Annotated in this window: 50 protein-coding genes (2 of these 50 running past the window's edge); 22 read left to right on the top strand and 28 right to left on the bottom strand. The window is 73.0% G+C overall.

Annotation, left to right across the window (positions count from 1 at the left end; genetic code table 11):
• The 3 genes from EOE48_RS01530 to EOE48_RS01520 form a co-directional block, all read right to left on the bottom strand.
• A protein-coding gene (locus EOE48_RS01530) for a branched-chain amino acid ABC transporter ATP-binding protein/permease (protein WP_127726998.1) crosses the window boundary here: on the bottom strand, positions 1–71 show its beginning. The gene continues 2509 nt to the left of window position 1, outside the view; 71 of the gene's 2580 nt are visible here — the first part of the coding sequence; the start codon lies at positions 69–71; the stop codon falls past the left edge of the window.
• A 6-nt stretch (positions 72–77) separates the two neighbouring features.
• Positions 78–956, bottom strand: a complete 879-nt coding sequence (locus EOE48_RS01525) for a branched-chain amino acid ABC transporter permease (RefSeq protein WP_127726997.1) — start codon at positions 954–956, stop codon at positions 78–80.
• A gap of 255 nt (positions 957–1211) precedes the next feature.
• Positions 1212–2471, bottom strand: coding sequence for an ABC transporter substrate-binding protein (locus EOE48_RS01520; RefSeq protein WP_127726996.1), 1260 nt, complete (start codon positions 2469–2471; stop codon positions 1212–1214).
• A 124-nt stretch (positions 2472–2595) separates the two neighbouring features.
• Here EOE48_RS01520 and EOE48_RS01515 point away from each other — a divergent pair, with 124 nt between their 5' ends.
• The 4 genes from EOE48_RS01515 to EOE48_RS01500 all read left to right on the top strand — a co-directional run bounded on the left by EOE48_RS01515 (position 2596) and on the right by EOE48_RS01500 (position 5825).
• Positions 2596–3288: a GntR family transcriptional regulator gene (locus EOE48_RS01515; RefSeq protein WP_127726995.1), complete on the top strand. Its 693-nt coding sequence runs from the start codon at positions 2596–2598 to the stop codon at positions 3286–3288.
• A 43-nt stretch (positions 3289–3331) separates the two neighbouring features.
• Positions 3332–4102, top strand: a complete 771-nt coding sequence (locus tag EOE48_RS01510; RefSeq protein WP_127726994.1) for an SDR family oxidoreductase — start codon at positions 3332–3334, stop codon at positions 4100–4102.
• A 93-nt stretch (positions 4103–4195) separates the two neighbouring features.
• Positions 4196–5353 (top strand): zinc-binding dehydrogenase, encoded by a 1158-nt coding sequence (locus EOE48_RS01505; RefSeq protein ID WP_127726993.1) that lies wholly within the window; start codon positions 4196–4198, stop codon positions 5351–5353.
• 67 nt (positions 5354–5420) lie between these two features.
• The gene (locus tag EOE48_RS01500) at positions 5421–5825 is read left to right on the top strand and encodes a DUF2147 domain-containing protein (RefSeq protein WP_127726992.1); all 405 of its coding nucleotides are present in this window, start codon (positions 5421–5423) and stop codon (positions 5823–5825) included.
• A gap of 36 nt (positions 5826–5861) precedes the next feature.
• Here the strand turns inward: EOE48_RS01500 and EOE48_RS01495 are convergent, their stop codons facing one another.
• Complete coding sequence (locus EOE48_RS01495) at positions 5862–6167, bottom strand: hypothetical protein (RefSeq protein WP_127726991.1); 306 nt, start codon at positions 6165–6167, stop codon at positions 5862–5864.
• Between the two features lie 244 nt (positions 6168–6411).
• Between EOE48_RS01495 and EOE48_RS01490 the strand changes: the two genes are divergently transcribed.
• Positions 6412–7086: a glutathione S-transferase family protein gene (locus tag EOE48_RS01490; RefSeq protein WP_127726990.1), complete on the top strand. Its 675-nt coding sequence runs from the start codon at positions 6412–6414 to the stop codon at positions 7084–7086.
• A gap of 19 nt (positions 7087–7105) precedes the next feature.
• Here the strand turns inward: EOE48_RS01490 and EOE48_RS01485 are convergent, their stop codons facing one another.
• Positions 7106–7660 (bottom strand): DUF2147 domain-containing protein, encoded by a 555-nt coding sequence (locus tag EOE48_RS01485; RefSeq protein WP_127726989.1) that lies wholly within the window; start codon positions 7658–7660, stop codon positions 7106–7108.
• Positions 7661–7939: 279 nt separating this feature from the next.
• On the opposite strand from EOE48_RS01485, the gene ndk reads away from it, so the two are divergent.
• The 4 genes from ndk (at position 7940) to EOE48_RS01465 (ending at position 11668) form a co-directional block, all read left to right on the top strand.
• Positions 7940–8362, top strand: a complete 423-nt coding sequence (gene ndk, locus EOE48_RS01480) for a nucleoside-diphosphate kinase (RefSeq protein WP_127726988.1) — start codon at positions 7940–7942, stop codon at positions 8360–8362.
• Between the two features lie 104 nt (positions 8363–8466).
• The gene (locus EOE48_RS01475) at positions 8467–10563 is read left to right on the top strand and encodes a molybdopterin oxidoreductase family protein (RefSeq protein ID WP_127726987.1); all 2097 of its coding nucleotides are present in this window, start codon (positions 8467–8469) and stop codon (positions 10561–10563) included.
• 99 nt (positions 10564–10662) lie between these two features.
• Positions 10663–11019, top strand: a complete 357-nt coding sequence (locus tag EOE48_RS01470) for a hypothetical protein (RefSeq protein WP_127726986.1) — start codon at positions 10663–10665, stop codon at positions 11017–11019.
• Positions 11020–11140: 121 nt separating this feature from the next.
• The gene (locus EOE48_RS01465) at positions 11141–11668 is read left to right on the top strand and encodes a lysozyme inhibitor LprI family protein (protein WP_127726985.1); all 528 of its coding nucleotides are present in this window, start codon (positions 11141–11143) and stop codon (positions 11666–11668) included.
• 10 nt (positions 11669–11678) lie between these two features.
• On the opposite strand, the gene purN is transcribed toward EOE48_RS01465, so the two are convergent.
• The 9 genes from purN to EOE48_RS01420 all read right to left on the bottom strand — a co-directional run bounded on the left by purN (position 11679) and on the right by EOE48_RS01420 (position 25000).
• Positions 11679–12335: a phosphoribosylglycinamide formyltransferase gene (gene purN, locus EOE48_RS01460; RefSeq protein WP_127727202.1), complete on the bottom strand. Its 657-nt coding sequence runs from the start codon at positions 12333–12335 to the stop codon at positions 11679–11681.
• Between the two features lie 5 nt (positions 12336–12340).
• The gene (purM, locus tag EOE48_RS01455; protein WP_127726984.1) at positions 12341–13411 is read right to left on the bottom strand and encodes a phosphoribosylformylglycinamidine cyclo-ligase; all 1071 of its coding nucleotides are present in this window, start codon (positions 13409–13411) and stop codon (positions 12341–12343) included.
• Between the two features lie 447 nt (positions 13412–13858).
• Positions 13859–15355 (bottom strand): DUF2142 domain-containing protein, encoded by a 1497-nt coding sequence (locus EOE48_RS01450; RefSeq protein WP_127726983.1) that lies wholly within the window; start codon positions 15353–15355, stop codon positions 13859–13861.
• Positions 15352–16089 carry a TVP38/TMEM64 family protein gene (locus tag EOE48_RS01445; protein WP_127726982.1) on the bottom strand — a complete coding sequence of 246 codons (738 nt, stop codon included), beginning with the start codon at positions 16087–16089 and terminating at the stop codon, positions 15352–15354. Before EOE48_RS01445 ends, EOE48_RS01450 begins: the two co-directional genes overlap by 4 nt.
• The gene (locus tag EOE48_RS01440) at positions 16086–16844 is read right to left on the bottom strand and encodes a glycosyltransferase family 2 protein (RefSeq protein ID WP_210249541.1); all 759 of its coding nucleotides are present in this window, start codon (positions 16842–16844) and stop codon (positions 16086–16088) included. Before EOE48_RS01440 ends, EOE48_RS01445 begins: the two co-directional genes overlap by 4 nt.
• A gap of 166 nt (positions 16845–17010) precedes the next feature.
• Positions 17011–17973: a glycosyltransferase family 2 protein gene (locus EOE48_RS01435; RefSeq protein ID WP_127726980.1), complete on the bottom strand. Its 963-nt coding sequence runs from the start codon at positions 17971–17973 to the stop codon at positions 17011–17013.
• A 354-nt stretch (positions 17974–18327) separates the two neighbouring features.
• Positions 18328–19209: a transglutaminase family protein gene (locus EOE48_RS01430; protein WP_127726979.1), complete on the bottom strand. Its 882-nt coding sequence runs from the start codon at positions 19207–19209 to the stop codon at positions 18328–18330.
• Entirely contained in the window at positions 19206–21758 is a 2553-nt protein-coding gene (locus EOE48_RS01425) for a circularly permuted type 2 ATP-grasp protein (RefSeq protein ID WP_127726978.1), read from the bottom strand. Before EOE48_RS01425 ends, EOE48_RS01430 begins: the two co-directional genes overlap by 4 nt.
• Positions 21755–25000: a transglutaminase family protein gene (locus EOE48_RS01420; protein WP_127726977.1), complete on the bottom strand. Its 3246-nt coding sequence runs from the start codon at positions 24998–25000 to the stop codon at positions 21755–21757. The genes EOE48_RS01425 and EOE48_RS01420 overlap by 4 nt, the downstream gene beginning before the upstream one ends.
• A 272-nt stretch (positions 25001–25272) precedes the next feature.
• Between EOE48_RS01420 and EOE48_RS01415 the strand changes: the two genes are divergently transcribed.
• The 3 genes from EOE48_RS01415 to EOE48_RS01405 all read left to right on the top strand — a co-directional run bounded on the left by EOE48_RS01415 (position 25273) and on the right by EOE48_RS01405 (position 29495).
• On the top strand, positions 25273–26412 hold the full coding sequence (locus tag EOE48_RS01415) for a zinc-binding metallopeptidase family protein (RefSeq protein WP_127726976.1): 1140 nt from the start codon (positions 25273–25275) through the stop codon (positions 26410–26412).
• Positions 26413–26905: 493 nt separating this feature from the next.
• The gene (gene ilvD / locus EOE48_RS01410) at positions 26906–28639 is read left to right on the top strand and encodes a dihydroxy-acid dehydratase (protein WP_127726975.1); all 1734 of its coding nucleotides are present in this window, start codon (positions 26906–26908) and stop codon (positions 28637–28639) included.
• Entirely contained in the window at positions 28626–29495 is an 870-nt protein-coding gene (locus EOE48_RS01405; protein WP_127726974.1) for a tetratricopeptide repeat protein, read from the top strand. The genes ilvD and EOE48_RS01405 overlap by 14 nt, the downstream gene beginning before the upstream one ends.
• Before the next feature lie 18 nt (positions 29496–29513).
• On the opposite strand, the gene EOE48_RS01400 is transcribed toward EOE48_RS01405, so the two are convergent.
• Positions 29514–30137: a glutathione S-transferase family protein gene (locus EOE48_RS01400; RefSeq protein WP_127726973.1), complete on the bottom strand. Its 624-nt coding sequence runs from the start codon at positions 30135–30137 to the stop codon at positions 29514–29516.
• Positions 30138–30175: 38 nt separating this feature from the next.
• Positions 30176–30967 (bottom strand): exodeoxyribonuclease III, encoded by a 792-nt coding sequence (gene xth / locus EOE48_RS01395; RefSeq protein ID WP_127726972.1) that lies wholly within the window; start codon positions 30965–30967, stop codon positions 30176–30178.
• 101 nt (positions 30968–31068) lie between these two features.
• On the opposite strand from xth, the gene EOE48_RS01390 reads away from it, so the two are divergent.
• From EOE48_RS01390 to glpX, 3 genes are all read left to right on the top strand, one after another.
• Positions 31069–31761 (top strand): ceramidase domain-containing protein, encoded by a 693-nt coding sequence (locus EOE48_RS01390; RefSeq protein WP_127726971.1) that lies wholly within the window; start codon positions 31069–31071, stop codon positions 31759–31761.
• Positions 31762–31949: 188 nt separating this feature from the next.
• A complete protein-coding gene (locus EOE48_RS01385) occupies positions 31950–33269 on the top strand; it encodes a homoserine dehydrogenase (protein ID WP_127726970.1) in 1320 nt (439 codons plus the stop codon).
• Positions 33270–33363: 94 nt separating this feature from the next.
• A complete protein-coding gene (glpX, locus tag EOE48_RS01380; protein WP_127726969.1) occupies positions 33364–34362 on the top strand; it encodes a class II fructose-bisphosphatase in 999 nt (332 codons plus the stop codon).
• A 147-nt stretch (positions 34363–34509) separates the two neighbouring features.
• On the opposite strand, the gene EOE48_RS01375 is transcribed toward glpX, so the two are convergent.
• The 7 genes from EOE48_RS01375 to EOE48_RS30160 form a co-directional block, all read right to left on the bottom strand.
• Entirely contained in the window at positions 34510–35613 is a 1104-nt protein-coding gene (locus EOE48_RS01375; RefSeq protein ID WP_127726968.1) for a protein-glutamate methylesterase/protein-glutamine glutaminase, read from the bottom strand.
• A complete protein-coding gene (locus EOE48_RS01370; RefSeq protein WP_246153889.1) occupies positions 35610–36458 on the bottom strand; it encodes a CheR family methyltransferase in 849 nt (282 codons plus the stop codon). Before EOE48_RS01370 ends, EOE48_RS01375 begins: the two co-directional genes overlap by 4 nt.
• 5 nt (positions 36459–36463) lie before the next feature.
• Positions 36464–36937, bottom strand: coding sequence for a chemotaxis protein CheW (locus tag EOE48_RS01365; protein WP_127726967.1), 474 nt, complete (start codon positions 36935–36937; stop codon positions 36464–36466).
• Positions 36938–37011: 74 nt separating this feature from the next.
• Positions 37012–39186, bottom strand: coding sequence for a HAMP domain-containing methyl-accepting chemotaxis protein (locus EOE48_RS01360; RefSeq protein ID WP_127726966.1), 2175 nt, complete (start codon positions 39184–39186; stop codon positions 37012–37014).
• A gap of 22 nt (positions 39187–39208) precedes the next feature.
• Positions 39209–39670 (bottom strand): chemotaxis protein CheW, encoded by a 462-nt coding sequence (locus EOE48_RS01355; RefSeq protein WP_127726965.1) that lies wholly within the window; start codon positions 39668–39670, stop codon positions 39209–39211.
• Positions 39670–41667, bottom strand: a complete 1998-nt coding sequence (locus EOE48_RS01350) for a chemotaxis protein CheA (RefSeq protein ID WP_127726964.1) — start codon at positions 41665–41667, stop codon at positions 39670–39672. The genes EOE48_RS01355 and EOE48_RS01350 overlap by 1 nt, the downstream gene beginning before the upstream one ends.
• A 245-nt stretch (positions 41668–41912) precedes the next feature.
• The gene (locus tag EOE48_RS30160) at positions 41913–43076 is read right to left on the bottom strand and encodes a methyl-accepting chemotaxis protein (RefSeq protein ID WP_127726963.1); all 1164 of its coding nucleotides are present in this window, start codon (positions 43074–43076) and stop codon (positions 41913–41915) included.
• A 343-nt stretch (positions 43077–43419) separates the two neighbouring features.
• On the opposite strand from EOE48_RS30160, the gene EOE48_RS01340 reads away from it, so the two are divergent.
• Positions 43420–43698 (top strand): STAS domain-containing protein, encoded by a 279-nt coding sequence (locus EOE48_RS01340; protein ID WP_127726962.1) that lies wholly within the window; start codon positions 43420–43422, stop codon positions 43696–43698.
• Positions 43699–43735: 37 nt separating this feature from the next.
• Positions 43736–44101 (top strand): response regulator, encoded by a 366-nt coding sequence (locus tag EOE48_RS01335; protein WP_127726961.1) that lies wholly within the window; start codon positions 43736–43738, stop codon positions 44099–44101.
• A gap of 566 nt (positions 44102–44667) precedes the next feature.
• Here the strand turns inward: EOE48_RS01335 and EOE48_RS01330 are convergent.
• On the bottom strand, positions 44668–45297 hold the full coding sequence (locus EOE48_RS01330; RefSeq protein ID WP_127726960.1) for a TetR/AcrR family transcriptional regulator: 630 nt from the start codon (positions 45295–45297) through the stop codon (positions 44668–44670).
• A 182-nt stretch (positions 45298–45479) separates the two neighbouring features.
• On the opposite strand from EOE48_RS01330, the gene EOE48_RS01325 reads away from it, so the two are divergent.
• The gene (locus EOE48_RS01325) at positions 45480–46685 is read left to right on the top strand and encodes an HlyD family secretion protein (protein ID WP_127726959.1); all 1206 of its coding nucleotides are present in this window, start codon (positions 45480–45482) and stop codon (positions 46683–46685) included.
• A gap of 8 nt (positions 46686–46693) precedes the next feature.
• Positions 46694–48268, top strand: coding sequence for a DHA2 family efflux MFS transporter permease subunit (locus EOE48_RS01320; protein WP_127726958.1), 1575 nt, complete (start codon positions 46694–46696; stop codon positions 48266–48268).
• A 174-nt stretch (positions 48269–48442) separates the two neighbouring features.
• On the opposite strand, the gene EOE48_RS01315 is transcribed toward EOE48_RS01320, so the two are convergent.
• Positions 48443–48871 carry a growth inhibitor PemK gene (locus EOE48_RS01315; RefSeq protein ID WP_127726957.1) on the bottom strand — a complete coding sequence of 143 codons (429 nt, stop codon included), beginning with the start codon at positions 48869–48871 and terminating at the stop codon, positions 48443–48445.
• Between the two features lie 9 nt (positions 48872–48880).
• Entirely contained in the window at positions 48881–49150 is a 270-nt protein-coding gene (locus tag EOE48_RS01310) for a type II toxin-antitoxin system Phd/YefM family antitoxin (protein ID WP_127726956.1), read from the bottom strand.
• A 141-nt stretch (positions 49151–49291) separates the two neighbouring features.
• Between EOE48_RS01310 and EOE48_RS01305 the strand changes: the two genes are divergently transcribed.
• Genes EOE48_RS01305 through EOE48_RS01295 form a run of 3 tightly spaced genes read left to right on the top strand, consistent with a single transcriptional unit; the run spans position 49292 to position 52109 of the window.
• Entirely contained in the window at positions 49292–50407 is a 1116-nt protein-coding gene (locus tag EOE48_RS01305) for an ABC transporter ATP-binding protein (protein ID WP_127726955.1), read from the top strand.
• Positions 50404–51315, top strand: a complete 912-nt coding sequence (locus EOE48_RS01300; RefSeq protein ID WP_127726954.1) for an ABC transporter permease subunit — start codon at positions 50404–50406, stop codon at positions 51313–51315. The genes EOE48_RS01305 and EOE48_RS01300 overlap by 4 nt, the downstream gene beginning before the upstream one ends.
• Positions 51316–51323: 8 nt before the next feature.
• On the top strand, positions 51324–52109 hold the full coding sequence (locus EOE48_RS01295; protein WP_127727200.1) for an ABC transporter permease: 786 nt from the start codon (positions 51324–51326) through the stop codon (positions 52107–52109).
• A gap of 289 nt (positions 52110–52398) precedes the next feature.
• On the opposite strand, the gene EOE48_RS01290 is transcribed toward EOE48_RS01295, so the two are convergent.
• Both EOE48_RS01290 and EOE48_RS01285 read right to left on the bottom strand, forming a co-directional pair.
• Positions 52399–56706: a translocation/assembly module TamB domain-containing protein gene (locus EOE48_RS01290; protein ID WP_127726953.1), complete on the bottom strand. Its 4308-nt coding sequence runs from the start codon at positions 56704–56706 to the stop codon at positions 52399–52401.
• Positions 56706–56792, bottom strand: partial view of an autotransporter assembly complex protein TamA gene (locus EOE48_RS01285; RefSeq protein WP_127727199.1) — the end only. Its footprint extends 1833 nt past the window's final position; 87 of the gene's 1920 nt are visible here — the last part of the coding sequence; the start codon falls outside the window, past its right edge; the stop codon is at positions 56706–56708. The genes EOE48_RS01290 and EOE48_RS01285 overlap by 1 nt, the downstream gene beginning before the upstream one ends.

Here is a 56792-nt window from a genome sequence, read left to right as displayed (position 1 = left end):
TCGGTCGAGACGGGGGCCTTGCGCGGCGGAGCCTGAACGGAAAGGGCGGACACGGGTCCTGGTCGGGTCATGGCAGGCTACTCGAAGCGCAGGATGCGCTCGCCGAACAGGCCGCGGGGCCGGACGAGCAGGATGACGGCCATCAGGGCGTAGATCGCGGCCTCGGCGAAGCCGGGATAGACCAGCACCATCAGGCCGCGGACGACGCCGACGATCAGCGCCGCGACGACGACGCCCCAGAACGAGCCGAGCCCGCCGATGACCACGACCACGAAGGCGCCGGTGAGGACTTCCGCCCCCATCGCCGGGTGGACGCCGGAGATCGGCGCCAGCATCACCCCGGCGAGCGCCGCGAGGCCGACGCTGAGCATGACGACGGCGGCCATGTAGGGCTTGAGCGAGATGCCGAGCGCCGCGACCATGTCGGGGTTCTGCACCCCGGCCCGCACGATGCGCCCGAAGGTGGTGCGCTGGAGCAGGAACCACACCGCCGCCACCGCGACGACTACCGCCGCCAGGATGGTCAGCCGGTAGCGCGACAGCACGAAGTCGCCGAGGAAGATCTGGCCGCGCAGGGCCTGCGGGATGCTGTAGGGCAGGGGCGGCGCCCCGAAGATCATCCGGATCGCCTGCTCGGCCACCATCGCGAGGCCGAAGGTGAGCAGGAGCGAGAGGATCGGGTCGGAGCGGTAGAACCGCCGGAACAGGAATTTCTCGGCGAGCAGCCCGAGCAGCCCGACCAGCACCGGCGCCACCACGAGCGAGCCGCCGAAGCCGAGATACGGCGAGACGACGATCGTGAGGTAGGCGCCGATGGCGTAGAACGCCCCGTGCGCGAGGTTGACGATGCCGCCTAAGCTGAAGATCAGCGACAGGCCGAGGGCGATCAGCAGGTAGATCGCCCCGAGGAAGAGGCCGTTGACGATCTGCTCGACGGCGAGGGTGAGGAAGAGCACGGGCGCGGTTCCTGTGCGGGGGATCCAGACTTGGAGATGTGACGAGGCTCGACTCCAAACCCTCCCCCCTCTGCGGGGGAGGGTGGCGAGCGGATGCGAGCGCAGCGGGACGTAGTCCCGCCGAGAGGGGATCGCGACGCTGATCCAGATGGCGCCCGTCACACCGGTCGCGACCTTTCCGGAAGCGTGGTTCCCCTCTCCCGCCCCACTCCGTGGGGCACCCTCCCCCGCGGAGGGGGGAGGGTCGAAGCCGCGTTACCCCTCCATCCGGCACCCCGCCTCCTCGGCGGTCGGTGCCAGCACCTCCATGTCCTCGTTCGGCCCGGGCAGGGCCGGCGTCGAGGTGAACAGGTCCCACTTGTCCTTGACCTGATCCGCCGGCAGGGCGGTGATCGCGTACATCTCGCTGATGAGCTGGTGGTCGCGGGGGCGGAAGTAGCCCTGGCGCGGCTTCAGCACGTCGAACTTCGCGCCGCCTTCCAGGTAGGAAACCAGGGCCGGCCCCTCGGTCGACTTGGTCTCGGCCATCGCCTGCGCGACGATCCTCACCGCGTTGTAGTCGCCCCAGGCCTGGTTCTCCGGCGGCTTGCCGAGCTTCTTGGTGAAGGCGGCGACGAAGGCCTTGGCCGAGGGCGTGTCGACCTTGTGGTGCCACAGGCACGGCCAGGTGCCGGCGAAGTTGCCCGCACCGGCGCCCCAGGCGAGCGCGGTGTCGAAGCCGAAGCCCGCGACCGGGAAGGGCAGGCCGTACTCGGCGTATTGCTTGAGGAAGTTGGTGATCTGGTTGCCGGCGAGGTTCGAGATCACGACGTCCGGCTTCGCCTGCCGGATCTTGATGAGGTAGGCGGAGAAGTCGGTGGCGTCGGTCGGCACCAGCTCGTCGGCCGCGAAGGTGCCGCCCTGGCCCTGCATGAACCCCTTGGCGACCTTCAGGAGGTCGTGGCCGAAGGCGTAGTCGGCGGTGAGCGAGTACCAGCGCTTGCCCTTGACCAGCCCCTTCTCGACCAGCGAGCGGCCGACCGCCTTCACGTACATCGAGTTCGCGCCCTCGACGTGGAACATGAAGCGCTTGCAGTCCTGGCCGCGCAGGGCGTCGGAATTGGCGCCGGTGTTGAGGAACACCGTCTTGCCGCGGGTCGCCACCTGCCCGATCGCCAGCGCCGAGGCCGACGAGATCTCGCCGACGATCGCCGAGACCTTGTCGCGCTCGATGTAGCGCTCGGCCTTGCTCGACGCGGTCTGCGGGTTGACCGAATCCTCGGTCAGCAGCTCGACCTTGCGCCCGTTGATCCCGCCGGCGGCGTTGATCTCCTCGGTAGCGAGCTGGGCCGCCGCCACGGCGTACTCGCCGAGCGGGCCGAGGAAGCCGGTGCGCGGCGTGAGGTGGCCGATGCGGATCGGCGCTCCGGTCGCCCCCCCTTGCGCGCGGCCGATCGCCGGCATCGCCAGCGCGGCGCCGACGGCGAGACCTCCCTGCACCAAGCGGCGGCGCGTCGGATGCGTGTCCTGCGTCATGGTTCGCGTTTCCTGCCCGGATCCGTCACGGTCCTTGCTTGCCGTGATCTGTGATCACACTTAGGCTGACATCAAATCGGGCGGCTGTCGAGCCCCGGCAGTCCCTGCGTGAGAGGTGCGCGGCGTGGATGGCGCGATCGGACGGATCCCGCGTTTCGAGCGTGTGACGCTCGGCGAGCGCGTCTATGCCGAGCTGCGCGGGCTGCTGATGGCCGGCGAGCTCGCGCCGGGCCAGCGGCTCTCGCTCCGGCAGGTGGCCGACCAGCTCGGCACCTCGATGATGCCGGTGCGCGAGGCGGTGTCGCGCCTCGTCGCCGACGAGGCGCTGGAGGTGCTGCCCAACCGCGCCGTCAGCGTGCCGCTGATCGATGCCGGCCGGTTCCGCGAACTGACGCGGGTGCGGATCCTGATCGAGGGCTTCGCCGCACGCGAGGCCGCAGGTCGCCGCGACGACGACGACCTCGCGGCGGTCGAGGGTCACGACGCGGCCTTCCGGCACGAGACGCTGGCCGAGGCCCCCGACCTCGACCGCGCGGTGCGGGCCAACAAGGAACTGCATTTCGCAGTCTACGAATCGGCCCGGATGCCCTCGCTGATGGCGATCATCGAGGGGCTGTGGCTGCGGATCGGCCCGGTGCTGAACCTCGACATGCGGGTGTCGGGCCGCCGCATCGCCGCCGGCGGCGCCGAGCGCCATCACGCCCGGCTGGTCGAGGCGCTGCGCGCCCGCGACGGCGAGGCGGCGCAGGCGGCGCTCGTCGCCGACATCGAGGAGGCGGCGGCCTTCATCGCCGGCTCGGGCCGGCTGCCGCCCTGACGGATGGGTGGCCGCAGAGAACGACAACAGGGAGGAGACCACCATGGACATGGGATTGCAGGGCCACAAGGTGCTGGTCACCGCTGGCGCCGGCGGCATCGGGCTGGAGATCGCCCAGGCCTTCACCGAGGAGGGGGCGCGGGTCCACGTCTGCGACGTCGACCGGGCGGCGCTCGACGCGCTGCCGCAGGGCATCACCGGCACCTACGCCGACGTCGCCTCGCGCGACGACGTGGCCCGGCTGTTCGAGGAGGCCGCGGCGGCGCTCGGCGGCGAACTCGACGTGCTGGTCAACAACGCCGGCATCGCCGGGCCGACCGGGCGGGTCGAGGAGATCCACCCGGAGGACTGGGACCGCTGCCTCGACGTGTGCCTGACCGGCCAGTTCAACTGCGTGCGCTTCGCCGTGCCGCTGTTGCGGCGGAGCCGCAACCCGTCGATCGTCAACCTGTCCTCGGCGGCGGGCCGGTTCGCCTTCCCGCTGCGCACGCCCTACGCGGCGGCGAAATGGGCGGTGATCGGCTTCACCAAGTCGCTGTCGCGGGAACTCGGGGCCGACGGTATCCGGGTCAACGCGGTGCTGCCCGGCATCGTCGCCGGCGACCGCCAGCGCCGGGTGCTGGAGGCCAAGGCGCAGCAGCGCGGCCTGACCTTCGCGCAGATGGAGGAGGCGGCGTTCTCGGCCGCCTCGATCAAGGACTACGTCACGGCGCGCCAACTCGCCGACCAGATCCTGTTCCTCGCCTCGCCGCGCGGGCGCACGATCTCCGGGCAATCGCTGGCGGTGGACGGCGACCTCCAGATGCTGACCTGACGCGGAGAGGCGCGGCTTGCGTCGCGTCAGTCGCGCCCCCTACGATGCCCGGACCGGCCGTCGACGAGCCGGACCACGGGAGGGGACCGCACCATGACGAAGCCCGAGATCCGCGTCGCGACCTTCGCCGGCCCCGGCGCCGAGCCGGTGATCCGCTCGGTGCCGTGGCCCGAGGTCCCGCGCAAGGCCGCGCTCATCAAGGTCGGGGCCTGCGGCGTCTGCGGCACCGACCAGCACATCCTCAAGGGGCACTGGCCCAAGCCCCTGCCGTGGCCGTTCACCCTCGGGCACGAGATCGGCGGCGTCATCGTCGAGAAGGGCGACGAGTTCACCGCCGACTTCATGGAGAAGCCGCTCGCCGTCGGCTCCAAGGTGATGATCCCGCCGCTGATGCCGTGCGGGCAATGCTACTACTGCGTCCACTACCCGGAGCAGGCCAACAAATGCCTGACGCCGGTCTATTACGGGCGCTATCTCGGCTTCGACAAGGCGCCGCACCTGTGGGGCGGCTGGGCCGAATACGTCTATGTCGACCTCGACATGCTGCCCGGCACCAAGGTCTACAAGCTGCCCGACGACATGAGCCTGCGGCTGGGCGCGCTGTCCGAGCCGCTGACCTCGTGCATCCGCGCCTTCAACCGCGCCACCCGGGCCGGCGGCTTCAAGTGGGGCGACACGGTGGTGATCCAGGGCTCCGGGCCGATCGGCATCCTGGCGGTGGCCGCCGCGCAGGAGATGGGCGCCGGCCGGGTGATCTGCGTCGGCGCGCCGGAGGAGCCGCGCCTCGCGCTGGCGCGCAGGTTCGGCGCCGAGGCGACGGTGGACATCACCGAGCTCAAGACGCCGGAGGAGCGCATCGCCCGGGTGCGCGAGATCGTCGGCGGCTTCGGCGCCGACCTCGTGATGGACTGCTCCGGCCACCCCTCCGCCGGCCCCGAGGGCATCGAGTTCCTGCGCGACGGCGGCACCTACGTCGAGATGGGCCAGTTCACCGATGCCGGCAAGATCGAGACCTCCTGGCACCGGATCTGCTCCAAGGACCTCAACGTGCTCGGCTCCTGGGCCTTCACCGGCAACGACCTGCCGCTCGGCGTCGACATGCTCTACCGCGCCCGCGACAAGTACCCGTGGCTCGACATGCAGACGATCTATCCGTTCACCGAGGAGGGGGTGAGCCGCGCCGTCGCCGACGCGATGGCGATGAAGACCGTGAAGTCGACGATCGTGCCGTTCCCCGAACTGGTGGCGTGACGACGGGCCTGCGGGGGCGTCGGGAATCGGGTAACAGGCGGGGATTCGGTCCGTTCGGAGCCCCGCCTTGCGCCGCCTGCCCCTTCTTCTGATGCTCGTGGGCCTGCCCGCCGCCGCCCAGCCCGCCCCGTCGCCGGTCGGCGTCTGGGCGACCCCGGCGGGCGAGACCCAGGTGCGCATCGCCCGCTGCGGCGACGGCCTGTGCGGCACGGTGGCCAAGGTCACGGCCGGCGAGACCCGGGACGTGAACAATCCCGATCCCGCCCTGCGCAGCCGCAGCGTCGTCGGCACGACGCTGCTGTCGGGCCTCAAGCCGTCCGAGGACGGCTGGGAGGGTTCGATCTACAATTTTCGCGACGGCAAGACCTACTCGGGCAAGATGGCCCTGAAGGGTCCGAACGCCCTCGAACTGTCCGGCTGCGTGCTCGGCGGCCTGTTCTGCAAGAAGCAGGTCTGGTCGCGGGTGAACTGACCGCACCCGACGCGCGCCGGCGGAGTGGCCGCCGCGTCAGGCCTTCACCTCCTTCAGGCGCTTGACGCACTTGCTGTAGTATTGCGGCCATTTCGGTCCCTGGCTCGTCTTCTCGGCCGCCGACAAGGCACGCCATTCGGCGCCGCAGGTCTTCTGCCGCTCCCGGGCGGCGAGCGACTGCACGGAGGGCTCCTTCGCGGAGGCCGCGGGCGCCTGGGCGGAGGCCGCGGGCGCCTTGGAGGAAGCCGCGGGCGCCTTGGCTGAGGCCGCGGGCGTTTGGGCGGCGGCGGTGCCGCCGAGGGCGGCGAAAACGACGAGGATGGCGACGGCGCGCGACGGCATGGCTCTCTCCGCGAGGGGCCCGGGCGCGAACGCGCCCCGGCGCATCTCACCGCCGCGATGACGCTAGGGCAACCGGCGCCGCGCCGGATCGGAAAATTCCGCTTGCCCTGTGGCATTGCTGCCGCAGCCGGCGGCCCGGGACGACGTTGTCCCTTCACAGGCGGGGGCCTGCTCTGCTTAGGTCCGCCGCGGGCCCGGCCGTGCCGGCGCCAGCCGATCCACCCGTGCGAGAGGGATCATCCGCATGTCGGCCGTGACGACGCCGCCGATCGACCTCTACTACTGGACGACGCCGAACGGCTGGAAAGCCTCGATCATGCTCGAGGAATGCGGGCTGCCGTACCGCATGATCCCGATCAACATCGGCAAGGGCGCCCAGAAGGCGCCCGAGTTCCTCGCCGTGTCGCCCAACGGCAAGATCCCGGTGATCGTCGATCCCGACGGTCCCGGCGGCGCGCCGATCACGGTGTTCGAGTCGAACGCGATCCTGCAGTATCTCGGCCGCAAGTCCGGCTGCCTCTACCCGCAGGACGAGCGGGCGCGGATCGCCGTCGACATCTGGCTGTTCTGGCAGGCGGCCAATTTCGGGCCGACGCTCGGCCAGACCCATCATTTCCGGATCTATGCGTCGGAGAAGATCCCCTACGCGGTCGAGCGGTTCACCGCCGAGACGACCCGGCTCTACACCGTGCTCGACGCCCAGCTCGGCCGCCACGCCCACGTCGCCGGCGAGGAATGCTCGATCGCCGACATCGCGATCCTGACCTGGGCCAAGATGTGGGAGAGGCAGGGACAGGACATCGCCGCCTTCCCGAACCTCGCCCGCTGGATCGACGCGATGAAGGCCCGCCCGGGGGTGCAGCGCGGTTTCAAGCTGAAACCGGAGCCGGACGAGGCCGCCGAGGCGCCGCGCGGTTAGGCGGCGCCGCTTCTCTCGCCTACTCGGCCGGCTTCGCCGCCGGGGCGGCGGGCTTGGCGGCGACGGGCTTCGGCGCGGCGGACTTGACAGCCGTGGGATTGGCGGCGGCCGGAGGCACGATCTGGGCGAACTCGTCGGGGACCTTCTTCCAGGTCTGCGAGCCGCACAGGATCTTCAGCAGGCAGCCCGAGACGTTCAGCTCCTCGCCGCTCTCGCGCACCAGCGTGACGTCGTAGTTCTTTCCCTCTTCGGCGTTGTAGATCTGGCCCTTGAAGCCCTCGTCCTCCGGCTTCAGGCCGTCGAGGAGGGTGAGGCCGATCACCGGGCGGGCCCGCTTCTTCGGATCGGGATTCTTGATGTCGGTGCGCGGCTGGCCCTGGTCGTTCAGGGGCGTCTTCAGCCACACCACCGTGCCGCAGGCATGGGCGTTGCCGGGGCCGCACTTCTCGATGCGGATCTTGGCGCGCCCGTCCTCGGTCAGCCAGGTGCCGGAGGGGTCGCGGCCCGGGGCCGCCTGGGCGGCGCCGGCGAGCAGGAGGGTCGCGGTCAGGGCCGGGACGAGAACGGAACGCATGCGGGAACTCCGTGGAACGGTTCGCGGCGGTGGCGCGAGCGGGGCAGGCCGGCCAGCGCCCGTCTCCGGGCGTGGCCGAAAGGCCGCATGCCCCGCAAAAAGCCTGGCCATTGGGGCGATTTTTCGGCCGCGTTGCGGCGCCGCCGCAGCACACACCCCCGGGCGCCTCGCTTGAGGGGGCGTGAGCCCGCGTCTATAAGCCCGGCGCCGGGCCCGCCCGGCGGTCGCCCGCGGGCGGCCCCCCATCGCGGACCCACCGCCTTCCAGACGGATCTTTCCATGGCCACCGAGCGCACCTTCTCCATCCTGAAGCCCGACGCGACCGAGCGGAACCTCACCGGTGCGATCAACGCCGTGATCGAGGAGGCGGGCCTGCGCATCGTCGCCCAGCGCCGCATCCGCATGTCGGACGCCCAGGCCAAGAAGTTCTACGAGGTCCACGCCGAGCGGCCGTTCTACGGCGAGCTGGTCTCGTTCATGACCTCGGGCCCGGTCGTGGTGCAGGTGCTCGAAGGCGAGAACGCGGTCGCCAAGTACCGCGGGGTGATGGGCGCCACCAACCCGGCCCAGGCCGACGAGGGCACGATCCGCAAGCGCTTCGCCAAGTCGGTCGGCGAGAACTCGGTCCACGGGTCCGACAGCGCCGAGAACGCCGCGATCGAGATCAAGCAGTTCTTCGACGACAAGGACATCGTCGGCTGAACGACGCACGGGGTGGCCCGCTCCTTGCGGGCCACTCGGACAGGACCGGCTCCGTCCGTGCGCCCCCGCGCCGGCCTCCGGGCCGGCAGCGGGAGGCAGGAACGGTGACGCTACAGCCGCGGATCGAGCACAAGACCTCCACCTGCCCGCACGACTGCCCGTCGGTCTGCGCCCTCGAGGTCGAGATCGTCGACGGCACCACGGTCGGCCGGGTCCGCGGCTCGTCGCGCCACAGCTACACCGCGGGCGTCGTCTGCGCCAAGGTCGCGCGCTACGCCGAGCGCATCCACCATCCCGACCGCCTCACCCATCCGCTGATCCGCACCGGCCCGAAGGGGTCGGGCGCGTTCGCCCAGGTCGGGTGGGACGAGGCCCTCGACCGCGTCGCCGACGCCTTCCGGGCCGCCGAGGCCGCCCACGGCCCCGAGGCGGTGTGGCCGTACTACTATGCCGGCACGATGGGGCTGGTGATGCGCGACGGCATCAACCGCCTGCGCCACGCCAAGGGCTATTCCGGCCAGCTCTCGACCATCTGCACCCAGCTCGCCTGGGCCGGCTACGTCGCCGGGACCGGCCGGCTCACCGGCGTCGACCCGCGCGAGATCGCCGACAGCGACTGCGTGGTGATCTGGGGCACCAACCCGGTCCACACCCAGGTCAACCTGATGACCCACGCCCAGTCGGCCCGCAAGGCGCGCGGGGCGACGATCGTCGCGGTCGACATCTACGACAACCCGACGATGCGGCAGGCCGACCTCGCCCTGCTGGTGCGGCCCGGCACCGACGCGGCGCTCGCCTGCGCGGCGATGCACGTGATCTTCCGCGACGGGCTCGCCGACCGCGACTATCTCGCCCGCTACACCGACTGCCCGGACGACCTCGAAGCCCACCTGAGGAGCCGCGACCCGGTCTGGGCGGCGGCGATCACCGGCCTCGCCGTCGAGGAGATCGAGCGCTTCGCCCATCTGGTGGGGCGCACGAAGAACACCTTCTTCCGCCTCGGCTACGGCTTCTCCCGCAGCCGCAACGGCGCCGCGAGCATGCACGCGGCCCTGTCCATCCCGGCGGTGACCGGCGCGTGGCGCCACCGCGGCGGCGGCGCCTTCCACTCCAACAGCGGCATGTTCGGCATCGACAAGCGGCTGATCGAGGGGCTCGACGCGACCCGGCCCGGCACCCGGATGCTCGACCAGTCGCAGATCGGCCGGGTGCTCACCGGCGACGCGGAGGCCCTGCGCGGCGGTCCCCCGGTGACCGCCCTGCTGATCCAGAACACCAATCCGGTCTCGGTCGCGCCGGAGCAGGAATTGGTCAAGCGGGGCTTCGCCCGCGAGGACCTGTTCGTCTGCGTCCACGAGCAGTTCATGACCGAGACGGCGCGGATGGCCGACATCGTGCTGCCGGCGACGATGTTCCTAGAGCACGACGACCTCTATACCGGCGGCGGCCAGCAGCACGTCCAGCTCGGCCTCGCCCGCCTGCCGGCCCCGGCCGAGTGCCGCTCGAACCACGACGTGATCGTGGCGCTGGCCGCGCGGCTCGGCGCCGAGCATCCCGGCTTCGCCATGACCCCGCGCGAGATCGTCGATGCGACGCTGCAGGCCTCCGGCTACGGTCCGCTCGCCGCGATGGAGGACCAGAACTTCGTCGACGCCCAGGCGCCGTTCGAGCGCGCGCACTTCCTCGACGGTTTCGGCCATCCGGACGGCCGCTTCCGCTTCCGGCCGGACTGGACCGGGACCCGGATCGTCCAGGACGGACCGCGCGGCCCGGCGAGCGGAATGCCGGAACTGCCCGATTACTGGGAGGCACCCCTCGCCGCGGCGACGCCCGAGCATCCGTTCCGGCTCGCCACCAGCCCGGCGCGCAACTTCCTCAATTCGAGCTTCAACGAGACTCCGACCTCGCTCGCCAAGGAGCGTCACCCGACGGTGATGATCCACCCGGACGACGCGGCGCCGCTCGGGATCGGGGAGGGGGCCTGGGTGCGCCTGTCGAACCACCGCGGCGCCGTCACCCTGCGGGCGACGCTGTTCCCGGGCCTGCGCCGGGGCGTGCTGATCGCGGAATCGATCTGGCCCAACGACGCCTATCCGGACGGGCGCGGCATCAACACCCTGACGGGGGCCGACGCCCCGGCACCCCTCGGCGGGGCCGCGTTCCACGACAACCACGTGGCGATCGGGGCGCTGCCCGGCTGAGGCCGGGCGCGGTTTCGCCGCTTGTGTGTCGTCCCGGCTCTTGCGCGGGCCCGGGGTTCGGGGTCCAACGGCCAAGCTTTCGCCACCGGACCCACTCCCATGCGTTTCCGCTCGCTCCTCGCCGCCGGCCTGATCGCCCTCGGCGCCACCTCGGCCCTGGCCGGCGCCTCCTCGTCGCAGCTCGAGACCTACCAGCCCGACCCGGCCCTGCTGACCGCGCCCAAGTCGGAGCTGGAAGGCCGCGTCCGCCGCGCCTGCGCGGTCGTCCAGGCCCGCCTGCAGAAGGGCGACGAGTCCAACTTCGACCGGCCCTGCGGCTGTTACGCCCGCGCGACGCTGAAGTCCCTCGACGCCTCCGAGGTCGAGGCCTACCGCACCACCGGCTACTTCAACGACTCGGCCCGCGCCAAGGCCCTCGGCGCGATCGACAGCTGCAAGCTCCAGCGCCCGGTGTGATGCCTGTGCGGGTGGCGGATCCGCACAACACATTGGCAAGCCCGGTCGGCGCATAACGGGACCGTCCTCGCACCGCCCGGCCACGGCCGGAGCGGGCGTTCCGTTCCGACCGGTGCCGCCCATGACGATCCGCCGCCTGACCGCCGCCTTCCTGCTCGCCGCCGCCTGCCTCCCGGGCGGAACCGCCCGCGCCGACGAGGTCTGCGGCATGGATCCGGGGCCGGCGCTCGATGCCTGCATCGCCAAGCAGGCGCGAATCGCGAGCGACAGTCTCGTCCAGCCCTACAAGGCCGCCGTCGCGGCCGGCGACAACGCCTGCGCGGCCGTGGTGTCCCCGGTCCAGACCGCCTGCCTCGAACAGGCTCAGGCGCTGGCCGACCGGGCGCTCAACGACGTCTACCGGAGGATGCAGGCTGGCATCGACAAGAACTCCACCTCGAAGGCCGACGCCGCGAAGTGGAAGGATTATCTCAAGACCGCGCAGCAGGACTGGATCAGGTACCGCGACGCCGATTGCGGCGACCTCATCATCGCCGAGTATCACCAGGGCACCGGCATGGGTGCCGGGATCGGCTCGTGCAAGCTGACGAAGACCGCCGCCCGAGTGCAGGAGTTGCAGGACCGCTACGGCAACTTCTACAAGGAATGACCGGAAGAGCTCAGGCGCCCGGCACCCGCAGGGCGCCCTCGGCCCGCGGAAGGTCGGCGGCGAACGCGACCCGGCCGTCCCGCAGCACCGCCCGGCCGCCCGCGACCAGGGCGAGCGCCGCCGGGTAGAGCCGGTGCTCCTGCTCCAGCACCCGGGCGGCGAGCGCGTCCTCGTCGTCGTCGGGCAGCACCGGCACCGCGGCCTGGGCGACGATCGGGCCGGCATCGAGTTCCGGCACCACGAAGTGCACCGTGCAGCCATGCACCCGCACGCCGGCCGCGAGGGCCTGGGCGTGGGTGTGGGTGCCGCGAAACAGCGGCAGCAGCGAGGGGTGGATGTTGAGCATCCGCCCGGCCCAGGCCTCGACGAACCACGGCGTCAGCACCCGCATGAAGCCGGCCAACACCAGGAGGTCGATGCCCTCCCGGCGCAGCCGCGCGTCGAGCGCCCGCTCGAAGGCCGGCCGGTCGGGAAACTCCTTGTGGTCGACCGTGGCGGTCGGGATACCGGCCGCCTCGGCCCGGGCGAGCCCGCCGGCGCCGGGGCGGTTCGACAGCACGAGGCCGATCCGGGCCGGGTAGCCCGGCGCCCGCGCCGCCTCGATCAGCGTCACCATGTTGGAGCCGCGGCCGGAGATCAGGATCGCGGCCTTGGGATTCGGCGGCAGCGGGCTCACAGGGCGAGCGTGCCGGTGAAGGTGACGGGGGTGTCGCCGGCCGGCGTGATGCGGCCGAGCCGCACCGGCGCCTCGCCGGCCGCCGCGAGCGCGGCGGCGAGCGCCTCGGCCCGGTCCGGGGCGGCCACCACCACCATGCCGATGCCGCAGTTGAAGGTGCGCAGCATCTCCGGCACGGCGACGCCGCCGGTGCGCGCCAGCCAGCCGAAGACCGGCGGCACGACCACCGCCGACAGGTCGATCTCGATGCCGATCCCGTCCGGCAGCACCCGCGGCAGGTTGTCGGGGAAGCCGCCGCCGGTGATGTGGGCGAGCGCCTTGATCGCCCCCGGCTCGGCCTTCAGCGCCGCGAGGAGTTGGCGGACGTAGATTCGGGTCGGCTCCAGCAGCGCCTCGCCGAGGCTGCGGCCGGGGGCGAAGGGTGCGGGCGCGTCCCAGGCCAGCCCGGAGGCGGCGACGATGCGGCGGACCAGCGAGAAGCCGTTGGAATGCACCCCCGAGGAGGGCAGGCCGAGCACGACGTCGCCGGGCGCGATGTCGGGGAGCGGCAGCAGGGTGCCGCGCTCGGCGGCGCCGACCGAGAAGCCGGCGAGGTCGTAGTCCTGGCCGTCGTAGAGGCCCGGCATCTCGGCGGTCTCGCCGCCGATCAGCGCGCAGCCGGCCTGCCGGCAGCCCTCGGCGATGCCGCGCACGATGTCGGCGCCGACGCCCGGCACCAGCTTGCCGGTCGCGTAGTAGTCGAGGAAGAACAGCGGCTCGGCGCCCTGCACGATGATGTCGTTGACGCACATGGCCACGAGGTCGATGCCGATCGTATCGTGGCGCCCGGTCTCGATCGCGATCTTGACCTTGGTGCCGACGCCGTCGTTGGCGGCCACCAGGATCGGATCGCGAAAGCCCGCGGCCTTGAGGTCGAACAGCCCGCCGAACCCGCCGATCTCGGCATCGGCGCCCGGCCGGCGCGTCGCCCGCACCAGGGGCTTGATCGCCTCGACCAGCGCGTTGCCGGCGTCGATGTCGACCCCAGCCCCGGCATAGGTCATCCCGCTCTGGCGCTCGCCCGTCATGCCCTCGATCCCTGCCGTCGACCCGTGAACCCGTTCGCGCCGCCCGCGATGTGCGGTGCTGCGAGACTTCCTCTAAGCAGATTTCGCAAAAGTGGTAGCCGGTTTTGCGACAAAAATCTGCGACAAATCAAGAATCTAAGCGGACGAAGCGTTGGCGTGCCAACGCAAGTCTGCTGAGCGGCTCCTGCGGGCCGGCGCGAGGGCGCAAGGCCCTCCCCGACGATCGGCGTTCCCGGTACCGGCATCGGCTCCGCCGCCGGTACATGGCCGGAGCGGAAGCGGACGGCATGAGGCGGGACCGATGATACGGTTCTCGGACGATGGCCCGAACGCCTCGGACTGTCGCTTCCGCTCGAAACCGGGAGCGTCGGTGACGTGAATCCAGCGCGTGAGTCCGAGACGACCGGATCGCGGAAGTTCGGGCCGGCGGGGCCGGTTCACCTCCGCTCATCCCATCCGCGGCACCCACACCGGCACCACCGCCAGATCCACGATTGCCGCCGCGACCGGCAGCAGCCGGGCGGCGCGGCGCCAGCCCTCGCCGGCCTCCTCCTTCGGCAGCCCCTCGCCCTCGGGCAGCAGCAAGGCCATCAGGGGCAGGACCGGAAGCAGGTAGCGGCCCTGCGGACCGTCGACCCGCGGGATGCCGACCGCGGTCCAGGTCAGGTACTGCGACAGCACGATGGCCCAGACGCAGACGAGGCCCGCCGCCGCCAGCAGGGCGAGATCGGGCAGGGTCCGGCCCGGCGCAGGACGTCGGGCGGGCACCAGGGCGGCCACCAGGGCCAGCGCCCAGAGCCAGTAGAGCGGGACCGGGAACGAGCGGTCGAGCCAGCCGAGGATTCCGATCAGGCTCGCGAGCAGGCCCTTGATGTGCTTGATCGTCAGCAGGTAGTGGAACGGGATCGTGACGAATCGCAGCGGCTGCGCCGCGAGCACCTGGAGCTGCGCCGTCGGGTCGGTGCTGGTGAAGACCGTCGGCTGCGGGCCGGGCCAGAGCGGGCCGGCCTCGTGGGCCGGGCGCGGGAACGGCGTCGAGACGGTGGCGGTGACGAAGACCGTCCACAGGGCGGCCGGCAGCACCGCCAGCACCCCGAGGCCGCCGCGGCGCAGGGCGAGCGGCCCCCAGGCGCGCAGGCCGTCGCGCCACGGCAGCCGCCCGAGCAGGACCACCGCGAGGAGCGCGTAGGGCGGCTTGGCGAGCGCCACCAGCCCGACCAGCAGCGCGGCCAGGATCCAGGCGGGACGGGCGAAGCGATCATCCTCGGCGTCGCCGGTCCACGAGCGCGAGGCCAGCGCCACGGCGAGCACCGAGGCGGCGATCATCAGCCCGTCCTGGTTGAACGAGCCGGCGAGCGACAGCGACATCGGCACGACCAGCACGGCGAAGATCAGCGGCCGGCCGCGGCGGGAGACCGCGAGGGCGGCGACCGCCATCAGGGCGTAGGCGAGCACGTTGGCGAGGCGCCCGGCCACGGTCGCGTCCCGCGGCGGCAGCCCGGCGAGCTTCGCGGCGCCGAGGCCGAGGGCGGCCGGAGCGTAGAAGACCGGGAAATAGGTCGAGATGGTGTAGATCGCGGCGAAGCGCCGGGTCTCGTCCCAGGCGCCGCGGCCGAGGTCGGGATGCGGCTGCGGGTCCGCCCGCCGCGACACGTCGGCCGGCTCGCGCGAGCGGCTGAGGTCGCCCCAGATCGGCGCCACGGTGACGCCGGCCGCCACGAACGGGGTGCCGTCGGGCAGCGTGATGGTCTCGCGGTGGCCGACGAACCGGCCGTCGAGCAGGCTCGCGGCACGCACGAGATGCGAGGGTTCGTCCGCGACGTCGCCGAGCGGCACCAGCAGGGCGAACACCACGGCGACCGGCAGGCCGAGCACCAGGAAGGCCAGGACCGCGAGCCGCGGGCCGAAGGCCGGCAGGGCCCGCAGGCGCGGGCCGAGGCTCATCGCCCGGCCTCGGCGGCCGGCGCCGCCCAGTCGCCGGCCTCGCCGCCGACCGCGCGACACAGCGAGCGGCGGACCTGGACCACCAGCACGAGCGTCGCCGCGGCGCCGACGCAGAACAGGGCCGGGAACACCCAGCTCTCGCCGCCGAGCCACGCCTCGCCGCCGCTGCGGCCGACCGCGCCGGCGGCGACGTAGGCCAGCAGCGACGGCAGGGCGGCGAGGGTGCCGACGAAGTAGGCGCCTGGACGGACCCGGGTGGCGCTGAGCGCGTAGCTCGCGATCGCGAACGGCATCACCGGCGACAGGCGCAGCAGGCAGACCGCCCGCCAGCCCTTGCGCTCCAGCAGGGCATCGACGCGGTCGAGCCGCAGCCGCCCGCCGCCGATGCTGGCGGCGAGCGGGCGCGCGATGGTGCGGCCGATGGCGAAGCTCAGCATCGCGCCCGCGAGGGTGCCGATGCAGGCGAGCACGAACCCGAGGGCGGGCCCGTAGAGCGCGCCGGCGACCATCCCGATCAGCGAGGCCGGCAGCGCCCCGCTCACGACGACCGAGACCTGGATCACCGCGATCAGCACCCAGCCGAGGGGGCCGGCGTGCTCGCAGGCCGCGGCGATCCCGGCCGCCGCGGCGGTCACGGTCGCCGGGGAGGCGAGGCCAAGCAGCGTGCCGCCGGCGAGCACCAGCAGCAGCGCGGCGGCGAGCGGCCGCGCCAGGGCGGCGCGCAGCCGGGTCACGGGCGGGCTCCCGCCGCCGGACCGATGACGCCGTCCGGCCCATCCGTGAACAGCGGCGAGCGGCGGATGCCGCTGCGGTGCAGCCGGTAGGTCATTGCTGTGTCGAGCACGCCGAGCCCGTAGATCACGCTGCGGCGGAAGTTGATCGACGAGGCTTCCGGGAAATACTTGGTCGGACAGGAGATCTCGCCGACCCGGAACCCGTGGTGCAGCGCCTGGGCCAGCATCTGGTTGTCGAACACGAAGTCCTCGGAGCAGCGCAGCAGCGGGATCCGCTCCAGGGCGGTGCGGCTCCAGGCGCGGTAGCCGGTGTGGTACTCGGAGATCTTCTGGCCCATGACGATGTTCTGAAACAGCGTCAGGCCGCGGTTGGCGACGTACTTGTAGAGCGGCATGCCGCCGGTCAGCGCGCCGCCGCCGAGGATGCGCGAGGCCAGCACCGCGTCGTACTCGCCCGAGACGATCATCGACGCCATCGCGGTGACGAGGCGGGGCGAGTACTGGTAGTCGGGGTGGACCATGATGACGATGTCGGCGCCGCGCTCCAGGGCGGTGGCGTAGCAGGTCTTCTGGTTCCCGCCGTAGCCGCGGTTGCTCTGGTGGCGGATGGTGTGGATCCCGAGTTCCCGCGCGACCGCGACCGTGTCGTCGGTGCTGGCGTCGTCGGTGAGGATGACGTCGTCGACGATGTCGTGCGGGATCTCCGCGTAGGTGCGTCGCAGGGTGCTGGCCGCGTTGTAGGCGGGCAGGACCACGGCGAGTCTTCGGCCGTGCAGCATGGGAAGTCGTGACTCTCGCTGGGAAGGACGAGCGCGTGTCCGGACGAGGCCGGAGCCACACCGTCCTCTTCGGGGTGTCTGTGGCGGCTTTGCGTCAGGGGCCGGGCGGACCGGAGCGCTTGCGCCGGGGGGATGGGCGAACTCAGGTCGGGGGCGGTATCGGGCGCGGGGTGTGGCGGGACGGCAACAGGATCGCCGGGAGCGCGCGGACCAGCAGCCGGGCCGCGCCGACGACCTGCCGGGCCTCTTCGGGGTTGCGGCGCAGGGCGGCGCGCGCGAGGCGCAGCGGGATCTGCCCGAGCAGGACGGCCCCCGCCAGCGCCGCGGCGGCGGGGAGACCGTGGTGCTTGAGCGCATACTGGATCTGGCCGCGCAGGTAGTAGAACAGCCGCCGCTCCCGGACCGCCTCGGTGGTGCCCTGGCCGCGGTGCCAGACCGGAGCCTCGGCGACGTGGCGGACACGGAAGCCGAGCGTCCGCACCCGCGTGCAGAGGTCGACGTCCTCGTAATAGACGAAGAAGTCCTCGTCGAAGCCGCCGAGGGTGTCAAACAGGCGGCGCTCGATCATCAGGAAGGCGCCCATCACCTGATCGACGCTGCGGCTGCGGGCGTGGTCCCACTCGCGCATGAAGTGCGGCGGGAAGACCCACGGCAGGATCCGGTCGAGGGACAGCGCCTGCCACAGCAGGCTGGCGGCCGTCGGCTCGCGGGCGCAACTGCGCTGGATCGACCCGTCGGCGTCGCGCAGCTGCGCCCCGACCACGCCGACCCGCATGTCGCCGTCGAGCGCCGCCAGCGCGGTCCACAGACTGTCCGGCTCGACCCGGGTGTCGGGGTTGAGGAACAGGATCGCGGGCGCCCGCCCGGTCGCCGCCCCGAGGTTGCAGGCGCGGCCGAAGCCGAGGTTGTCGCGGTTGCGCAGCACGACGAGGTCGTGGCGGGAGGCCGGCAGGTCGGCGAGCGAGTCGTCGGTCGAGGCGTTGTCGACGACGACGACCCGCAGCGCCTCGGCGTCCCGGCTCGCGTCGAGGCTGGCGAGGCAGGCGCGCAGCAGGTCGCCGCTGTTCCAGTTGACGATCACCACGTCGAGGCGGGGGGCGGTCATGGGGCCGTCCCGATTGCCGGGAGAGCGCCGCTCTTACCTTCCCCCCTCTGCGGGGGAGGGTGCCCCGCGGAAGCGGGGCGGGTCGGGACGAAGTCCCGCGAGAGGGGAGCGCGACGCTGATCCAGGTGGCGCCCTACATCAAGGTCGCGCCCCCTCCAGAAGCGGCGTCCCCTCTCGGCGGGACTTCGTCCCGCTGCGCTCGCATCCGCTCGCCACCCTCCCCCGCGGAGGGGGGAGGGTTGGCGCCAGGCGGGACCCGCGATGCCAGCGATGATGTGGGAATAATTCACACGCGCCTTTTCCGTGCCAGAGCCACCGCTGTCAAGTCCGGAGCGGCAGCAGGCGGCGACCGGCTTACGCCTCCTCGTCCTCCGGCACCACGTCGACGGCGACGCGCAGCGTCTGGGCGCCCGAGCCGGAGATGATCCCGCTGACCGGCGCGACGTCGGCGTAGTCGCGCCCGCGCGCCACCACGACGTGGTCGTTGCCGGCCGCGATGCCGTTGGTCGGGTCGAAGCCGTGCCAGCGTCCCTCGCACCACAGCGCGACCCAGGCATGGCTCGCGTCGGCGCCTTCGAGGCGCTTCATCCCGGGCGGCGGCAGGGTGCGCAGGTAGCCGCTGACATAGGCCGCCGGCAGGCCGAGCCCGCGCAGGCCCGCGATCATGATGTGCGAGAAGTCCTGGCACACGCCGCGGCGCAGGGCGAAGGACTTGGCGAGCGGGGTCGCCACGTCGGTGGCGCCGCCGTCGAAGGAGAAGTCGCGGCGGATGCGCTGCATCAGGTCGAGGGCGCCCGCGACCGCGCCGCCGCCGGGCGGGAAGCTCTCGCGGGCGTAGTCGCTGACCTCGGGCACCAGCGGGACGCGCCGGCTCGGCGCGAGGCCGTGGAGCGGCGACTCCGCCCCGAGGTCGCGCGACGCGAGAACCGCCTCGCGCAGGCTCTCCCAGGACGGGCCGGTCGCGGGATCCGGCGGGGCCGGGCGCTCGACCCGGACCCGCGAGCGCGCCTCGATCCGGAACGACCGGTGCGGCTGCGTGACGGTGACCGTCACCGCGCGGTTGCCGAAGAAGTCGCGGGCGTCGTCGCGCCGTTCCGGGCCGGGCGTCACCGTGATGGCGTGGGACAGCACCTCCTGGCCGTCGCCGCTCTGCGGCGTCAGGCGGAGGGAGCAGAGGGCGTGGCCGACCGTGTTGCGGTAGGCGTAGGCCGTGAGGTGGCGCAGGGTGTAGATCACGCGAGGGCGACCAGGGTCTCGGGCCGCTCGGCCTCGGAGGTGCCGGGGAAGTAGCGGGCCGCGACCGCCTCGGCCACCGACCACAGCCGTGCCTCCCAGGCTTCCGCCACCGCCGGCGAGAGGGTGTCGGCCTCGGTGCTGGCGATCTCGCCCGACAGGGCGAGGACGAGGCGGGTCTGGCGCTCCGGCATCCCGTCCCGGCGCAGGCTGGACAGGTCGGCGAGGCGCTCGCGGATGCGCTCGACCTGGAAGGCGACCGAGCGCGGGTTGTAGGGGTCGAGCAGCACCATGTCCCGTACCGGCGCGAGGGCGACGCCGAGGATGTAGCGCGCGCCGTAGGAGATGCGCGAATCGACCAGTTCGAGCAGCACGCCGAGGTCGTCGGTGCTGGCGCCGTCGCCGGCGAAGACCCCGGCGAAGCGGCAGGTGTTGACCGCCCGTTCGAGCCGCCGGCCGAGTTCCACGAACGGCCAGCCGCCGGCGCGGTTCATGTTCTCCTGGGCGAGCCCCGACAGGGCCGCCGTCACAGCCAGCGCCCGCTCGGCGCGGTCGAGCAGGGCGGCCTCGGAATCGGCCGGGCCGGCGGGGTCGAGGGCGGCGAGGAGCTGGCTCACCGCCCGCCACGCCTCGCCCGACAGGCGCTCGCGCAGCGAGGCCGCGTTGCCGCGGGCCGAGCGGGCATGGGCCAGGGCCGAGCCCCAGAACTCGCCCCCCGACAGCGCCTGGGCGGCGAGGAGCGCCGCCGGACCCTCGGCCGAGGGCACCGCGCCCCAGGCCCGCAGCAGGTGGCGCAGCCGGGCCGAGGTGTCGACGTCCTCGCGCGCGAGCGAGACCGCGCCGGCGCCGTTGAGGAGCGCGGTGGCGAGCCGCACCATCGCCTCGGCCCGCTCCAGGTGGCGGCCGAACCAGAACAGGTTGTCGGCCGCCCGGCTCGGCAGCAGGCCGGGCACCCGGCGCACCGGCGCCCGGTCCGCCGGCGGCAGCATCGTCGCGGGCTCGACCGGGGCGTCGGACAGCACCCAGACGTCGGCCGCCCGCACCCCGGCGCCCATCGCCACCGGCTGCACGTCGGCGTGCTCGGCGATGCGGCAGAAGCCGCCGGGCATCACTTCCCAGCCGTCCGGGGTCCAGGCGGCGAAGACCCGCAGCACGAAGCGCCGGGGCACCAGCCCGGCGCCGTCCCAGACCGGCGCGGTCGAGAGGGCGATGCGCTCGTGGGCGACCCAGTCGCCGGGCCGGTCGCGCAGGGCCGCGGCGAGGCGGGCGGTCTCGTCGGGGTCGCGGGCGGCGCCGAAGGCCCGGCTGGTGAAGGCGCCCTGGGCCTGCTGGGCCGCCGGGCGCAGGGTCAGGTCGTCGAGGCGCGCGAGCGCCGCCTCCCGCTGGGCGGGGTCGCCGCACCACCACGCCGGCAGGCCGGGCAGGCGCAGTGCCTCGCCGAGGAGCCGCTCGGCCAGCGCCGGCAGGAACGGGCTCAGCCACGCGCCCTCGACGAGGCCGGAGCCGGGCATGTTGCCCATCGCGACCGTTCCGGCCCGAAGAGCCTCGACGAGGCCGGGCACGCCGAGCCGCGAGGTCGGGTTGAGGACCAGGGGATCGACGAAGTCGCCGTCGACCCGCCGCCACAGCACGTCGGCGCGCTTGAGCCCGGCGACGGTGCGCACGTGCAGCCGGCCGTCCTGCACCAGGAGGTCGTCGCCCTCGACCAGCGGCAGGCCGAGATAGCGCGCCAGCACCGCCTGCTCGACATAGGTGTCGCTGTAGGGGCCCGACGTCAGCAGGCAGATCCGCGGCTCGACCCGCTGCGCCGCCGCCGCGAGCCCGGCCCGGAAGGCGTGGTAGAACGGCGCCAGCCGCTCGACGTCGAGGGCGTTGTAGACGTCCGGCAGGGCGCGGGCGAGGACGAGGCGGTTCTCGAGGGCGTAGCCGGTGCCCGACGGCGCCTGGGTGCGGTCGGCGAGCACCCGCCAGCCGCCGTCGGGCCCGCGGGCGAGGTCGACGGCGTAGAGGTGGAGGTGGCGCCCGCCGGGCGGGGCGACGCCGTGGAGCGGGCGCAGGTATTCCGGGCTCGCCGCGACCGCGGCGGCCGGAATCAGCCCCTCGGCGGTCAGCCGCCCCTCGCCGTAGACGTCGGCCAGCACCGCTTCGAGGAGCGCGGCGCGCTGCGCCACCCCGGCGGCGATCGCCCGCCACTCGTCCGCCTCGACCAGCAGCGGCAGCACGCCGAGCGGCCAGTCGCGCTCGGCGGTCTCGCCGTAGACCCGGTAGGCGACGCCGGTGTCGTGGATGTGGCGCCCGGCCGAGGCGAAGCGCGCGACGATCTCGGACTCCGGCAGGGCGCCGAGCCGGTCGAGGAACCGGGCCCAGGCCGGCCGGATCGTCCCGTCCGGCCCGATCATCTCGTCGGGCACGCCGGGCAGCGGCGCGTAGGCGCCGCACCAGCGGGCGATCCGCGCCGCCGGGGTGTCGGAGGCCGGATCCGCTCCGGGTTCGGCCGCCGGATCGATCGCGGCGGCCGGCCCCGGATCCGCCGCGCGCGCGGCCCCGCTCATCGGGCCGGCGGCGCGCGCAGGTCGAGGGTGAGTGGGAACTCGCGCCGGAACTCCTCCGGCGGCACCGCCATCCGGCCCGGGGTGTGGCCGTGCTCCTGGAACCGGGCGAGGCGGCGCCCCTCGGCCTCGTAGGTGTTGATCGGGAAGGTCTCGTAGTTGCGCCCGCCCGGATGCGAGACGTGGTAGACGCAGCCGCCGAGCGAGCGCCCGCTCCAGGCGTCGATGATGTCGAAGGTCAGCGGCGAGTGGACCGGGATCGTCGGGTGCAGGCCCGAGGCCGGCTGCCACGCCTTGAAGCGCAGGCCCGCCACCAGCTCGCCGGAGCGCCCGGTCTCGGTCAGCGGCAGCCGGCGGCCGTTGCAGGCGACGACGTGGCGGCCCGGGGTGTAGCCCTCGACCTTGACTTGGAGCCGCTCGACCGAGGAATCGACGAAGCGCACCGTGCCGCCGATCGACCCCTCCTCGCCGAGCACGTGCCAGGGTTCGAGGGCCTGACGCAGTTCGAGCTTCACGCCGTCGTGGTCGACGCGGCCGAAGACCGGGAAGCGGAACTCGCCTTGCGCCTCGTACCAGCGCGGATCGAAGGCGTAGCCCGCCGCCCGCAGGTCGCCGAGCACGCCGAGGAAGTCCTGCCACAGGAAGTGCGGCAGCATGAACCGGTCGTGCAGGGCGGTGCCCCAGCGGACGAACCCGCCCTCCTGCGGCTCGCGCCACAGCCAGGCGATCAGGGCGCGCAGCAGCAATTGCTGGGCGAGGCTCATCCGGGCGTCCGGCGGCATCTCGAACGAGCGGAACTCGAGCAGGCCGAGCCGTCCGGTCGGCCCGTCGGGGGAGTACAGCTTGTCGATGCAGATCTCGGCCCGGTGGGTGTTGCCGGTCACGTCGACGAGGACGTTGCGGAACAGCCGGTCGACGAGCCAGAGCGGGATCTCCGGCGCCCCCGGCGCCGGGACCTGGGCGAGGGCGATCTCGAGTTCATACAGGCCGTCGTGGCGCGCCTCGTCCATCCGCGGCGCCTGGCTGGTCGGGCCGATGTAGAGACCCGAGAACAGGTAGGACAGCGACGGGTGGCGCTGCCAGTACAGGACGAGGCTCTTGAGCAGGTCGGGCCGGCGCAGGAACGGCGAATCGGCCGGGGTGGCGCCGCCGAGCACGACGTGGTTGCCGCCGCCGGTACCGGTGTGGCGGCCGTCGGTCATGAACTTCTGGGCGCCGAGCCGGGTCTCGCGGGCATCGGCGTAGAGGCCCGTGGTGATGTCCACCGCCTCGCGCCAGGTCTTGGCCGGATGGACGTTGACCTCGATCACGCCGGGATCGGGGGTGACCTTGATGACGTTCAGGCGCGGGTCGTAGGGCGGCTCGTAGCCCTCGACGTGGACCGGCAGGGCGAGTTCGGCCGCCACCGCCTCGATCTCGCCGAGCAGCACGAGGTACTCGTCGGCCCGCTCCAGCGGCGGCATGAACACGCACAGCACGCCGTCGCGCGGCTCGACCGCGAGCGCGGTGCGGACCGCGACGCCCTTCAGGGTCGCGGCGCGCTGGGCCTTGCCGCCCTCAGGCAGCTTGCCGCGCGGCTCGAGCGCGTCCTGGGGCGTGTAGTAGGGGTAGGATTCCGGCGGCACGAAGGGCAGCGAGGCCAGCGGCAGGCGCAGGCCGGCGGGCGAATCGCCCGAGGCGAGATAGATCGCGCCGCGCTTCATCTCCCAGCGCTCGGACACCCAGACCCGGTCGGCGCCGAGGGCGAGGTTGGTGAGCGGCAGCACGTAGCCGACCGGGGTCTCGACGCCGCGCTTGTAGACCCGCACCATCCGGGCCTGCGATTCCGGATCGCCGACCTTCGGGGCGAGCGGCGTGACGTTGACCGGAAGCTCGGCCTCGCGCTTCGACCAGTAGTCCGGATCCTCGAACATCGGCTGGACGTAGCCGTCGAGGCCGAGCCGGCGGGCGAGGCCGCGGGCGAACCGCTCGGCCTGGGCCGGGCCGGCCTCGCGCGGGCCGGTCTCCGAGGCGATGAGGTCGGGGTTCTTCCACACCGGCTGCCCGTCGCGGCGCCAGTACAGGCCGAAGGCCCAGCGCGGCAGGCTCTCGCCCGGGTACCACTTGCCCTGGCCGTAATGCAGCGCGCCGCCGGGGCCGAAGCGGTCGCGCAGGCGCCGGATCAGGGTGTCGGCGAGCCCGCGCTTGGTCGGCCCGACCGCGGCGGTGTTCCACTCGGGCGATTCGAAGTCGTCGACCGACACGAAGGTCGGCTCGCCGCCCATGGTCAGGCGCACGTCCTGGCGGTCGAGGTCGCCGTCGATGCGGTCGCCGAGGGCGTCCATCTCGGACCATGCCTCGTCGGAGAACGGGCGCGTCACCCGCGGCGCCTCGGCGATGCGCGAGACGGTCATCTCGAAGCCGAACTCGACCTCGGCCGGGCCCGCGAGGCCGGCGATCGGCGCGGCGGTGCGGTAATGCGGCGCCGCCGCGAGCGGGATGTGGCCCTCGCCGCAGAGCAGGCCGGAGGTGGCGTCGAGCCCGATCCAGCCGGCGCCCGGGACGTAGACCTCGGCCCAGGCGTGCAGGTCGGTGAAGTCGGTGCTGGTGCCGGCCGGGCCGTCGACCGCGGTGGTGTCGGGGACGAGCTGGATCAGGTAGCCGGAGACGAAGCGGGCGGCGAGGCCGAGGCGGCGCAGCACCTGCACCAGCAGCCACGCCGAGTCGCGGCACGACCCGCTCGCCTTGGTCAGGGTCTCGTCCGGCGTCTGCACGCCGGGCTCCATCCGCACCACGTAGGAGACCGAATCGCGCACCAGGGTGTTGAGCGCGACGAGGAACTGCACCGTGTTCGGCTCGGTCGGCAGCCGCTCCATCAGGGCGTCGACGGCGGGCCCGGTCTCCTCGACCTTGAGGTAGGGGGCGAGCTCGTCGCGCAGGTCCTCGTCGTAGGCGAAGGGCCGGGTCTGGGCGTAGTCCTCGACGAAGAAGTCGAACGGGTTGATCACCGACATGTCGGCGGTGAGGTCGACCTCGATCCGCAGGCGCGTCGTCTGCTCGGGAAAGACCAGCCGGGCGAGCCAGTTGCCGTTGGGGTCCTGCTGCCAGTTCACGAAGTGGTTGGCCGGCTCGACCTTCAGGGCGTAGCTCAGGATCCGGGTGCGGGCATGCGGAGCCGGGCGCAGCCGGATCACCTGCGGGCCGAGCGTGACGGGTCGGTCATAGGTGTACGACGTCACATGATGCAGGGCGGCCTTGATCGACACGGCGACTCCAACTGTCTCGCGGCTGTACTTCGGAAGGATGTCCTCGGAGGGCAGGGTTCTACACGGGCAGGCCCCGGTCGTCAGCAGCGGGTTTTCGCGTGGCGGACACTCGGGTTCGGCATGCCCCCGGAGGAAAACCGTCCCGGCCGAGTTTCGCAAGACTCGTGCCGCCTGTGGATCGACTCGGAACCTGACGCAGGGCTAGACCTTACTGAGAGACGAGGCGCTGCGCTGCGGCGGCAACCCCCGGCGCTCGGGCCACGGACGCACCCATGAAGATCTTCCAGTGCCAAGCCTGCGAGCAGCCGCTGCATTTCGAGCATGCGCGCTGCGAGAGCTGCGAGCGGCCGGTCGGCTACGATCCGCTCCGGACCGACCTCGTCGCCCTGGAGCCCGAGGGCGAGGCGTGGCGGGCCTTCGCTGAACCCGCCAGCCGCTACCGGCTGTGCGCCAATGCCGGGTTCGGCGCCTGCAACTGGCTGGTCCCGGCCGCCTCCGGCGAGTCCTACTGCCTCGCCTGCCGGCACAACCGGGTGGTGCCCGACCTCTCGGTCGACTGGAACCTCGTGCGCTGGCGCGAGATCGAGGTCGCCAAGCGCCGGCTGTTCTACTCGATGCTGCGCATGAACCTGCCGCTTGCCGACCGGCGCAGCGACCCGGCCGGCCTCGCCTTCGACTTCCTGGTCGATCCGTCCGAGGCCCATCTCCTCGGGCCGCCGGTGCTCACCGGCCACGACAACGGCCTCATAACCCTCAACCTCGCCGAGGCCGACGACGTCGAGCGCGAGCGTCGCCGCACCCTGTTCGGCGAGCACTACCGCACCCTGCTCGGGCATTTCCGCCACGAGATCGGGCATTACTTCTGGAACGTGCTGGTCCGGCACGACCCGTGCCTGCCGCGGTTCCGGGCGGTGTTCGGCGACGAGCGCGCCGATTACGGCCTCGCGCTCCAGCGCCACTACGCCCACGGCCCCGGCGAGGGCTGGCAGGAGCACTTCGTCTCGTCCTACGCCACCTCCCACCCGTGGGAGGACTTCGCCGAGACCTGGGCGCACTACATGCACATCGTCGACACGCTCGAGACCGCGAGCAGCTTCGGTCTGCGGGTCGAGCCGAAACTGCGGACCGGGCTCGACCTCGGCGCCCGCATCGATCTCGATCCCTACCGGCACGAGTTCGGCCGCCTGATCGAGGCGTGGCTGCCCCTGACCTTCGCGATGAACTCGCTCAACCGCAGCATGGGGCAGTCGGACCTCTACCCGTTCCGGCTCACCCCGTCGGTGATCGGCAAGCTGTCCTTCGTCCACGACCGGATCGCCGCCCGGCCCGACTCGAACGATTCGATCGCCGACACCCTGCGGGCGCTGATCGCCGGCCTGCGCCAGCGCGTCGCCTCGCCCCGCTACGCCTGAGCGCTCCGTCCCGGTTCCGCCGTCGCCCCGCCGCAAGCTTAGCTGTGGCGGGGTGGCAACACCGCGAAACCATCCCAGGTTTGCCTCAGGGCCTGCCCGCCCCCGCCGCGATCCCGCCATAAACCGGCGGCACCTCAACGGCCACGTCTAAGAGATTGTGGTCTCAGCGGTTTATCGGGCCCGATCGAATCTTTCCAAGCCCGCTTCCGACCCTGGCGGACGAGTCGTCCGGCCGCGGTGCGTGGCGGTCCGGCCTGCGGCCGGAAACGGTTCGTGCAGGGGAGGGAGTGCACGGGAACAAGGCATGACGGTCGGTCGAGACTGTCATGCAGCAGCCTACGGGACCGGACATGGAGAAACCATGTTTGTTCCGGAACCAGACAGGGAACCACAGGGGGAAACGGGCTTCGCCGGGTTCGGTTGCAGGCCGGGCGACGTCGAAGGACCGGACGAACCGGTCCGCCGGAAGAGAGAACGGGTACGGGACAAGGCCATGGACGCGCGTCACACCACCGACAAGTCGAAGCTGCCGAGCCGCTACGTCACCGAGGGGCCGGAGCGGGCGCCGCACCGCTCGTACCTCTACGCGATGGGGCTCACCCGCGAGCAGATCCACCAGCCGCTGGTCGGCGTCGCCTCGTGCTGGAACGAGGCCGCCCCGTGCAACATCTCGCTGATGCGCCAGGCGCAGTCGGTGAAGAAGGGCGTCGCCGCCGCCGGCGGCACCCCGCGCGAGTTCTGCACCATCACGGTCACCGACGGCATCGCGATGGGCCATCGCGGCATGCGCGCCTCGCTGCCCTCGCGCGAGGTCATCGCCGATTCGGTCGAGCTGACCATGCGCGGCCACGCCTACGACGCGCTGATCGGGCTCGCCGGCTGCGACAAGTCCCTGCCCGGCATGATGATGGCGATGGTGCGCCTCAACGTGCCGTCGATCTTTATCTACGGCGGCTCGATCCTGCCGGGCTCGTTCCGCGGCCGTCCGGTGACGGTGCAGGACCTGTTCGAGGCGGTCGGCAAGCACTCGGTCGGCGCGATGAGCGACGACGACCTCGACGAGCTGGAGCAGGTCGCCTGTCCGTCCGCCGGCGCCTGTGGCGCGCAGTTCACCGCCAACACGATGGCGACCGTCTCCGAGGCGATCGGCCTCGCGCTGCCCTACTCGGCGGGCGCGCCGGCTCCCTACGAGATCCGCGACCGGTTCTGCGCCACCGCCGGCGAGATGGTGATGGAGCTCGTGGCCAAGAACATCCGCCCCCGCGACATCGTCACCCGCAAGGCGCTGGAGAACGCCGCCACGGTCGTCGCGGCCTCCGGCGGCTCGACCAACGCGGCCCTGCACCTGCCGGCGATCGCCCATGAATGCGGCATCCACTTCGACCTGTTCGACGTCGCCGAGATCTTCAAGCGCACCCCCTACGTCGCCGACCTGAAGCCCGGCGGGCGCTACGTCGCCAAGGACATGTTCGAGGTCGGCGGCATCCCGCTGCTGATGAAGACTCTGCTCGACCACGGCTACCTGCACGGCGACTGCCTCACCGTCACCGGCCGCACCATCGCGGAGAACCTCGCCAAGGTGGCGTGGAACCCCGACCAGGACGTGGTGCGCCCGGCCGACCAGCCGATCACCCCGACCGGCGGCGTCGTCGGCCTGCGCGGCAACCTCGCCCCCGAGGGCGCGATCGTGAAGGTCGCGGGCATGCCGCTGGACAAGCAGGTCTTCACCGGCCCGGCCCGGGTGTTCGACAACGAGGAAGCCTGCTTCGAGGCGGTCAAGAACCGCCAGTACGCCGAGGGCGACGTCCTCGTCATCCGCTACGAGGGCCCGAAGGGCGGCCCCGGCATGCGCGAGATGCTGTCGACCACCGCCGCCCTCTACGGCCAGGGCATGGGCGACAAGGTCGCGCTCATCACCGACGGCCGGTTCTCGGGCGCGACCCGCGGCTTCTGCGTCGGCCATGTCGGGCCGGAGGCGGCGGTCGGCGGGCCGATCGGGCTGCTCGAGGACGGCGACGTCATCCATCTCGACGCGATCCAGGGCATCCTGTCGGTCGACCTGTCGGACGACGAGCTGGCCCGGCGCCGGGCGGCCTGGCAGCCGCGCGCCAACGATTCCACCTCCGGCTACCTCTGGAAGTACGCCCAGACCGTCGGACCCGCCGTGAACGGGGCCGTGACCCATCCGGGCGGCGCCCAGGAGATCCTGTCCTATGCGGACATCTAGGGACGGCTCCGGCCGTGCCGGCCGCGGGCTCCTGTTGACTGCGGTGCTGCTCGGTTCGGGTCTCCTCGGGCCGGGGCTCCCCGGCCCGGCCGTCGCGCTCGACGCGACGGCCCGCATCCCGGTCCCGCCGGCCGGGGCCTACCGCAACGCCCGCGAGGCGGTGCGGACGGGCGTGCGCGACTACAATGCCGGCGACAAGGAAGGGGCGGCCCGCGCCCTCGAATACGCCGCGGGCCAGGGCCACGCCCTGGCGCTGTGGAAGCTCGGCCGCATGTATGCCGAGGGCGACGGCGTCCCGCACGACGACCTCAAGGCGTTCGAGTTCTTCTCCAAGATCGCCGACGAGAACGCCGACGACGGCCCGGATTCGACCAACGCGACCGTGGTGGCGAGCGCGTTCACGGCGCTCGGCCGCTACTTCCTCGACGGGATCAAGGGCTCCTACGTCCAGCCCAACGTCGAGCGCGCCTACGACATGTTCAACTACGCGGCGACGTATTTCGGCGACCCGAACGCGCAGTACAACCTCGCCCGTCTCTACCTCGACGGCACCGGCGTGACCCAGGATCCGCGGCAGGCGGCGCGCTGGTTCAACCTCGCGGCCGAGAAGGGCCATCCGGCGGCGCAGGCGCTGCTCGGGCAATTGCTGATGAACGGCCAGGGGGTGCCGGTCCAGCGCGCCCGCGGCCTCGCCTGGCTGACGCTCGCCCGCGACGCCGCCGAGGGGCCGAAGGACCAGTGGATCGTCGGCCTGCAGGAGCAGGCGCTCGCCGCGACCTCCGAGCGCGACCGCGCCGACGCCCAGGCCCAGGTCGACGGGTTCTACCGCCGCAGCGCCACCGCCCGCGCGCGGTAGGCCGCGCGGAGGCACGGGCTATCCGCGGCGGGCCGCCAGGGCCGTCCGGAACGAGGGCCGCGCCAGCGTGGCGGCGACATAGGCGGCCAGCCGCGGCCAGCGCCCGGCATCGACCTCCTCCCCGGCCATCGCGAGGTTGGCGAACCCGACCGTCACCGACACGTCCGCGAGGCTGAAGCGGTCGCCGGCCAGGAACGGGCCATCGATCTGCGCCTCGATGTGGTCGAACAGCGGCGGCAATTCGCGGGTGAGGGCCTTCTCGACCACCGCCTCGTCGCCCGGCATCTTCATGAGCTTGGGCCGCAGCACCCGGTGCACGAAAGGCTTGATCAGCACCGGAAACAGTTCGGTATCGCCGAACTCGTCGAACCAGATCGCCCGGCCGAGGTCGCGCGCATCCGCCGGCAGCAGCGCCGGCGCCGGGTGGCCGCGCTCGAGGTAGTGGATGATCGCCGAGGAATCGGCGAGGCGGAACCCGTCGTCGTCGATGGCCGGGATCTTGCCGACCGGGCTCGCGGCCTGGAAGTCCGGATCGGGATCGTGGAAGCGCAGCGGGACGTGCTCGAACGGCACGCCCTTCTCGGCGAGCACGACCAGCACCTTGCGCACGAAGGGCGACAGCCCGGTGCCGTACAGGATCATGCGCACCTCCCCCCGTCTTTGACCCAGGGGCATATAGGTCAGTCCAGGTCGAGATCCACCGTCACCGGCACGTGATCCGACGGCTTGTCGAGGCCGCGCAGGTGCTTCTGCACCGAGGCCGAGACCAGACGGTCGGCGGCCTGGGGCGAGAGCAGCAGATGGTCGATGCGGATGCCCTGGTTGCGGGGCCAGCAGCCGGCCTGATAGTCCCAGAAGCTGTAGACCCCCGGCCGTTCGTCGCAGGCCCGCAGGCCGTCGGTGTAGCCCTCGTTGAGCAGGGCCCGGAACGCCGCCCGGCTCTGGGGCAGGAACAGCGCGTCGTGGATCCAGGCATCCGGGTCGGCGGCGTCGGCGCGCTCCGGGATCACGTTGTAGTCGCCGGCCAGCACCACGAACTCCTCGCTCTCGCGCAAGGCCCGGGCATGGGCGTGCAGCCGGCGCAGGAAGGCGAGCTTGTAGTCGTATTTCGGCGTGCCGACCGGGTTGCCGTTCGGCAGGTAGATCGAGGCGACCCGCAGCACGCCCCCCGGCGTCGGGATGCCGGCCTCGATGTAGCGGGCCTGCACGTCCTCGGGGTCGCCCGGCAGGCCGCGGCGGATGTCCTGGAGCGGCAGCGGCCGGCGGGCCAGCAGCGCGACGCCGTTGAACGCCTTCTGGCCGTGGGTGGCGACGACGTAGCCGGCCTCCTCGATCTCGGTGCGCGGAAACGCGTCGTCGACGCATTTCAGCTCCTGGAGGCAGACGATGTCGGGCTTCGCCTCGTCGAGGAAGCCGAGCAGGTGGCCGAGGCGCTGCTTGACCGAATTGACGTTCCAGGTGGTGATCCGCATCTCGCCCCGCGCGACGGCTGCCGCCGGCCGGGCCGGCGCGGCCCGTCATCGGGGTTTCGCGACGCGCTGGCAAGGCGGGGGCGAATCTCGAAGGACGGGCGATGGCGGGCGGGTGGTGGGAGCCGGTGCGGGCCTATTGCGAGCGCACCGGCCCGGAGGTGTGGGCCGAGCCGCTGAACGCGGTCTCGAACGCCGCGTTCCTGGTCGCGGCCCTGGTGCTGTGGCGGGAGGGCCGGGGGCGGCGCGACGCCACCGCGGCGGCCCTGACCGGGCTCGTCGCCGTCATCGGCGTCGGCAGCACGCTGTTCCACACGCTTGCCGTGCGCTGGTCGATGCTCGCCGACGTGATCCCGATCGCGGTGTTCATCCACGCCGCCTTCCTGGTGATGGTCCGGCGCCTCCTCGGGCTCGGCGCCGTCGCGGGCGTGGCCGCGACCCTCGCCTTCGCGGCCGCCGCCGCCGGGTTCGAGCCCGCCCTGTCGGCCCTCGCCGGCACGCCGCTCGGGCCGGCGACCAACGGCTCGATCGACTACGCCCCGGCGGCCCTGGCGCTGGTCGGCGTCGGCGCGGCCGGGCTCGCCGCGGCGCCCCCCGGCCGGCGATGGGCGGGACGGGCGCTGATCGGTCTCGGCCTCGTCTTCGCGGCCTCCCTCGGAGCCCGCACCCTCGACCCGAGCCTGTGCGCCGCGGTTCCCGTCGGCACGCACTGGCTCTGGCACCTGCTCAACGCCGTCGTGCTCTACGGGCTGGTCCGCACCGCCCGCCGGCTCGGTCCGGCCGGCCACGCGACGTAGCGGCAGGGACCGTGGAGCGCGAACCGGCCGGGCTTCCTTGCGCGGGGACCTGAACCGTTGCAGAAGGACGCCGCCCGCGGGGCCGCCCCGGCGGCCCGCCCGGGTCCGTCCGCCCGGGCCCGGATCGTGCATCATCGCCCCGTTGGCATGCGGGGCGGCGCGGCGGATGATGCTGAGGATGCTCGACCATGACACAGGAACTCCGCCTCGGCATCGCCGGCCTCGGAACGGTCGGAGCCTCCGTCATCCGCATGATCGCCCGCCGCGGGGAGGCGCTGTCGCGCACCGGCATGACCATCCGGGTCACCGCGGTCTCGGCCCGCGACCGCAGCCGCGACCGCGGCCTCGACCTCTCCGGCGTGACGTGGTTCGACGATCCGGTGGCGCTGGCGCGCTCGGGCGAGGTCGATTGCGTCGTCGAGCTGATCGGCGGCGCCGAGGGCGCGGCCAAGCGGACCGTCGAGGCGGCGCTCGCCGCCGGGAAGCCGGTGGTCACCGCCAACAAGGCGCTGCTCGCCCATCACGGCCTCGCCCTCGCCCGGGCCGCGGAAGCCTCCGGCGTGTCCCTCGCCTGCGAGGCCTCGGTCGCCGGCGGCATCCCGGTCATCAAGGTCCTGCGCGAGGCGCTCGCCGGCAACGCGATCTCGCGGGTCTACGGAATCCTCAACGGCACCTGCAACTACATCCTCAGCCGGATGGAGCTTGAGGGCCTGACGTTCGAGGCGTGCCTGAAGGACGCGCAGGCCCTCGGCTACGCCGAGGCCGACCCGACCTTCGACGTCGAGGGCTTCGACACCGCCCACAAGCTCGCGATCCTCACCAGCCTCGCCTTCGGCACCGCGCCCGACGCGGACGGCGTCTCGGTCGAGGGCATCTCGGCGATCACGCCCCTCGACCTGCGCATGGCCGACGAGCTCGGCTACCGGATCAAGCTGCTCGGCGTGGCGGAAGCCACCTCCGCGGGAATCGAGCAGCGGGTCCACCCGACGATGGTGCCGAAATCCTCGGCCATCGCGCAGGTGATGGGCGTGACCAACGCGGTCACCATCGACAGCGACGCCCTGCGCGAGCTGACCCTGATCGGGCCGGGCGCCGGCGGCGAGGCGACCGCCTCGGCGGTCGTCGCCGACATCGCCGATCTCGCGGCGGGGCGCACCGCCCCGGCCTTCGGGCGCCCGGCGACGGCGCTGGCGCCGCCGGCCCGGGCCGAGATGCAGCGCCACGAGGGCGGCTACTACATCCGCCTCTCGGTCCACGACCGTCCCGGCGTCGCCGCCGGCGTCGCGACCCGGATGGCCGAGCGCGAGATCTCGCTCGAGAGCATCCTGCAGCGCCGGTCCGAGGTCGCGGCGACCCAGGACAGGCGCGGGCGGTCCGGCATGCCGGTGCCGCTGGTGCTCATCACCTACGCGGCGACCGAGGCCGCGATCCGCGCCAGCCTCGACGCGATGGCGAGCGACGGGTTCCTGGCCGAGCCGCCGCAGGTCATCCGCATCGAGCGGGAATGACGGGATAACGGCGCGGAACGACGATACGGTCGAGCTTCAAGCGGAGCCCGACCTGCCCTAAGACGGGCGACACGCAGTGGGGATGAGCCAAGCAATGTCCGACGCGACCAAGACCAGCCCGAGCCTCGTCATCGAGCGGATGCTCACCCTCGAACTGGTGCGCGTCACCGAGCGGGCCGCGGTGGCGGCCGCCCGCCTGCGCGGCCAGGGCAACGAGAAGGCCGCCGACCAGGCCGCCGTCGACGCGATGCGGCGCGAGCTGAACAGCCTGCCGATCGACGGCACCGTGGTGATCGGCGAGGGCGAGCGCGACGAGGCGCCGATGCTGTTCATCGGCGAGCGCCTCGGCAACGGGTCGGGCCCGAAGGTCGACATCGCGGTCGACCCGCTGGAAGGCACGACCCTGTGCGCCAAGGACATGCCGGGCTCGATCGCCGTGATGGCGATGGCCGAGGGCGGCACGCTGCTCGCCGCGCCGGACGTGTACATGCACAAGATCGCGGTCGGCCCCGGCTACCCGGCCGGCATCGTCCACCTCGACGCGACCCCCGAGGAGAACATCCAGGCGGTCGCCAAGGCCAAGGGCGTCCCGACCTCCGAGATCACCGCCCTCGTCCTCGACCGGCCGCGCCACACCGACCTGATCGCGGCGATCCGCCGGACCGGGGCCGGCATCCGGCTGATCTCCGACGGCGACGTCGCCGGGGTGATCTTCACCAGCATGCCGGAGGAGACCGGCGTCGACATCTATCTCGGCATCGGCGCCGCCCCCGAGGGCGTGCTGGCGGCCGGCGCCCTGCGCTGCATCGGCGGCCAGATGCAGGGCCGGCTGATCCTCGACACCCAGGAGAAGCGCGACCGCGCCGCCAAGATGGGCGTCACCGACCCGGACCGGATCTACTCGGTCGACGACCTCTGCCGCGGCGACGTGGTGGTGGCGGCGACCGGCGTCACCGACGGCGCGCTGCTCAAGGGCGTGCGCTTCGGCCGCGACGTGATCCACACCGAGACCATCGTCTACCGCTCCTACACCGGCACCGTCCGTCGCATCCAGGCCGAGCACCGCAACCTCGGCAAGTTCAAGCTCGGCTGACCGGGCCCCGGATCGGGGCCGTACCCCTCCGGCCGCCACCGTCTCGCCAGCCCGCGCGGCGCGGGAGCGAAGCCGGGACCGGCATCGCTTCGGCGCCCGCACGGGCGATCGCCGCGATCCCGCAGGGTCCGTTCCGGCGATCGGCGCTCAGGCTCCCGGCCGCGAAGCCGGCCTGGACTGAGCCGAGAACCGCATGATCTCGGCGGCGAGGCGGTCGAGGGGCGCGGTTCGCACCGCGGCGCCGCGCCCGATCGCCTCCTTGGGCATGCCGAACACGACGCAGCTCTCCTCGTCCTGCGCGATCGTGTGCGCGCCGGCCCGGCGCATCTCGAGCAGCCCGTTGGCGCCGTCGTCGCCCATCCCGGTCATCAGGATGCCCAGGGCGTTGCCCCCCGCCGCCTGGGCCGCCGAGCGGAACAGCACGTCGACCGAGGGGCAGTGCCGCGAGACCAGCGGCCCGTTGCGGATCGACACCGTGTAGTGCCCGCCGCTGCGCTGGAGCAGCATGTGCCGCCCGCCCGGCGCCACCAGGGCACGGCCGGGCAGGACCGCGTCGCCGTCCTCGGCCTCCTTGACGGCGATCGCGCACAGGCCGTCGAGCCGCCGGGCGAAGGCGGCGGTGAAGTGCGCCGGCATGTGCTGCACGATGACGATCCCCGGGCAGGCCGCCGGAAGGGCTTCGAGGACGTCGCGCAGGGCCTCCGTCCCGCCGGTCGAGGCGCCCAGGCACACCACCCGGTCGGAGGCCGCGACGGTGCGCCCGGGGAGCGGCGGCGGCAGCACCGCGTCGGCCGACAGCTTGGCCTCGACCGGGCGCATCGCGCTCCGGGCCGGACGCGGCCGGGCGCGGGCGGCGGCCCGCACGGCGTCGCGGAGCCGCTCGGACGACTCGACCAGGAACTCGCGGGTATCGACCCGCGGCTTGGGCAGCACGTCGACGGCGCCGGCCTCCAGCACCTCGAACAGCGTCCGCGAGCCGCGCTCGGTCAGCGTCGAGCACACGATCACGGGAATCGGCCGCTGCGCCATGATCTTGCGCAGGAAGGTGAGGCCGTCCATGCGCGGCATCTCGAGGTCGAGGATCAGCACGTCCGGAACCTCGTCCCGGATCCGCCGCGCCGCCGCGAACGGGTCGGCGGCCGTACCGACGACCGCGATGTCGGGCGCCTCTTCGAGGATCCCCGTCAGCGTCTGCCGGACCGAGGCGGAATCGTCGACGATGAGCACGCGGATGGGAGCGTCCCTGGTCACGGCAGCGGATCCTTGGTCCGGCGGAACACGGTCGACGCATCCTGGATCAGGCCCGGCACCCCGGTGCCCGCCATCGATTCGGAATGGCCGACCACGAGGTAGCCGCCGGGGCGCAGGTGCCCGGCGAGCCGCGTCAGCACCGCCTTCTGGGTCGGCTTGTCGAAGTAGATCAGCACGTTGCGGCAGAACACGATGTCGACGTCGCGGTCGACCGGGTAGGCGTCGTCCATCAGGTTGAGGTGTCGGAACCGCACCCTCCGGCGCAGCTCGGGCACGATCCGCCCTTCCGCCCGCGCCGGATCCCGGGCGGTCATCACGTAGCGCCGGCGCAGGAGCGGCGGCACCGCGTCCAGCATCGCGGTCGGGTAGATGCCGGCGGAGGCCACCCGCAGCACCTCCATCGAGACGTCGGTGCCGAGCACGACGTAGCCGGGCCCGGCCCCGTCCACCGCCATCGCGTCGAGCGCCATCGCGAGGCTGTAGGCCTCCGCCCCCGTCGAGGCGGCGGCACTCCACACCTTCAGTATCGCCCGCCCGGGGCGGGACAGGCGCGGCACCATCTCGTCGCGCAGGCAATCGAAATGCGCCGGCTCGCGGAAGAAGTCGGTCTTGTTGGTGGTGACGCAATCGACCAGATGCACGAACTCGTCGGCGAGGTGCCCGGCCTCGAACAGGTGGCGGCCGTAGGCGTCCAGGCTGTCGAGGTCGAGGGCCCGCATCCGCTTGCGCAGCCGGCCCTCCAGCATCGTGCGCTTGGTGTCCGGGATCTGGATCCCGACCCGGTCCTGGATCAGGTCGGCGACCGCCCGGAAGTGGCGGTCGCTCAGGGTCTCGGCGGCCGGCACGGCGCTCAGGCCGCCATCTCGGGGGCGAGGAGGGCGCCGTCCTCGCCGGCCAGCAGCGCGGCGAGGTCGAACACCACCACGAAGCTCTCGCCCCGCCGTCCGATCCCCGCGATGTAGTCCGACCGCCAGCGCCCGCCGACCTCGGGCGCCGCCTCCATCTCGGCGCTGTCCAGTTCGGTCACCTCGATCACCCGGTCGGCCACCACACCCACCCGCAGCGGCCGTCCCCGAACCGGAACGTGCAGCAGGATGATCCGCGTCGCCGGCGTCGGCGCCGCCGGCGCCAGACCCAGCCGCACGCGCAGGTCCACGACCGGGTAGCTCTGCCCGCGCACGTCGATCATCCCCAGAAGCGAGCCCGGCGCCTGCGGAAGCGCCGCCGCCGGACGGTAGTCGAGGATCTCGTGGACGTGCTCGACGTCGATCCCGAAGGTCTCGGGCCCCAGGCCCAGCGTCAGGTACTGCCACACGCTCGCCATCGCGGCGCTCCAGCGGTCGGACCGGCCGCGGCCGGTGGCTTCGGGGGGCGGGGACCGATCCCCGCCGTGGCTCGTCAGGCGGAGCGCCGGAACTCGGCGTCGTGGGCGTCGCCCTCGCCCATGTCGAGGGCGAAGCCGCCGCCCGCGGCGCTGCGGGCGGGCTTGCGTCCCGCCCCTGCCGGGCGCGGCCGGGCGGTCGCGGGGGCCGCCATCCGGGTGGCCGCGCCGCGCAACTGCGCCAGCGAGGCGTCGAGCGCCGGGGCCGGCGCGGCTTCGAGGCGGAAATACGCGATCGTCGCCTGCAGCCGCTCGGCCTGGGCGGCGAGCTCCTCGGAGGTCGCCGAGACCTGCTCGGAGGCGCTGGCGTTCTGCTGCGTGACCTTGTCGAGCTGCTGGATCGCCTGGTTGATCTGGGCGGCGCCGACATCCTGCTCGCGGCAGGCCGCCGTGATCTCCTCGACCAGCGCGGCCGTGCGCTTGATGTCGGGCACCAGACGCCCCAGCCGCTCGCCGGCCGAGCGCGCCGCGGCCACGGTGTCGTCCGACAGCGTGCCGATCTCGGCCGCCGCCGCCTGGCTGCGCTCGGCGAGCTTGCGGACCTCGGAGGCGACCACCGCGAAGCCGCGGCCGTGCTCGCCGGCGCGGGCGGCCTCGACGGCGGCGTTGAGGGCCAGCAGGTCGGTCTGGCGGGCGATCTCCTGCACGATGGTGATCTTGCGGGCGATGGTCTGCATCGCCTCGACGGCCTGGATCACCGCCGCGCCGCTGGCCTCGGCGTCCCGCGCCGACTGGCGCGCGATCGTCTCGGTCTGGCCGGCGTTGTCGGCGTTCTGGCGCACGTTGGCGGCCATCTCCTCCATCGAGGCGGACGCCTCCTCCGTCGAGGACGCCTGCTCGGTCGAGCCCTGAGACAGTTGCTCGGCCGACGCAGACAGCTCCTGCGAGCCTGCCGACACGTTCGATGCCGCATGCGTGGCGTCCGCCACCACGGCGCGCAGCCGCTCCAGCATCGTCTGCAAGGCGAGCCCCATCGTGTCCCTGTCCGACAGCGGCTTGGCCGCGACGGTGAGGTCGCCGCCGGCGATCGCGGTGGCGAGGCCCGCCGTCGCGCCGAGATTGGCGGTCATGCGGTTCATCGCCGCCACGAGGTCGCCGATCTCGTCGCGGGAGGTCCCGCTCACGGTCTGGCTGAGGTCGCCCGCCGCCACCGCGTCCGCAAGGGCGACGGCCCGGCCGAGCCCGCGGGAGATCGACACGGCGAGCCATGTCGCCAGCCCGAGGCCGAGGAGCAGCGCGGCGGCGACCACGGCGACCAGGGCGGTCTGCCCCTGGGCCGCCTCGGAGCGGGCGGTGGCCACCGCGCCGGTCATCCGGCGGTTCTGGAACTCGGCCAGGGCATCGAAGGCGCGCAACGCCGTGGTGGTCGCGGTCGCGTAGTCGCCCGAGGCGAGTTCGACCGCCCTGATCGACGAGCCGGTCTCGACGGTGGCGAGCGCCTTCTGGAACGAGCCCGACCAGGCGCCGAACTTCTGCCGCAGCCCCTCGGCGCTGCCCGCCCCGAGGCCGCCCAGACCCACGAGGCCGTCGAAGGCCCGGCCGATCTCCTCGCGGGTCCGCCTGGCCGCCGCGACCCGCTGTTCCAGCGCGGCGACGGTGGAGGCCCCCAGCGCCGACTGGAGCTGACCCCAGGCGCGCTCGACGCGGACCTCCAGCAGGGCGGCGGACCGCGCCACCTCGTCGTCGGTCCCGGAGCGGCTGCCGGCGAGGGCGTCGAGGTCGGACCGCAGCGCGGCCATCGCCGGCCGGCCGACCGCCTCGATCTCCGCCAGGGCGCGGATGCTCGAATTCTGCTGGGTCAGCTCCAGGGTCCGCAGGCCGACCGACCGCTGGGTCTCGTACTTCGCCAACAGATCGTCGAACAGGCGCCGGCCTTCCTCGGACGTGATGTAGGTCCTGGCCTGCGCCATGGCGGCGAGGCCGGCCGTGCGGCTGTCGGCGGCACGCTTGGCGAACTCGGCCATCTGGGCGTCGTCGGGGCTGATGACCGCGGCGCGGACGTTGGAATTGTCGCGCAGCGCGTGGGCCTTGGCGTCGAGAACGAGGTTCTGCACCTCCGCCCGGCTGACCACGTACTTCATCGCCTCCTCGTCGGCCGTCAGTCCCCGGTAGCCGACGCCGCCCGCGGCGGCGGTGAGAAGCAGCGTGGCCGAGAAGCCGAGCGCCAGCTTGGCCTTGATGGTGAAACGCATCGTCGACGCCCCCTTCAGATCGTTATGCGAGAATGGTTTCGAGGTCGGGGACGAGCACGAACTCGTCGCCGCATTTCACGATCGAGCGCACGTAGTCGGGCCGCCAGCGCGTCCCCAGCCGCGGCACCGGCCGGTGGTCCGACGACCGGATCTCGGTCACCTCGAACACCTTGTCGGCCACCACCGCCACCACCACCGGCTCGTCCGCCAGCCGTGTCTCCACCACCACGTACCGCGTGTCCGCTCCCGCCGATCCCGGCTCCATCCCGAACCGCTCGCGCAGGTCGGCCAGCGGCACCACGTTGCCGCGCACGTTCACCACGTGCCCGACATGGCCCCGCGCCCCCGCCACCCGCGTCGCCGGGATCGGATCGATGATCTCCCGCACCATCCCGGCCGCGAACGCGAACGTCTCGGTCCCGATCCGCAGGAGCACCACCGGCTCGGCCCCGAACCGGTCCGCCGCGCCCTCCACCCCGTTCATCACGCCACCTCCCGGTACGATCCCGCCGGTCCCCCGGCGGCCACGAGCTGACCCACGTCGAGGATCAGCGCCGCCGTCCCGTCCCCCAGGATCGTCGCCCCCGAGAACGTCGTCACGTCCGCGTGCAGCTTCGACAGCGACTTGATCACCGTCTGGTGCGTTCCGAGGATCTGGTCGGCCACCAGCCCGATCCGCGTCCCGCCCGCCGCGACCACGATGACCTTCTGGTGCGCCTCCGGCGCACCCTCCGCCTCCAGCAGGGCGCGCAGGCGCACGAACGGCACCAGCGCGCCGCGCAGGTTGAGGAAGTCGCGCCCGCGGCCGTCCTCCTCCGGCAGGGCCACGCACTCCTCCACCGCCGAGAGCGGCACCACGTAGCGCGCCGCCCCGACCCGGATCAGCAGGCCCTCGATGATCGCCAGCGTCAGCGGCAGCCGCAGCGTCACGCACGTCCCCGCCCCCGGCTCGCTCGTCAGGTCGATCGTGCCGCGCAGGCCCTCGATCGTCTTCTTGACCACGTCCATGCCCACGCCCCGCCCCGACAGGGCCGAGAGCGTCGCCGCGGTCGAGAAGCCGGGGGCGAACAGCAGACCGTGGACCTGCGCCTCGCTCAGCGCCGCGCCCGGGGCGATCAGACCCTTCTCCTCGGCCTTGGCGCGGATGCGCGCGGCGTCGAGCCCGGCGCCGTCGTCGCGCACGCTGACGGTGACCTGGGCGCCGGCATGCTCGGCGACCAGCGCGATGCGCCCGGTGGCGGCCTTGCCGGCCTCGGCCCGGCGAGCGGGCTCCTCGATGCCGTGGTCGACGGCGTTGCGGATGAGGTGGACGAGCGGATCGGCGAGGCGCTCGATCATGGTCTTGTCCAGTTCGGTGTCCTCGCCCTCGGCGACGAACTCGACCGGCTTGCCGAGTTCGCGCGAGAGGTCGTGGACGAGGCGGCGGAAGCGGCCGAACAGGCTGGCGATCGGCACCATGCGGATGCCCATGGTGGTGTCGCGCAGCCGGGCCGAGAGGCGCTCGATCTCCTCGGCGACGGCGGCGAGCCCGGGATCGGCGTGGAGACCGGCGAGCTGGCTGAGGCGGGCCTGGGCGATGACCAGCTCGCCGACGCGGTCCATCAGTTCGTCGAGGCGGCCGGCCTCGACCCGCAGGCTCGCCGACGCCTCCCCGTCCCGGCGCGGTCCCCTGCGCGGCCCGGAGGCGGCCTCGGGCGGGCCGTCCGGAGCGGTCCCGGGCCGCACGACCTCGTCCGCCCGACCCGCGCGCGACGCGGAAGCGCTCTCCTCCCGGGCCGCGTCGAGCGGCTCGAGGGCGAGGGTCATGTCGTCGCGCACGAACAGGAACACGTCCTCGACCGTCTCGCGCCCGGCGCCGGCGCGCAGGTCGACGTCCCAGCCGATGAGCAGGACCTCGGGATCGAGGGCGTCGAGGTCGGGCAGGGCGTCGAGGCGGGCGGTGACCGTGCAGGGGCCGAGATCGCGCAAGTCGTCGAGGAGGGCGAGGGGGTTGGTGCCGTTGCGCAGGAGGCCCGGGTCGAAGGCGAGACGGAGGCGCCAGCCCTGCGGCGGCGGAGCGGTGGGGTCTGCCGCGGCAGGGGAGGGCGCGGGCGGCGCCCCGTCGGCGCGGGTCCCGAGAAGGTGGCCGAGCTGGGCCAGGATGGCCTCGCCGATGACCGGAGCGGTGCCGTCGGGATCGTCGATGAGGGAGCGGATGTAGTCCTTCGCGGCGAGGGCGACGTCGACGAGGTCGCGACTGGTCCGGACGCGGCCCTGCCGCAGCAGGTCGAAGGCCGTCTCGAAGTCGTGGGTGAAGGCGGCGACGCGGTCGAAGCCGAACATCGCGCCGGAGCCCTTGATGGTGTGGAGGGCACGGAAGGCGGTGTCGACGAGGGTGCGCTCGCCGGGTCGCTCGCCGAGGTCGAGGAGGGTCGCCTCGAGGCGGTCGAGCAGTTCGGCGGCTTCGGCCCGGAACACCTCGGCGGGCGTGGGGCTGGTCATGGGGTCACCGGCTCCGGCGGGTTGCGGGCGAAGTCGCGGCCCGGCCGGGAATGCGGACGCGACGATCGACCCGGATGAAGCAGAAGGTAAGTTACGGAGTGCATTGCCGACTTGTCCCTGCCTCGAAACGACAATGGAACATCGTGGAAGAATTTTTCGTTACTGGATAAATCGGCGGCATCATGAAATGCGGCGTCGATTTACCCGGTCCTGATCGTGTGCTTAACGAACCGTCCGGAGGCGGATCAGAACAGGTCGATGCCGGCCAGCGGATCGTCGTCCGGCGGTGCGTCGTCGGCGGCCGGTCCGTCGAGGAGGCGGCGGGTGAGCCGCGCGCGCATCTCGCCGAGGGTGCAGGCGGCGATCATCGCCGGAACCCAGTCCCGGTCGGCGTCGCCGGCGGCCGCGCCGTCGCCGGCCGGATCCTCCGCCCGCTGCAGGGCGGCGTCGAGGGCGCGCACGACGCCTTCGAGGTTCTGGAGCCGTTGCTTGGCGAGGTCCTGGAACTGCATCGCCACGATGGCGGCCGAGACGTCGTCGGTGATCGTCCGCGTCGTCCGGGCGGTCTGCTGCAGCACCCCGGCGAAATGCGCGTTCTGCTCGACGAGGGCGCGCATCACCATCCGCACGCGGGCGTCGGCGGTCCGGCTCTCCTCGGACATGTCGACGGTGGCGATCTCGGTCAGCATCGCGTGGCTGCCGCGCAGCCCGACGGCGATCGACCCGACCTGCCCCTTGATGACGACCGACAGGGCGTTGATGGCGGTGGCGAGGGCCCGGACCTCGTCGGCCACGACCGCGAAGGCGCGTCCGGCCTCGCCGGCCCGCGCCGCCTCGATCTTGGCGTTAAGCGCGAGCAGGTTGGTCTGGCGGTTGATCGTCTCGATCTGCGCGATGCTGCCCTCCACCGAGGTCAACTCGCCGAGCAAGCCGTCGAGGGCCCTCGCCATCGACCCGCCATGGGACGACAGCATCGTGATCTTGCCGATGAGCGCGCTCAGCGTCTCGCCGAGCCCCGAGGCGACCTGCGCGAGAGGCGTCGAGGTGCCGTCGATCTCCACGGTCTGGATCGCGGCGACCAGATCCTCGACGATGCCGGACTGGTCGCGGGACCGGGCGGCGATGTTCTGGAACCGCTCCGACAGGCCGTGGACGCTGGTCTCGACGTCGGCCGAGACGATGCCGAGTTCCCCCGCGAGGGCGTCGAGCGCCTGGCGCTGCCGGGCCGAGAGCCCGAGCCAGACCTGAAGACGGTCGAGGGCCTCGCGGCCGTCCGGCGCCGGGGCGAGTGGCTCACGCTCCGCGGGCCGCGTCTCGACCGGGGTCGCCGCGGCGGCCGGGGCATCGCCCGCCCCCAGCCACCGGGCGGGCGCCCGCCTCAGCACCCCATGCGCTCCCCGAAAGGACATCCACTCTGTCTCCGGCCCGCAGGATCGACGGATCGTCGCGTCAGCCCATGGCCGACGCTCCTTTCAGACAGCGTGGCAGCCCGCACTGAAGGATCAGTTACAATCCAATCCCCGTCTGCCTCACCAAAGCGCTCCAGCATCGCATTCGGTCCCGGCATCAAAGGTCCAGTCGGTACCGGGATGTGCGATCGACCCTGCCGGACGATGGTCGTCGACATGGTGAACAGCATTTTGCGGCTGGGTTGCGTTGGGTTCTTGCACTGGCCTTCATCGAACATTTACAGCGGACCGGCGAACCTCGCTGGCGATCGGGGCCGCGCCCCGCCGAACCCTGCGACCGCCGATGTCCGAACCCCGCCACATCGCCCTGCCCGCCGACTGCAACCTCCGGACGATCCGGGCGCTGCACGGCGAGATCGCGGCCGCCCTCGCGGGTGCGTCCGACCTCACCCTCGACGGCGCCGCGGTCGAGCGGGCCGACGTCACCTTCGTCCAACTGATCGCCGCGACCGTGCGGACGGCGGAGCGGCGCTTGGTGCGGGTGTCGCTCGTCGCCATGTCCGAGGCCGCTTGCGCCGCTCTCGCGCGGGCCGGCCTGCCCGATCTCGGCCGCCCGGCCTGAAGTCGCCTCCCCTTGTCCCAACGAACGGACCGCCGCCATGCCGACCATCCTCGCCGTCGACGACTCGCCCAGCATCCGCCAGATGATCAAGGTGGTGCTCGGCCCCGCCGGGCATACCGTGATCGAGGCCGGCGACGGCGCCGAGGGCCTCGCCAAGGCCAAGGAGGGCCCCCTCGGCCTCGTCATCACCGACCTCAACATGCCGGTGATGAACGGGCTCGAGATGATCCGGCAGATCCGGGGCGTTCCGGCGCTGGCAGGGGTGCCGATCCTGTTCCTCAGCACGGAATCGGACGAGACCTACAAGCAGCAGGCCAAGGCGGCGGGGGCGACCGGGTGGATCACCAAGCCGTTCAAGCCCGAGCAGCTTCTCGCCGTCGTCTCGAAGCTGACCCGGAACTGATCGTCCGAAAATCGTATCATACGATTTCCGATTGATCGCTTCGCGATGCGGAAATCGACTCCGCTCAGGCGCCGCGCGGGCTGATGATACGGAATCCGGAAGCAATCTTCCAGATTCCGTATCAGGGCCTGTTTGACTCTCGATCTAAAGAAAAAACTCCCCTTTCCGGGCCCGAATGGGCCTACACGACTGGAACGCAGTGGAAGGAGATCCGGGATCCAGCATAAGAAGTCGCGAAGCGTCCATATGCAGCGACAGTGCCGGCACACGGAGCCGCTTCGCGGCACATCTGACGTCTGGATCCCGGATCTCCTTCCGCTATCGCTCCAGTCGTCCGGGAAAGGGGTGCCTCGCGCGGTCAATACGATTGACCATCGCTCAAACAGGCGCTCATACGAAATCCGATTGATCGCTTCAGGCGATCCTGGCGGATCGCTTTCGCAACGCGGATTTCGACGTCGCTCACGCGCCGCGCGGGCTGACGATACGAGATGGGTCAATGGCCCTGTCGATCTCGGGCAAGCCCGAGATCGACGTCGATGCGTCGGCATCTTGGGCCGTCGGTCTCACGTCTCCGTCCCGTATCCCGCCAGAAACACCCGCACCGCCTCGCCGACCCAGTACTCGCGCTCGGCCTCGGTCGGCAGGCCGCCGACGGCGAACAGCAGACGGCGCATCGTGGTGGCGGCGCACAGGTCGAGGAAGTGGCGGGCGGCGAGGTCGGAATCCATCGGGCGCAGGCGGCCGGCGGCGACCTGGGCGTCGAGATAGGCCCGCAGGCGGGCCCGGCCCTGGACCGGCCCGGCCTCGTAGAAGGCACGGCCGAAGCGCGGGAACTTGTCCGAGGCGCCGATCACCATCCGCACCGCCGCGACGTGGTCGGGCCGCACCATCGCGTCGAGAAGGCTGAGGCCGAGCCGCCGCAGCACCGCCGGCACGTCGCTGTCGCCGTGGTCGAGGCGAAAAAGGTTCTCGGCCAGCCCGCGCTTCTCCTCCAGCGTCAGGGCCTCGAACAGCGCCTCCTTGCTGTCGAAATAGACGTAGAGCGTCCCCTTCGAGACTCCCGCCGCCTTGGCGATCGCCCCCATGCTGGCGCCGTCGAAGCCGGCGGCGAGAAACACCTCGCGGGCGCCGTCGAGGATCTGGCGGCGCTTGTCGGTCTCGGGAGCGGCGAGGGCGGGCGTATCGGTGTCCATGGGGCAACCATCCGGGCAGGCGGCGAGCCGGTCAATCCCCGGCCGCCGCCGCGGGCTTCCGAATGCCATTGACCGAACGGTTCGGTCAATATACCTCTGCCGCATCGGCGCCGCGACGAGTCGGGCGCCTGTGGCCGGTCCTGCGCCGTCGGGCGGCAGGCCGGCGCCGGAGACCACCCACGATGGCGTTTCGCGAAGACTACGCGCAGGGCGCGGCGGCCGGCACCGGCGCGCAGGCCGGCTCCGGGTCGGCCCCGGCGGCGCCCGGCCGCCGCCGGCGGCCGCTGCGCCGGCTGCTGCTCCTCACCGCTCTGGCCGGGGCCCTCGGCGGCGGCGCCTACGCGGTGCGGGAGTATGTCGAGGTCGGCCGCTTCATGGTCTCGACCGACGACGCCTACGTGCAGGCCGACATCTCGACGCTGGCCGCCAAGGTGTCGGGTTATCTCGACGCCGTGCCGGTGGTGAACGGGCAGGCGGTGAAGGCCGGCGACGTGATCGCCCGCATCGAGGACGGCGATTACCGCCTCGCCCTCAAGGCCGCCGAGGACAAGCTCGCGACGCAAGGCAGCACCATCGCCCGTATCGCCCGGCAGGCCGAGGCCGCCCGCGCCCAGGTGCTCCAGGGCGAGGCGCAGATCGACGCCGCCAAGGCCGATCAGGTCCGGGCCGCCGCCGACTACCAGCGCCAGACCCAGCTCGCCCAGTCCGAGTTCGCCGCCCGCTCGCGCCTGGAGCAGGCCAAGGCCGACCGCGACCGCGCCGACGCCACCGTGAAGGGCGCCGAGGCGAACCTGATCGCGCTGCGCGCCAACGTCGCGGTGCTGGAGGCGCAGGGCCGCGAGGCCGAGAGCCTCGCGGCGGAACTGCGCACCGCGGTCGACCGCGCGAAGCGCGACCTGTCGTTCACGGTCCTGCGGGCGCCGTTCGACGGCGTCGTCGGCAACAAGGCGGTCGAGGCCGGCGCCTATGTCGGCCCGGGCTCGCGCATCGCCGCCCTGGTGCCGCTCCAGAGCGCCCGGGTCGACGCCAACTTCAAGGAGACGCAGCTCGAGCGGGTCCGCGTCGGCCAGCCGGTCCACATCCGGGTCGACGCCTGGCCCGACCGCGACATCCTCGGCACCGTCGAGAGCCTGTCGCCGGCCTCCGGCTCGGTGTTCAGCCTGCTGCCGCCCGACAACGCCACCGGCAACTTCACCAAGATCGTCCAGCGCCTGCCGGTCCGGGTTCGGGTCCCGGCCGAGGTCGCGGCGGAGGGGCTGCTGCGGCCGGGCCTGTCGGTGGTGGTGAAGGTCGACACCCGCGGGGTCGCTGCCGAGGCGCCCCCCGGCGCCGGCCCGGTCCCGCACGTCTCGGCGGCGCCGGCCCTCGTGCGCACCGCCGGGCGCTGAGGCCCGCCATGGCCGCCACCGCCGCCCTCGCGGGCGCGCCCGCCGCCGACCCGCCCCTCGACCGCCGCCGGATGGTGGCGTTCGTGTGCATGGTGTTCGGGATGTTCATGGCGATCCTGGACATCCAGATCGTCTCGGCGTCGCTGGCCGAGATCCAGGCCGGCCTGTCGGCCTCCGCCGACGAGATCCCGTGGGTGCAGACGAGCTACCTCATCGCCGAGGTGATCTCGATCCCGCTCTCCGGCACCCTGTCGCGGGTGCTCTCGACCCGCTGGATGTTCGTGATCTCGGCCGGCGGCTTCACGCTGATGAGCCTGATGTGCGCGACCTCGTCGTCGATCGGCGAGATGATCGTCTGGCGCGCGCTCCAGGGCTTCATCGGCGGCGGCATGATCCCGACCGTGTTCGCCTCGGCCTTCACGATCTTCCCGCCCTCGAAGCGCAGCATCGTCTCGCCGATGATCGGCCTCGTGGCGACGCTGGCGCCGACCATCGGCCCGACCGTCGGCGGCTACCTCACCGATCTGTTCGACTGGCACTGGCTGTTCCTGGTCAACATCGTGCCGGGGATCTTCGTCACGGTCTCGACCTGGATGCTGGTCGATTTCGACCGCCCGAACCTCGACCTGCTCAAGCGGTTCGACTGGGCCGGGCTCGCCCTGATGGCGGCGTTCCTCGGCTGCGTCGAGTACGTGCTGGAGGAGGGACCGGCCCACGACTGGTTCCAGGAGGAGGCGGTGCTGGTCTGCGGCGTGGTCGCCCTCGTCGCCGGGATCGGGTTCTTCTGGCGCGCCTTCACGGCCGAGCAGCCGATCGTCGACCTGCGCGCGTTCCGGGACCGCAACTTCGCCGGCGGCTGCCTGTTCAGCTTCGTCATGGGCATCGGCCTCTACGGGCTGACCTATCTCTACCCGGTCTATCTCGGCCGGGTGCGCGGCTACTCGGCGCTGCAGATCGGCGAGACGATGTTCGTCTCCGGCCTGTGCATGTTCGCCACCGCGCCGGTCGCCGGCCGGCTCGTCGCCAGGGCCGACCCGCGAGTGATGATGGCGGTCGGCTTTGCCGGCTTCGCCGCCGGGACGTGGCTCGCCACCGGCATCACCAAGGACTGGGATTTCGGCGAGTTGCTGCTGCCGCAGGTGCTGCGCGGCTGCTCGCTGATGCTGTGCATGATCCCGATCAACAACATCGCGCTCGGCACCCTGCCGCCGGCGCGGATGAAGAACGCCTCGGGGCTCTACAACCTCACCCGCAACCTCGGCGGCGCGGTCGGGCTCGCGCTCATCAACACCGCGCTCAACGACCGCTGGGACCTGCATCTGGCGCGGCTGCACGAGCGCTTCACCTGGACCAACCCGATGGTGCTGGAGCGGCTCGACACCCTGACCCGCGGCTTCTCTGGCCTCGCCGGCAATCCCGACGCCATGGCGCTGAAGGCGATGATGGGCACGGTGCGCACGCAAGGTCTGCTGATGGCGTTCTCGGACGTCTTTCTGCTGCTGACCGTGCTGTTCCTGGCGATGGCCTGCGCCACGCCGCTGATCCGCCGGCCGCGGCCCGGCACCGGAGGAGGCGGGCACTGAGCGGGAAGGCGGCGTCTCCTCCCGTCGGGAAGGAGACGCCCAGTCCGCGACACGTCTCGGGAGGAGATGCGGACCCGCCGGGGCCGGCGGATCGGGTGCGTGCCGGGGGAGAGGTTACGCCCGTGGGCCGGAGGCACAAGGCGCGGCGGCCCCCCACCTTGGTCCGACGCGCGATCACGACCTCGACGTCAGACGGCTGCGACCGCGCCGGTGGAAACCCGCGAAGGCAGTGACCACCCTGGAGAAGAGGCGGGGCGGAAGGAAGCCGTAGGCATAGCCGCCCCCGGTCACGGTCGGGCGCAGATCGTAGCCCGGCCAGTCGAAGACGTTGCCCTCGCTGACCACGATCCAGGACGGTGCATCGTCCAGGCGCAGGTGGCGTTTGACCGCGGCCGGAATCTCGACGGCCGCGGCCTGATCGTGAGGCGGGCTATGGGTGATCGGCAGGACGGTCACCATGGGCGAGGCCCTCGGTTGCCGGACCGACAAGACGATGACGCCCGGGTGGTCCTTGCGGCCCTCATCGAGACCGGCGACAGCTTCCCGGTGCCAGAGATAGGCGTACGACACCACCAGACCCGGCTCCGGCTCGGGAAGGGCCACGGGGTGCCCCTATTCCTCGTCCAGCAGGGCGTCGAGATGCGCGTGCCGGTCGTCCATCCGGGAGGAGGCGATCGCCTCGACCTCCTCGTCGGGAAGATCGGCCGTCGCGAAGCTGCGGCGGCTGGCCTTGTACCGGCGAAACGCCTCATATTCGTGGGCAGAGACGAAATAGCCCGTGATGGCGCCGTGGCTGGACACCGGCACCGCCTCTCGCTGGGCCTGCATGCGGTAGCGTCCGAAGTTGCGGGTGAACTCGGAGGCCGGGACGGGTTCAGCCATGACGGACGACTCGCGACAGGATCTGTCCCGATTCTGCGCGATTTGCGCGACCTGCGCAAACCCTCGCACCGCCGAGGCTTGACGCTTCCCCGCCCCCGTCGCGTATCTGAGCATTCCCGCCCCGCCGCCTCCCCGGACGACGTGACGACCGCCTCTCCCGCCTCGCCGCCTGCCACCGGCCACCTCCGCTTCGAGCGCGTCGCCAAACGGTTCGGCGCCGTCACGGCGGTGGCGGAGGTGAGCCTCGACCTCGCCGCCGGCGAGTTCTTCTGCCTGCTCGGGCCCTCGGGCTGCGGCAAGTCCACCCTGCTGCGCATGCTCGCCGGGTTCGAGGAACCGAGCGCGGGTCGCATCCTCCTCGATGGCCAGGACCTCGCCGGCACCCCGCCGCACCGGCGGCCGGTCAACATGATGTTCCAGTCCTACGCCCTGTTCCCGCACATGAGCGTCGCCGGCAACGTCGCCTACGGGCTGCGGCAGGCCGGGATGCCGGCGGCGGAGCGCGACGCCCGGGTCGCCGAGATGCTGCGGCTGGTTCGGATGGAGGAGTATGCCGGACGCCGGCCCGACCGGCTTTCGGGCGGCCAGCGCCAGCGGGTGGCGCTCGCCCGGGCGCTGGCGCGGCGGCCGCGGGTGCTGCTCCTCGACGAGCCCCTCGGCGCCCTCGACCGCTCCCTGCGCGAGGCGACCCAGGGCGAGCTGCGGGCGCTCCAGCGCCGCCTCGGCACCACCTTCGTGGTCGTCACCCACGATCCCGCCGAGGCGATGACGCTCGCCGACCGCATCGGCGTGATGGAGGGCGGCCGGCTGGTTCAGGTCGGCCGCGCCGACGCGCTCTACGAGCGCCCGGCGAGCCGCTTCGTCGCTGGGCTGCTCGGCGACGCCACCCTGATCCCCGGCACCCTCGGGGCCGGCGGGGCGGGGGAGCGCCGGGCCCTCGACACCGCTCTCGGCCGGCTGGAGGGGTTCGACGCCCACGGCGCCGGGCCGGAGGGCGCGCCGGGCCTGCTGGTGCTGCGCCCCGAGCGGCTGGCGCCGCGCCCGGACGGCGAGCTGCCCGGCACGGTGCTCGACGCGACCTATCTCGGCGACCGGGTGATGCTGCGGGTCGCGACCGCGGCCGGGCCGGTGCTGCGGGCGGCGGTTCCCGCCGGCGGCGCGGTTCCGGAGCCCGGCGCCGCCCTGCGCCTCGGCTACGCGCCCGAGGCGGCGGCCCTGGTCCCCGAGGGTCCGGTCTCCGCCGGAGCGCCGGCATGACCGCTCTGGCGGAGCGCCTGCGCCAGGTCGCCGGGCCGGTCCTGGCTTTCGGCTGGCTCGCGGCGTTCTTCGGCCTGCCCTTCGCGATCGTGCTGAAGATCAGCCTGTCCGACCCGGCGACGGCGCTGCCGCCCTACACGCCGGTGCTCGACTGGGAGGCGGGGATCGCCGGCTGGGCCAACCTGCTCGCCGCCCTCGACTTCGAGAACTACCGCACGCTCGTGCGCGATCCGCTCTACCTCGACGCGGCGCTGACCTCGCTCGCCGTCGCGGCCGGCGGCACCGCGCTGCTGGCCGTCATCGGGTATCCGATCGCCTACGCGATGGCCCGGGCCGCGCGGCGCTGGCAGCCGCTCCTCGTCGCCCTGATGGTGGTCCCGTTCTGGACCAGCTTCCTGATCCGGGTCTATGCCTGGATCGCGATCCTGAAGGGCGACGGCTTCCTCAACCGGGCGCTCCTGGCGCTCGGGCTGATCGACCAGCCGCTCGCGATCCTCAACAGCCCGGCCGCCGTGATGGTCGGAGTGGTCTACGCCTACCTGCCGTTCATGGTGCTGCCGCTCTACGCCGCCCTGGAGCGCCTCGACCGCGGCCTGATCGAGGCCGCCCGCGACCTCGGCGCGAGCCGGCTCGGGGCGTTCCTGAGCATCACCCTGCCGCTGTCGCTGCCCGGCCTCGTCGCCGGGGCGCTCTTGTGCTTCATCCCGATCGTCGGCGAGTTCATCATCCCCGACCTGCTCGGCGGCGCCGACACGCTGATGCTCGGCCGGGTGTTGTGGAGCGAGTTCTTCTCCAACCGCGACTGGCCGCTCGCCAGCGCCGTCGCGATGGCGATGCTGCTCCTCGTCGCCCTGCCGGTGGTGCTGTTCCGCGAGGCCGAGGCGCGGCGGCTGGAGCGCGAGCCGTGAGCGCCGCGATGCACCCGCTCGCCCGCATCGCGCTCGCGCTCGGCCTCGCCTTCCTGTACGGGCCGATCCTGCTGCTGGTCGTCTACTCGTTCAACGAGTCGCGGCTCGTCACCGTGTGGGGCGGGTTCTCGACCCGCTGGTACGCGGCCCTGCTCGCCGACAGTGCCCTCGTCGCCGCGACGACCGTGACGCTGAAGGTCGCGCTCGCCTCCGCGAGCCTCGCCACGGTGCTCGGCACCCTCGCGGCCTTCGCCCTCGACCGGCGCCGGCTGCCGGGCCGGCCGCTGCTCAGCGGCCTCGTCTACGCCCCGATGGTGATGCCCGAGGTCATCACCGGGCTGTCGCTGCTGCTGCTGTTCGTCGGGCTCGGCATCGACCGCGGCCTCGTCACCATCGTGATCGCCCACGCCACCTTCACCCTGTCCTTCGTGGCGGTGGTGGTGCAGGCGCGCCTGCGCAGCATCGACCGCTCGCTGCTGGAGGCGGCGGCCGACCTCGGCGCCCCGCCGGAACAGGTTTTTTTCACCGTGACGCTGCCGCTGATCGCCCCGGCGGTGATCGCCGGGTTCCTGCTCGCCTTCACCCTGTCGATGGACGACCTCGTGATCGCGAGCTTCGTCTCCGGTCCCGGTGCCACGACCCTGCCGATGCGGCTCTACAGCCAGGTCCGCCTCGGGGTGACGCCGGAGATCAACGCGATCTCGACCCTGCTCATCGCCGCGGTCAGCCTCGGCGTGCTCGCGGCCTCGCTGATTGCGGCCCGGCGGGGCCGGGCGGCGGGGGTGCCGGTGTGAGGGGTACGGAGGGGGGCGCGTCGTCCTCGTGAGCGATCGACGGTGAGGCGCCACTCGAACCCTCCCCCTCTGCGGGGGAGGGTGCCCGGCGGAGGCCGGGCGGGCCGGGACGAAGTCCCGCAAGAGGGGAACCACGCTTCCTGATCTGGCTCGGTGGCCGTGTCTGGCGCTCCGTCCGGCACTGTCGCGTTCCCCTCTCCCGGCCTGCTCCGCAGGCCACCCTCCCCCGCAAAGGGGGGAGGGTTAGCGCGCGAGTCGCACCATCAACGGGTTCCGGAGCGACGCCGCCTCAATACTCCCACTCCGCCCCGACGCCGACCGCCGTGCGCCCGTCCGCCCCGGCCTCGCCCTGGACCTTGATCCGGCCGGTGACGTCGTAGGTGACCGTGGCGGCGCTGTCCTCCGGGCGGGCGCCGGCGCGGACGCCGACATTGACCCGCTCGCCGAGCGCCCGCGACAGGCCGACCGCCGGGCCGCCCTTGGCGCCGGTCTGGATGTCGAGCCCGTCGAGGCCGAGGCTGCGGCGCGCGCTGTCGAAGGCGTCGGGGCCGCCGGCGCCGCCGGAGAGCTGCGCCACCGCCTGGGCGAGCTGGAGCGCCTGGAACGGCGACAGGCCGCCGGTCGCCTTCTTGAACAGCAGGCGCGACAGCACCTCGTCCTGCGGCAGCGGCGGCGTGGAACTGAGCACGAAGACCGGCTGGTCGGCCGGGCCGGTGACGGCGACGCGGGCGATCACGTCCGACGCCTGGGTCTGGGCGGCGAAGTCGAGCTCCGGCGCGGCGAGGTCGCCCGCGAAGGTGAGCCGGCCGCGGGTGAAGTCGAGGCTCTGGCCGGCGAGCGCGATCCGGCCGCGGCGCATGTCGAAGGCGCCGTTGGCCTGCGGCGCCCGCGAGGTGCCGGTCAGCCGCAGGGCGCCGCCGAGCTCGGCGTCGATGCCGCGCCCGCGCACGGTGATGCGGCCGGGGGCGTTCACCGCGACGTCGAGGGTGGCGACGAACGGCGCACTCCGCTTGGCCCGCGCCCGCCGGTCGCGCCGGGCCTGGGCGGCGAGCTGCGCTCGTAATTCCGGCGGGGCGTTGACGTGGCGCACGCCGGGCAGCGGCCGCACCGTCGAGGGCAGGCGGTCGGGCACCGCGACGTCGAGGGAGATCACGTCGACCCGGCCGGCGACCTTCGGCGTGCGGGCGAGCGGCCCCGTCAGCGACAGGTCGAGGCTCGCCACCGCGTCCATCAGCGGGCTCGCCACCAGTTCGGCCCGCTCGCCCGCGATGGTCAGGCTGCCGGGAAAACCGGCGGCGGGATCGACCGCGACCCGGCCCGCGACCCGCAACGTCCCGCCGTTGCGGGTCGCCGCGGTCAGCCGCTCGATCACCACGGTGTCGCCGCGGCCGGTGATCCGGCCCTGGATGTCGGTCAGCCGGATGCCCTGGAGCGGGTCGGTGAAGCTGCCGCCCGTCACGGTCGCGGCGCCGTCGACCCGGGGCGCCGAGAACGTGCCGCCGAGCCCGGCATCGAGGGCGACCCGGCCGGTGACCCGCTGGCCGCCGGCGGCCAGCAGCGAGTTGGCGAGCGCCGCGTCGAGGGTGCCGCGCACCCGCAGGGCGAGGGCGCCGCCGGTCTCGACCGGCACCGAGCCGGAGACCGACAGGCTGGCGCCGCGGCCCGCGGTGGCGGTGCCGTCGAGGCTCGCGCGGCCGTCCGCGAGGGTGCCGGCGGCGCGGGCCTCGACCGCTGGCAGCCCGGCCGCGCGGGTCTCGGGGGTGACGAGGCGGGCGAGCGCGAGGCGGTAGCGCCCCTCCGGGCTCTCGGCCCGGCCGGTCAGGGTCGCGTCGCCGTCGAGGGTGCCGGACAGCGAGAGCGACGGATCGGCGATCCGGGCGAGCGCCAGCGGCACCGCCGTCAGCGACAGCCGGGCGTCGAGGCGCCGGCCGAGGCGGCCGTCGAGGGCGATGCGCCCGCTCCCGGCCGCCACCGCGAGGCCCTCGACCCGCACGCCGTCGTCCTCCAGCGTGAGCGAGGCCGGGCCGGCGAGGGCGAGGCGGTCGCGGCCGCGGGTCGCGGCGAAGCGCGCGAGGTCGAGCCGCACCGGCGGACCGGGCAGCAGCCGGCCGGCCCCGTCGAGGGCGAAGCCGCGGGCCCTGGCCTGGAGCGTCAGGTCGCTGCCGGCCGCAGCCGGCACCGCATCGAGGCGAACCGATTCGATCGTCTCGCCGCCGAGGTCGACCCGGTCGGCGGCGAGGCGGCCGGACACCCGCGGCGCCCGGCGCAGGTCGGTGCCGGCGAGGTCGGCGTCGAGCCGCGCCAGCGACAGGCCGGCCGCCCGGATTCCGGCTCCTGTCGCCCGCAGGCGCGCATCCTGCCGTCCCTCGGCCGCCGACAGTGACAGGGCGGCGTCGAGCCGGCCGGCGAGGCGGGTGAGGGCGAGCGCCGAGAGGTCGTCGAGGTCGCCGGCGCGCAGCGACAGGTCGCCGGCCGCGAGGCCGTCGCCGGCGAGCGTCACCGCGCCCTGCGCCGCCACCGAGCCGAGGGCGAGGGCGAGGCGGTCGAGGCGCCACGTCTCGCCGGCGCGGGCGAGATGGGCGTCGCCGGTGAGCGGCTTGCCGTCGACCGCGCCGGACAGGGCGAGGGTGCCGTCCAGCGCCCCGGTGACGTCGCGGGCCTTGAGGTCGAGTGCGAGGCCGCGGATCGGCCGGCCGAGCGCCCGCGCCTCCGGCGCCGCCGCGACGAGGCTGAGGTCGGGCCGTTCCAGCGAGCCGGTGAGCCGGCCGTCGAGGGTCGCCCGGCCGCCGAGGTCCGGGTCGAGGGTCGCGAGATCGGGCAGCACCACCCGGCCGGCGACGTCGGCCTGGGTCGCGGTGGCGCGGCCGTCGAGGGTCGCGGTCACGGCGGCGCCGTCGAGGCGCACCGCCTGGAAGGCGTAGCCGTCGCGCAGGCGGGTGAGGCGGCCGGCGAAGCGGGGCTCGCGCCCTAGCGTCCGGTCGAGGGCCGGCGTGCCGAGGGCGAGTTTTTCGGTGCGTGCCGAGACGTCGGCGGTGACGCCGCCGCGGCCCGGATCGCCCGAGAACGCCACCTCGGCGGTGACGCGGCCGGCGAGCGGGCGCCCGGCCAGCAGCGAGAACCCGGCGATGTCGCGCAATTCCGCCTTGAGAGTGCCGGTGAGGACGTCGCGGCCGATCCGGCCGGCATAGCGCGCCGTCGCCACCGGGCCGTCGAGGACGACCTCGCTCAGGTCGGCGACGCCGTCCGGGCCCAGCGTGCCGCGCAAGGAGAGGGCGGCGCGCGGGCCGACGGCCCGGCGCAGGGCCGGATCGGCGAGGCTCAGGCCCTCGACCGCCGCGTCGGCGGAGAGGCGGAAGGACTGGCCGGCGGGGAGCGGCGGCAGCGGCTCGGCGGCGAGGTCGGCGGTGATCCGGTCGAGCCGGCTGCCGGCGGCGGCGAGGCCGGCGGCGCGCAGGCGCCCGACGACCGCCGGCGCCGCGAGCGGTCCCTTGACGCTGCCGTCGAAGGTCAGCGCCTCCAGGGTCGCCTCGCCGGCCTTGGTGACGCCGCCCTCGGTCGGCAGCGCCCGCGCCTGGAGGGCGAGGTCGGCGCGCCGGCCCGCGTCGACCCCTCCCGAGAGGGCGAGGCGGGCGGTGCGGGAGGCGAGCTCGAATCGGTCGACGCCGAGCGCGCCGTCGTCGCCGAAGCGCAGGGCCCCGTCGAGCCGGGTGGTGCCGGAAAAGACCGCGGCGGCCGGGCCGGGCATCAGCCCCTCGATGCGCGAGGCGAGGTCGAGGGTCATCCGGCGCTCGCGCCCGGCCCGGTCGATGCGGGCGCGGCCTTCGGCGCCGATGTCGTCGCCGGCCTTGAACGCCAGGGTGGCGGCCCAGGCGTCGAGCGGCCCGCGCCCGTCGAGGTCGAGGGTGACGGGCGGGAGGCCCGGCAGGTTGACGGCCCGGGCGAGCAGGCCGCCGGCGGGCTCGTCGTGGGCGAGCTTCAGCTCCAGCCGCTCGCCCTGCGGCACGAAGGCGAGGCGCAGGGTGGCGTGGCCGGGCTGGTCGAGCCGGCGGATGCCGAGCGACAGGTCGAGCCCCTCGCTCGGGTTGCCGAGCGTCGCCTGTCCGGCCCCGGCGAGGCGGGCGGCCTGCCCGATCACCGGCTCGCCGAGGACGAATTCGCCGAGGCCGAAGGTCTTGACCTCGACCTTCACCGGCAGTTCGGGCAGCAGCGATTGGTCGGCCTCCGGCGCGTCCGAGCCGGCGGCCGAGGGCAGCGGCCGGCGCAGCACCTCAAGCCGGCCGATCTCGAGCCGGTCGACCTCGAGCCGGCGCGACAGCAGCGCGGTGCGGCGCCAGATCAGCCGCGCCCGGTCGAGGCGCAGCCACACCCCGTCGCGGTCGGCGATGGTGACGTCGCGGATCGTCGCGTCCGAGGACAGCGCGCCGTCGACCGCGCCGATCGACACCCGCGAGGTCGGCGTCGAGAGCACCCGCGACAGCAGCCCGCCGAGCACCGTCTTCTCGGCTTCGGCGGCGAGCCCGAGGGAGGCGTGGCCGAGCCAGGCCAGGGCCAGCAGGACGACGAGCGCGGCGGCGGCGCGAGGGACGGCAATCCGCATCAGAACGCCTGACCGAGACTGATGTAGAGGGCGACCGGCGGCTGCTTGAGCGCCCTGTCGGGGTTGAGCGGCACCGCGAGGTCGAC

Origin of the sequence: Methylobacterium oryzihabitans (assembly GCF_004004555.2) — a bacterium.
GTDB lineage: Bacteria > Pseudomonadota > Alphaproteobacteria > Rhizobiales > Beijerinckiaceae > Methylobacterium > Methylobacterium oryzihabitans.
The sequence above is the reverse complement of the archived record's forward strand: the minus strand, read 5'-3'. Positions and strand labels throughout refer to the sequence as shown.

Bases quoted from the DNA above. Each gene is read 5' to 3' on its own strand.
- EOE48_RS01335 (WP_127726961.1), top strand. From the start codon at position 43,736: ATGCCGACCATCCTCGCCGTCGACGACTCGCCCAGCATCCGCCAGATG.
- EOE48_RS01520 (WP_127726996.1), bottom strand. From the start codon at position 2,471: ATGACGCAGGACACGCATCCGACGCGCCGCCGCTTGGTGCAGGGAGGT.
- EOE48_RS01450 (WP_127726983.1), bottom strand. From the start codon at position 15,355: ATGAGCCTCGGCCCGCGCCTGCGGGCCCTGCCGGCCTTCGGCCCGCGG.
- EOE48_RS01360 (WP_127726966.1), bottom strand. From the start codon at position 39,186: ATGCGTTTCACCATCAAGGCCAAGCTGGCGCTCGGCTTCTCGGCCACG.
- xth (WP_127726972.1), bottom strand. From the start codon at position 30,967: ATGCGGATCACCACCTGGAACGTCAATTCGGTCAAGCAGCGCCTCGGC.
- EOE48_RS01400 (WP_127726973.1), bottom strand. From the start codon at position 30,137: ATGATCCTGTACGGCACCGGGCTGTCGCCCTTCGTGCGCAAGGTGCTG.
- EOE48_RS01425 (WP_127726978.1), bottom strand. From the start codon at position 21,758: ATGAGCGGGGCCGCGCGCGCGGCGGATCCGGGGCCGGCCGCCGCGATC.
- EOE48_RS01465 (WP_127726985.1), top strand. From the start codon at position 11,141: ATGACGATCCGCCGCCTGACCGCCGCCTTCCTGCTCGCCGCCGCCTGC.
- EOE48_RS01300 (WP_127726954.1), top strand. From the start codon at position 50,404: ATGACCGCTCTGGCGGAGCGCCTGCGCCAGGTCGCCGGGCCGGTCCTG.
- EOE48_RS01490 (WP_127726990.1), top strand. From the start codon at position 6,412: ATGTCGGCCGTGACGACGCCGCCGATCGACCTCTACTACTGGACGACG.
- EOE48_RS01435 (WP_127726980.1), bottom strand. From the start codon at position 17,973: ATGACCGCCCCCCGCCTCGACGTGGTGATCGTCAACTGGAACAGCGGC.
- EOE48_RS01485 (WP_127726989.1), bottom strand. From the start codon at position 7,660: ATGCGTTCCGTTCTCGTCCCGGCCCTGACCGCGACCCTCCTGCTCGCC.
- EOE48_RS01290 (WP_127726953.1), bottom strand. From the start codon at position 56,706: ATGCGGATTGCCGTCCCTCGCGCCGCCGCCGCGCTCGTCGTCCTGCTG.
- EOE48_RS01355 (WP_127726965.1), bottom strand. From the start codon at position 39,670: ATGAACGGGGTGGAGGGCGCGGCGGACCGGTTCGGGGCCGAGCCGGTG.
- ilvD (WP_127726975.1), top strand. From the start codon at position 26,906: ATGGACGCGCGTCACACCACCGACAAGTCGAAGCTGCCGAGCCGCTAC.
- ndk (WP_127726988.1), top strand. From the start codon at position 7,940: ATGGCCACCGAGCGCACCTTCTCCATCCTGAAGCCCGACGCGACCGAG.
- EOE48_RS01340 (WP_127726962.1), top strand. From the start codon at position 43,420: ATGTCCGAACCCCGCCACATCGCCCTGCCCGCCGACTGCAACCTCCGG.
- EOE48_RS01310 (WP_127726956.1), bottom strand. From the start codon at position 49,150: ATGGCTGAACCCGTCCCGGCCTCCGAGTTCACCCGCAACTTCGGACGC.
- glpX (WP_127726969.1), top strand. From the start codon at position 33,364: ATGTCCGACGCGACCAAGACCAGCCCGAGCCTCGTCATCGAGCGGATG.
- EOE48_RS01505 (WP_127726993.1), top strand. From the start codon at position 4,196: ATGACGAAGCCCGAGATCCGCGTCGCGACCTTCGCCGGCCCCGGCGCC.
- EOE48_RS01470 (WP_127726986.1), top strand. From the start codon at position 10,663: ATGCGTTTCCGCTCGCTCCTCGCCGCCGGCCTGATCGCCCTCGGCGCC.
- EOE48_RS01405 (WP_127726974.1), top strand. From the start codon at position 28,626: ATGCGGACATCTAGGGACGGCTCCGGCCGTGCCGGCCGCGGGCTCCTG.
- purM (WP_127726984.1), bottom strand. From the start codon at position 13,411: ATGACGGGCGAGCGCCAGAGCGGGATGACCTATGCCGGGGCTGGGGTC.
- EOE48_RS01510 (WP_127726994.1), top strand. From the start codon at position 3,332: ATGGACATGGGATTGCAGGGCCACAAGGTGCTGGTCACCGCTGGCGCC.
- EOE48_RS01325 (WP_127726959.1), top strand. From the start codon at position 45,480: ATGGCGTTTCGCGAAGACTACGCGCAGGGCGCGGCGGCCGGCACCGGC.
- EOE48_RS01320 (WP_127726958.1), top strand. From the start codon at position 46,694: ATGGCCGCCACCGCCGCCCTCGCGGGCGCGCCCGCCGCCGACCCGCCC.
- EOE48_RS01350 (WP_127726964.1), bottom strand. From the start codon at position 41,667: ATGACCAGCCCCACGCCCGCCGAGGTGTTCCGGGCCGAAGCCGCCGAA.
- EOE48_RS01330 (WP_127726960.1), bottom strand. From the start codon at position 45,297: ATGGACACCGATACGCCCGCCCTCGCCGCTCCCGAGACCGACAAGCGC.
- EOE48_RS01415 (WP_127726976.1), top strand. From the start codon at position 25,273: ATGAAGATCTTCCAGTGCCAAGCCTGCGAGCAGCCGCTGCATTTCGAG.
- EOE48_RS01295 (WP_127727200.1), top strand. From the start codon at position 51,324: ATGCACCCGCTCGCCCGCATCGCGCTCGCGCTCGGCCTCGCCTTCCTG.
- EOE48_RS01365 (WP_127726967.1), bottom strand. From the start codon at position 36,937: ATGGCGAGCGTGTGGCAGTACCTGACGCTGGGCCTGGGGCCCGAGACC.
- EOE48_RS30160 (WP_127726963.1), bottom strand. From the start codon at position 43,076: ATGTCCTTTCGGGGAGCGCATGGGGTGCTGAGGCGGGCGCCCGCCCGG.
- EOE48_RS01385 (WP_127726970.1), top strand. From the start codon at position 31,950: ATGACACAGGAACTCCGCCTCGGCATCGCCGGCCTCGGAACGGTCGGA.
- EOE48_RS01495 (WP_127726991.1), bottom strand. From the start codon at position 6,167: ATGCCGTCGCGCGCCGTCGCCATCCTCGTCGTTTTCGCCGCCCTCGGC.
- EOE48_RS01390 (WP_127726971.1), top strand. From the start codon at position 31,069: ATGGCGGGCGGGTGGTGGGAGCCGGTGCGGGCCTATTGCGAGCGCACC.